General features: G+C 60.9%; 53 protein-coding genes and 2 pseudogenes (1 of these 55 only partly in view). 32 read left to right on the plus strand and 23 right to left on the minus strand.

The features are described from left to right. Positions 1-1,067: hypothetical protein (locus HKN06_07455; protein NNF61150.1), on the minus strand; the 1,067-nt coding region annotated here is incomplete at its 3' end. A gap of 145 nt (positions 1,068-1,212) precedes the next feature. Here HKN06_07455 and HKN06_07460 point away from each other — a divergent pair. After that, positions 1,213-1,296 (plus strand): annotated as a pseudogene (locus HKN06_07460) (energy transducer TonB). 259 nt (positions 1,297-1,555) lie between these two features. Here HKN06_07460 and HKN06_07465 read toward each other — a convergent pair. Next, positions 1,556-2,200, minus strand: a complete 645-nt coding sequence (locus HKN06_07465) for a PAS domain S-box protein (GenBank protein NNF61151.1) — start codon at positions 2,198-2,200, stop codon at positions 1,556-1,558. Positions 2,201-2,248: 48 nt separating this feature from the next. After that, positions 2,249-3,580 (minus strand): DUF222 domain-containing protein, encoded by a 1,332-nt coding sequence (locus HKN06_07470; protein NNF61152.1) that lies wholly within the window; start codon positions 3,578-3,580, stop codon positions 2,249-2,251. Between the two features lie 315 nt (positions 3,581-3,895). Between HKN06_07470 and HKN06_07475 the strand changes: the two genes are divergently transcribed. Next, positions 3,896-4,930 carry a hypothetical protein gene (locus HKN06_07475; GenBank protein NNF61153.1) on the plus strand — a complete coding sequence of 345 codons (1,035 nt, stop codon included), beginning with the start codon at positions 3,896-3,898 and terminating at the stop codon, positions 4,928-4,930. Here HKN06_07475 and HKN06_07480 read toward each other — a convergent pair. Genes HKN06_07480 through HKN06_07505 form a run of 6 tightly spaced genes read right to left on the minus strand, consistent with a single transcriptional unit; the run spans position 4,927 to position 11,968 of the window. Beyond that, positions 4,927-5,835: a hypothetical protein gene (locus HKN06_07480; GenBank protein NNF61154.1), complete on the minus strand. Its 909-nt coding sequence runs from the start codon at positions 5,833-5,835 to the stop codon at positions 4,927-4,929. The genes HKN06_07475 and HKN06_07480 overlap by 4 nt on opposite strands. Then, on the minus strand, positions 5,832-6,668 hold the full coding sequence (locus HKN06_07485; protein NNF61155.1) for a hypothetical protein: 837 nt from the start codon (positions 6,666-6,668) through the stop codon (positions 5,832-5,834). The genes HKN06_07480 and HKN06_07485 overlap by 4 nt, the downstream gene beginning before the upstream one ends. Further along, complete coding sequence (locus tag HKN06_07490) at positions 6,665-7,312, minus strand: DUF4956 domain-containing protein (GenBank protein ID NNF61156.1); 648 nt, start codon at positions 7,310-7,312, stop codon at positions 6,665-6,667. Before HKN06_07490 ends, HKN06_07485 begins: the two co-directional genes overlap by 4 nt. A 53-nt stretch (positions 7,313-7,365) precedes the next feature. Further along, on the minus strand, positions 7,366-9,114 hold the full coding sequence (locus HKN06_07495) for a hypothetical protein (GenBank protein NNF61157.1): 1,749 nt from the start codon (positions 9,112-9,114) through the stop codon (positions 7,366-7,368). Then, complete coding sequence (locus HKN06_07500; protein NNF61158.1) at positions 9,114-10,640, minus strand: CoA-acylating methylmalonate-semialdehyde dehydrogenase; 1,527 nt, start codon at positions 10,638-10,640, stop codon at positions 9,114-9,116. Before HKN06_07500 ends, HKN06_07495 begins: the two co-directional genes overlap by 1 nt. Positions 10,641-10,645: 5 nt before the next feature. Then, positions 10,646-11,968, minus strand: coding sequence for an aspartate aminotransferase family protein (locus HKN06_07505; GenBank protein NNF61159.1), 1,323 nt, complete (start codon positions 11,966-11,968; stop codon positions 10,646-10,648). 122 nt (positions 11,969-12,090) lie between these two features. On the opposite strand from HKN06_07505, the gene HKN06_07510 reads away from it, so the two are divergent. Genes HKN06_07510 through HKN06_07535 form a run of 6 tightly spaced genes read left to right on the plus strand, consistent with a single transcriptional unit; the run spans position 12,091 to position 18,977 of the window. After that, positions 12,091-12,963, plus strand: a complete 873-nt coding sequence (locus HKN06_07510) for an acyltransferase (protein NNF61160.1) — start codon at positions 12,091-12,093, stop codon at positions 12,961-12,963. Between the two features lie 20 nt (positions 12,964-12,983). Beyond that, positions 12,984-14,453, plus strand: a complete 1,470-nt coding sequence (locus HKN06_07515) for an NCS1 family nucleobase:cation symporter-1 (protein NNF61161.1) — start codon at positions 12,984-12,986, stop codon at positions 14,451-14,453. Between the two features lie 7 nt (positions 14,454-14,460). Continuing rightward, positions 14,461-15,900 (plus strand): dihydropyrimidinase, encoded by a 1,440-nt coding sequence (gene hydA / locus HKN06_07520; GenBank protein ID NNF61162.1) that lies wholly within the window; start codon positions 14,461-14,463, stop codon positions 15,898-15,900. Beyond that, positions 15,897-17,240 carry an NAD(P)-dependent oxidoreductase gene (locus HKN06_07525; GenBank protein NNF61163.1) on the plus strand — a complete coding sequence of 448 codons (1,344 nt, stop codon included), beginning with the start codon at positions 15,897-15,899 and terminating at the stop codon, positions 17,238-17,240. The genes hydA and HKN06_07525 overlap by 4 nt, the downstream gene beginning before the upstream one ends. Further along, positions 17,233-18,534 (plus strand): NAD-dependent dihydropyrimidine dehydrogenase subunit PreA, encoded by a 1,302-nt coding sequence (gene preA, locus HKN06_07530; GenBank protein NNF61164.1) that lies wholly within the window; start codon positions 17,233-17,235, stop codon positions 18,532-18,534. Before HKN06_07525 ends, preA begins: the two co-directional genes overlap by 8 nt. A 17-nt stretch (positions 18,535-18,551) precedes the next feature. Next, a complete protein-coding gene (locus HKN06_07535) occupies positions 18,552-18,977 on the plus strand; it encodes a nucleoside deaminase (GenBank protein NNF61165.1) in 426 nt (141 codons plus the stop codon). 99 nt (positions 18,978-19,076) lie between these two features. On the opposite strand, the gene HKN06_07540 is transcribed toward HKN06_07535, so the two are convergent. Beyond that, positions 19,077-19,667, minus strand: a complete 591-nt coding sequence (locus tag HKN06_07540; protein NNF61166.1) for a c-type cytochrome — start codon at positions 19,665-19,667, stop codon at positions 19,077-19,079. 75 nt (positions 19,668-19,742) lie between these two features. Here HKN06_07540 and HKN06_07545 point away from each other — a divergent pair, with 75 nt between their 5' ends. Both HKN06_07545 and HKN06_07550 read left to right on the plus strand, forming a co-directional pair. Next, positions 19,743-20,780 carry a glycosyltransferase family 4 protein gene (locus HKN06_07545; GenBank protein ID NNF61167.1) on the plus strand — a complete coding sequence of 346 codons (1,038 nt, stop codon included), beginning with the start codon at positions 19,743-19,745 and terminating at the stop codon, positions 20,778-20,780. A 13-nt stretch (positions 20,781-20,793) separates the two neighbouring features. Next, positions 20,794-21,558: a glycosyltransferase family 2 protein gene (locus tag HKN06_07550; protein ID NNF61168.1), complete on the plus strand. Its 765-nt coding sequence runs from the start codon at positions 20,794-20,796 to the stop codon at positions 21,556-21,558. A gap of 209 nt (positions 21,559-21,767) precedes the next feature. Here HKN06_07550 and HKN06_07555 read toward each other — a convergent pair. Further along, positions 21,768-22,142, minus strand: a pseudogene (locus HKN06_07555) (hypothetical protein). 203 nt (positions 22,143-22,345) lie between these two features. Further along, entirely contained in the window at positions 22,346-22,600 is a 255-nt protein-coding gene (locus HKN06_07560; protein ID NNF61169.1) for a hypothetical protein, read from the minus strand. A 91-nt stretch (positions 22,601-22,691) separates the two neighbouring features. On the opposite strand from HKN06_07560, the gene HKN06_07565 reads away from it, so the two are divergent. Next, the gene (locus HKN06_07565; protein NNF61170.1) at positions 22,692-24,890 is read left to right on the plus strand and encodes a TonB-dependent receptor; all 2,199 of its coding nucleotides are present in this window, start codon (positions 22,692-22,694) and stop codon (positions 24,888-24,890) included. Between the two features lie 5 nt (positions 24,891-24,895). Here HKN06_07565 and HKN06_07570 read toward each other — a convergent pair whose 3' ends face one another. The 3 genes from HKN06_07570 to HKN06_07580 all read right to left on the minus strand — a co-directional run bounded on the left by HKN06_07570 (position 24,896) and on the right by HKN06_07580 (position 28,625). Next, positions 24,896-27,322 (minus strand): hypothetical protein, encoded by a 2,427-nt coding sequence (locus HKN06_07570; protein NNF61171.1) that lies wholly within the window; start codon positions 27,320-27,322, stop codon positions 24,896-24,898. Between the two features lie 149 nt (positions 27,323-27,471). Next, positions 27,472-27,924, minus strand: coding sequence for a C40 family peptidase (locus tag HKN06_07575; GenBank protein ID NNF61172.1), 453 nt, complete (start codon positions 27,922-27,924; stop codon positions 27,472-27,474). Further along, a complete protein-coding gene (locus HKN06_07580; GenBank protein NNF61173.1) occupies positions 27,924-28,625 on the minus strand; it encodes a hypothetical protein in 702 nt (233 codons plus the stop codon). Before HKN06_07580 ends, HKN06_07575 begins: the two co-directional genes overlap by 1 nt. Positions 28,626-28,861: 236 nt before the next feature. On the opposite strand from HKN06_07580, the gene HKN06_07585 reads away from it, so the two are divergent. The 6 genes from HKN06_07585 to HKN06_07610 all read left to right on the plus strand — a co-directional run bounded on the left by HKN06_07585 (position 28,862) and on the right by HKN06_07610 (position 35,569). Further along, a complete protein-coding gene (locus tag HKN06_07585; protein NNF61174.1) occupies positions 28,862-30,205 on the plus strand; it encodes a cardiolipin synthase in 1,344 nt (447 codons plus the stop codon). A 14-nt stretch (positions 30,206-30,219) separates the two neighbouring features. Further along, a complete protein-coding gene (locus HKN06_07590; GenBank protein NNF61175.1) occupies positions 30,220-30,882 on the plus strand; it encodes a DUF899 family protein in 663 nt (220 codons plus the stop codon). Positions 30,883-31,062: 180 nt separating this feature from the next. Beyond that, a complete protein-coding gene (locus HKN06_07595) occupies positions 31,063-32,055 on the plus strand; it encodes a sensor domain-containing diguanylate cyclase (protein ID NNF61176.1) in 993 nt (330 codons plus the stop codon). Between the two features lie 57 nt (positions 32,056-32,112). Then, on the plus strand, positions 32,113-32,955 hold the full coding sequence (fdhD, locus tag HKN06_07600; protein NNF61177.1) for a formate dehydrogenase accessory sulfurtransferase FdhD: 843 nt from the start codon (positions 32,113-32,115) through the stop codon (positions 32,953-32,955). After that, the gene (locus HKN06_07605; protein NNF61178.1) at positions 32,952-33,308 is read left to right on the plus strand and encodes a hypothetical protein; all 357 of its coding nucleotides are present in this window, start codon (positions 32,952-32,954) and stop codon (positions 33,306-33,308) included. The genes fdhD and HKN06_07605 overlap by 4 nt, the downstream gene beginning before the upstream one ends. Beyond that, on the plus strand, positions 33,302-35,569 hold the full coding sequence (locus tag HKN06_07610; GenBank protein ID NNF61179.1) for an FdhF/YdeP family oxidoreductase: 2,268 nt from the start codon (positions 33,302-33,304) through the stop codon (positions 35,567-35,569). Before HKN06_07605 ends, HKN06_07610 begins: the two co-directional genes overlap by 7 nt. Here the strand turns inward: HKN06_07610 and arcA are convergent, their stop codons facing one another. Further along, positions 35,570-36,787: an arginine deiminase gene (arcA, locus tag HKN06_07615; GenBank protein ID NNF61180.1), complete on the minus strand. Its 1,218-nt coding sequence runs from the start codon at positions 36,785-36,787 to the stop codon at positions 35,570-35,572. It lies immediately after the preceding gene. Positions 36,788-36,952: 165 nt separating this feature from the next. Here arcA and HKN06_07620 point away from each other — a divergent pair, with 165 nt between their 5' ends. The 5 genes from HKN06_07620 to HKN06_07640 are packed head-to-tail and all read left to right on the plus strand — an operon-like array spanning position 36,953 to position 43,064. Beyond that, entirely contained in the window at positions 36,953-39,157 is a 2,205-nt protein-coding gene (locus HKN06_07620) for a PAS domain-containing protein (protein ID NNF61181.1), read from the plus strand. Then, positions 39,154-40,323, plus strand: a complete 1,170-nt coding sequence (locus HKN06_07625; GenBank protein ID NNF61182.1) for an HDOD domain-containing protein — start codon at positions 39,154-39,156, stop codon at positions 40,321-40,323. Before HKN06_07620 ends, HKN06_07625 begins: the two co-directional genes overlap by 4 nt. Next, complete coding sequence (locus HKN06_07630; GenBank protein NNF61183.1) at positions 40,320-41,444, plus strand: response regulator; 1,125 nt, start codon at positions 40,320-40,322, stop codon at positions 41,442-41,444. Before HKN06_07625 ends, HKN06_07630 begins: the two co-directional genes overlap by 4 nt. 8 nt (positions 41,445-41,452) lie before the next feature. Beyond that, on the plus strand, positions 41,453-42,019 hold the full coding sequence (locus HKN06_07635; protein NNF61184.1) for a CPBP family intramembrane metalloprotease: 567 nt from the start codon (positions 41,453-41,455) through the stop codon (positions 42,017-42,019). 28 nt (positions 42,020-42,047) lie between these two features. Continuing rightward, on the plus strand, positions 42,048-43,064 hold the full coding sequence (locus HKN06_07640; protein ID NNF61185.1) for a diguanylate cyclase: 1,017 nt from the start codon (positions 42,048-42,050) through the stop codon (positions 43,062-43,064). Positions 43,065-43,071: 7 nt separating this feature from the next. On the opposite strand, the gene HKN06_07645 is transcribed toward HKN06_07640, so the two are convergent. The 7 genes from HKN06_07645 to flgA all read right to left on the minus strand — a co-directional run bounded on the left by HKN06_07645 (position 43,072) and on the right by flgA (position 48,504). Next, positions 43,072-44,544: an HDOD domain-containing protein gene (locus tag HKN06_07645; protein ID NNF61186.1), complete on the minus strand. Its 1,473-nt coding sequence runs from the start codon at positions 44,542-44,544 to the stop codon at positions 43,072-43,074. Between the two features lie 38 nt (positions 44,545-44,582). Next, entirely contained in the window at positions 44,583-45,206 is a 624-nt protein-coding gene (locus HKN06_07650; GenBank protein ID NNF61187.1) for a PilZ domain-containing protein, read from the minus strand. After that, complete coding sequence (locus tag HKN06_07655) at positions 45,203-46,069, minus strand: OmpA family protein (protein NNF61188.1); 867 nt, start codon at positions 46,067-46,069, stop codon at positions 45,203-45,205. Before HKN06_07655 ends, HKN06_07650 begins: the two co-directional genes overlap by 4 nt. Further along, positions 46,069-46,842: a flagellar motor protein PomA gene (pomA, locus tag HKN06_07660; GenBank protein NNF61189.1), complete on the minus strand. Its 774-nt coding sequence runs from the start codon at positions 46,840-46,842 to the stop codon at positions 46,069-46,071. Before pomA ends, HKN06_07655 begins: the two co-directional genes overlap by 1 nt. A 121-nt stretch (positions 46,843-46,963) precedes the next feature. Next, positions 46,964-47,443, minus strand: a complete 480-nt coding sequence (locus HKN06_07665; protein ID NNF61190.1) for a flagellar protein FlgN — start codon at positions 47,441-47,443, stop codon at positions 46,964-46,966. 1 nt (position 47,444) lies between these two features. After that, positions 47,445-47,744 (minus strand): flagellar biosynthesis anti-sigma factor FlgM, encoded by a 300-nt coding sequence (gene flgM / locus HKN06_07670; protein ID NNF61191.1) that lies wholly within the window; start codon positions 47,742-47,744, stop codon positions 47,445-47,447. A 73-nt stretch (positions 47,745-47,817) separates the two neighbouring features. After that, positions 47,818-48,504, minus strand: a complete 687-nt coding sequence (flgA, locus tag HKN06_07675) for a flagellar basal body P-ring formation protein FlgA (protein ID NNF61192.1) — start codon at positions 48,502-48,504, stop codon at positions 47,818-47,820. A gap of 257 nt (positions 48,505-48,761) precedes the next feature. On the opposite strand from flgA, the gene flgB reads away from it, so the two are divergent. The 10 genes in view from flgB to flgK are tightly spaced (at most 19 nt apart) and all read left to right on the plus strand, a layout consistent with a single transcriptional unit that may run on beyond the window. Beyond that, on the plus strand, positions 48,762-49,163 hold the full coding sequence (gene flgB, locus HKN06_07680) for a flagellar basal body rod protein FlgB (GenBank protein ID NNF61193.1): 402 nt from the start codon (positions 48,762-48,764) through the stop codon (positions 49,161-49,163). Beyond that, on the plus strand, positions 49,163-49,576 hold the full coding sequence (gene flgC, locus HKN06_07685) for a flagellar basal body rod protein FlgC (protein ID NNF61194.1): 414 nt from the start codon (positions 49,163-49,165) through the stop codon (positions 49,574-49,576). Before flgB ends, flgC begins: the two co-directional genes overlap by 1 nt. Positions 49,577-49,595: 19 nt before the next feature. Next, positions 49,596-50,276, plus strand: a complete 681-nt coding sequence (locus HKN06_07690; GenBank protein NNF61195.1) for a flagellar hook assembly protein FlgD — start codon at positions 49,596-49,598, stop codon at positions 50,274-50,276. Positions 50,277-50,291: 15 nt separating this feature from the next. Further along, positions 50,292-51,470, plus strand: coding sequence for a flagellar hook protein FlgE (locus tag HKN06_07695; GenBank protein NNF61196.1), 1,179 nt, complete (start codon positions 50,292-50,294; stop codon positions 51,468-51,470). A 9-nt stretch (positions 51,471-51,479) separates the two neighbouring features. Continuing rightward, a complete protein-coding gene (flgF, locus tag HKN06_07700) occupies positions 51,480-52,220 on the plus strand; it encodes a flagellar basal-body rod protein FlgF (protein NNF61197.1) in 741 nt (246 codons plus the stop codon). 15 nt (positions 52,221-52,235) lie between these two features. After that, positions 52,236-53,021 carry a flagellar basal-body rod protein FlgG gene (gene flgG, locus HKN06_07705; GenBank protein NNF61198.1) on the plus strand — a complete coding sequence of 262 codons (786 nt, stop codon included), beginning with the start codon at positions 52,236-52,238 and terminating at the stop codon, positions 53,019-53,021. 10 nt (positions 53,022-53,031) lie between these two features. Continuing rightward, entirely contained in the window at positions 53,032-53,715 is a 684-nt protein-coding gene (gene flgH, locus HKN06_07710) for a flagellar basal body L-ring protein FlgH (GenBank protein ID NNF61199.1), read from the plus strand. Between the two features lie 12 nt (positions 53,716-53,727). After that, on the plus strand, positions 53,728-54,828 hold the full coding sequence (locus tag HKN06_07715) for a flagellar basal body P-ring protein FlgI (GenBank protein ID NNF61200.1): 1,101 nt from the start codon (positions 53,728-53,730) through the stop codon (positions 54,826-54,828). Next, on the plus strand, positions 54,828-55,652 hold the full coding sequence (gene flgJ / locus HKN06_07720; protein ID NNF61201.1) for a flagellar assembly peptidoglycan hydrolase FlgJ: 825 nt from the start codon (positions 54,828-54,830) through the stop codon (positions 55,650-55,652). Before HKN06_07715 ends, flgJ begins: the two co-directional genes overlap by 1 nt. Continuing rightward, positions 55,652-57,279, plus strand: the 5' portion of a protein-coding gene (gene flgK, locus HKN06_07725; protein ID NNF61202.1) for a flagellar hook-associated protein FlgK. It continues 244 nt past the right edge of the window; 1,628 of the gene's 1,872 nt are visible here — the first part of the coding sequence; the start codon lies at positions 55,652-55,654; the stop codon falls past the right edge of the window. Before flgJ ends, flgK begins: the two co-directional genes overlap by 1 nt.

The raw sequence follows: 57,279 nt of genomic DNA on the forward strand, positions 1-57,279 counted from the left end.
TCGATGCCCACCGGTTCGAACCGGTCGGTAATCACGTTGTAGTTGCTGTCCAGTGGCGTGAGCGTGACGTTGATGCCCTGGTTGCTGTCGTCGAGGCAGGTAACGAAGTCGTCAAAGCTCGCCGGCAGCGTGTACGGGCCATAGCCCTGGATCGGGCCGATTGTCGGGCCGTCCATGCAGCTGCCGAAAATCGCCTGGACGTCCTGCAGCATACCGAGGATCGGCGAGCAGGCATTGATGAGGTTGCTGCAATCGATATAAGGCGGTCTTAGGATTATGCTGCAACCCCTGTCGAACTGCGTCTGGCAGGACAGTCCCTGGTTAAGCAGAGGTTCCAGTTCCCCGAAGTCCAGCAACAGGTCAACGTACACCGCGTGGGAAACACCCGGCTCGACATCGGGTACCAGCAGTTGTTTGCGGTATTTGCCGGTAGCCGAATCCCAGAATTCCAGAGGGATCGATCGGTCGGCGAGGTCAAACGTCGCGTCGACCTGCACATACGGGATCGCGGTAGCCACACCCTCGGTCAGCGCCTTGAAACTGCCGGATGCATTAAGCACGGCAGTGACGCCGACTGTAGTGTTGGGAATGTCCTCGATATCCAGCTCGAATTCCGGCATGCGTCCGCACCAGTCCGGTTGCGGGTCAAGCAGCGGTTCGAACACATCCAGCACGACGCCGGCGGCATCCGAGATATCCACGACCACTTCTTCGAGCATGACGGTCGGCGTGTTGGCGTAGTCATCGCGAACGTCAACGATGACTGCCCCGGTCGGAAAGCTTGCGCTGGCCGGGACGTTGTTGTCTTCGTTGGTCTCCACGATGATGTTGGCCGGGTCGACCTGCGCGAACAGGAAGTACTCGCCTGCCGGGATCGGGTTGTAGTCGATCGCGGGCTCACCGCCGCAGTCGGCGCCGGCGCACGGTGCCACGTTGGGCATCGTGTAAGGCACCAGCATCTCGGTGGTGTAGGTGTTAGTGCCCGCGGCCAGGTTAAACCCGGTCGCCCCTACAGCGAGCCGGCCGGCATCGTCATTGTTCAGGGTGTCCTGGATCCACAACATCACGCCGACATTATCGACGGCCTTGTTGGATGTGATGGTCAGCGATACCTTGGAAGGATGGCCGATTTGCAGTTCCGGCGCCGGCAGGGCATTGCCCTGCTTGTCGGTTACCGCAACGGTCGTTACGGTGAAGTCGGTGCCGGTAGTGCCACCGCCACCGCCGCCGCCGGTACCGCCACCGCCGCCACCGCCGCCGGTACCGCCGCCGTCACCCCCGCCGCCGCCGCCACAAGCGGCCATCGACAGCGCGAGTAAGAACGCCGAAAACAGCGTTATAAACCGTGATGGTCTGTTCATGCTGCACCTCCTTGCTTCGGCCTTGTCGCCATAATCGGCGGCAGAAGCCAAGAAGCTGATTCAGCATTCCCAGATTAGGTAAAGTCGGTTGCCGCTGGAATGGATCGAATGTTCCATCCGGCTGGGTCAATCAGCTGGCGGTATGCGCAGATATGCGGATCAGTTGATCTATACGCCGCGGCGGCGTGATCGTCTTACAGCAACCCCGCGCGCAGGCTGAGGATGACGGCCTCCAGGCGGTTGCGCACGCCCAGCTTGGAAAGAATGTTGTGTATGTGATTGCGGACTGTGGCCCGGCTGATGTTGAGGTGCTCGGCGATCTCGGGCGAGGTTTTTCCGGTAGACATGGCCTGGAGGATTTCACGTTCGCGCCGGGTCATCTCGATGCCCGCGGAGTTGTCCTGCGACGGCGCGCCAGCTTTCAGCCTGGCCACGTCGCCGGTCAGTTCGCCGACCAGCGCTTCGATGTGCTTGTGGGTGCTGATATCCCGCACCAGGTGCACCAGCACGCTCAGCTCGCTCCATGACGACGGCACCTGCAGCGTGCTGACGCTGGTCCAGCGCTCGCTGCCGTCCTTGTGGTGCACAGACATGTGGCGGGGTCGAATGGCCTGTTGCTCGGCCCGTGCTTTCATCGCCGGGCAGTCGGGGCGGCACACTGCGCAGCCGTCGTCGGCGGTGCCGCCGATGATGTCGTAGCAGGGCTTGCCCAGCACCTCGTCGGCGGTATAGCCGAATATCTCGCGGCACGCATCGTTCCAGAAAACGATACGTTGCAGCCTGTCGATCGCGAATGCTCCATCACCTGCGGACCTTATTAGTTCTATGACTCGCTCCACGAGGGGAGTGTAGAGCCAGCCAGCTGCGGGCAGTTGTGAACAAAGGTGTCAGTGCAGCAGCCTGCCGTCGAGATGCTGCAGCGCCTCCACCGCTTCGCCGTAGTCCATCGGCAGGCCGTCCCAGCCACAGGCGCCGGTGTCCTTATTTACAGGTATTTCCGGCACCGGGCTGACGTCGGCCTGGCCCGGCTGCGGCAGGGCCGCATCGGGAATGACGTTACCGCGGGGGGATTTGAACTCGAAATGGTTGGCCCCGGACCGGCGCACCGCGAAGCCTTCCTCATGCACCAGCCGGTGATGGTGCCGGCACAGCGTGACCAGATTGGCCAGCGAGGTCTCACCGCCATCGGCCCAGTGCTCGATGTGATGACCATCGACAAAGCGGCTGCGGTCACAGCCGGGAAAACGGCAGCCGCCATCGCGCAACAGCATCGCGCGACGCATCGGTGGCGGAATGGTGCGGCTTTTGCGGCCGATGCTGACCGGCTCGCCGTTATGATCCAGCGCAATATGACGGCGCGATGCATCGCAGCCCAGCCGGCGCATCTTGTGCATACTGATCACCGGGCCATTGTCGATACGGCACTCGCCGGTTTCCGCGTCACCACGCAACACCGCGCTATCAGCAATAAGTATGACCTGGTGGCGGTCGCCACCGTTCAGCGCGGCCGGCCCTTTTGCCAGGAAAGTCTCGGCCATCAGCGCCAGGCCATCGGCACGGCGTTGTGGCCATTCCACCGGTTCGGGCTCTTCCGGCGTTACCGCGGTAACGTCGGCGGCCGCTTCGCGCCCGGCTTCCAGGGCTGTCAAAAATAACGCGCCCTGTTCAGGCGTGAGCCGCGCCCTGACCACCAACGCACCATCGTCATCCCAGTGGTAGTGACAGTAGCGGTCTTCGAGGTGTTTTTCGTCAGCGGCTTTTTCCTCGTCGTGACGGATGCGCCAGCGGTAGCCGCGCACCAGCTTTTCGACGTGGCTGGCGGTGCCGTGCAGCGCGATGTCGAGCAGGTAGCCCTCGTTTTCCGGCGTCGCCACGCGCGTCATCGCGCGCACCTTGGAATAACTGATGCGCCCGGCGGCAAAACTGGCATGAATATCCGGCAGCGATACCAGCGCCCGCGCGGTGCGGACTTTTTCGCGCGCTGCGTTCATGCCGATGCCGCACTTCCAGTTGAGCCAGTGGGCACAGCTTGCTGCCCCCTGTTCGGCATAGCCGCCGAGCTCGTCGAACTCGGCAACCAGTTCGAGAAAGCGGCAGTTGGCCGCGTTGAGATAGCCGGCCAGCTCGCCGATCTGGTCGGCCAGCTTTTCGATGTGCTGCAGTTTGGGGTTGGGTACGGGCGTAAACGGGCGGACGGCCTGGCGGGCTGCAACTTCCATGTCGACGGCTTCCTTTTCGGTGGAATATGTACTGATTAAATATACAGTATTCTAGCCAAAAAATATCGCCAGTGCAATAAGTTACGAGCAAATACCGGCGGGTTTCAGAAGGCCGGCTGCAGCTGGCTGCAGGCGAAGCCGGCATCGCCCTCGCCGGTAGCGCCCGGGACGCCAGCCGGAAGTCGCGGTAGCTGACAAAGGCATCGACCGCCGGCGCGGGTTTGAGCTGCAGGCGTACCCCGGGCAGGCAAAAACGGCGCGCGATTGTGGCAGGGTGGCGGTGGAATGTCCCGCAGTTTCCGCTAACCTATGGGCATGAGAAGGGCGCTGTTGGCACTGCTGCTGTTTGTTTTGCCGTTGACCGGCACGGCCGGCGAGGTGAAGCCGCTGTTCGCGTCGGACGAGCCGTTGCAGGTCACCATCGAGGCGCCGTTGCGGGGACTGGCGCGTGACACAGATCCGGCGCCCGAGTACCGGCCGGCAAAGTTCAGCTTTGTCGATGCGGCCGGGGTGCAGCAAAGCTTTGATATCGGCATACGCCCGCGTGGCAAAAACCGGCGCAAGAAAGAGGTGTGTGATCACCCGCCACTGCGGCTCAACTTTCGCGGCGGCCAGGTAAAGGACACGCTGTTCGACAATCAGGACAAGCTGAAGCTGGTGGTCCGCTGCCGCCGCGGTGCTTCGTTCGAGCAGTATGTGCTGCAGGAATACCTGGTGTACCGGCTGTACAACCTGCTCACCGAGCACAGCTTCCGCGTGCGCCTGCTGGATGTGACCTTTATCGAGAGTGGCGGCAAGGGCAAGCCCCGCACGAGCCCGGCATTTATCATCGAAGACCGCAGGCACATGGCAAAGCGTGGCGGCTACAAATACCGGACGCCCGAGTCGATCCAGCGTTTCGAGCTCGACGAGAGCAGCTCGACGCTGCTGGGCGTGTTTCAGTACTTCATCGGCAACACTGACTGGTCGATGCTGTCAGGGCCGGACGACCATTGCTGTCACAACTCAGTGTTGATCGCCGAAAAGAACAAGGAGCCATACATTCCGGTTCCGTACGATTTTGATTACAGCGGCATCATCGACACGCCGTATGCGGTGCCGGCAAAATCGGCGAAAGTAAAAACCGTGCGCCAGCGTGCTTACCGCGGTTTTTGTAAACCGCAGCCGGTTCTGGATAAAGCATTGGACCGCTTCCGTGAGCAGAAGCAGGCAATCTACGACCTGTACAACAACCAGCCGGGTCTGTCGTCGGGGACACTGAAGAAAACTATCCGTTACCTGGATGAGTTTTACGCAACCATCGACGAGCCGAAGAAGCTGGAAAAATATATCGTCGGGCGCTGTCGCTAGAGCCAGTCGGCTACCAGCTTTGTCAGGCGCGGGTGAATGAGATAACCCACCGAGCTGTGCGGATTGGATTTGCCGTAGCGCACCGTCAGGTTGTAGATGCGAAAATCGTCGATGCTGCTGATCTGTTGCTGTTTCAGCATGGCATTGAAATCATCGGCCACCGTCTTGTCGTGGCAGATGAAGTCATCCTCGGCGGCGAGGTTTGTCCAGGCCAGGATGTTTGACGGGTAGCAGTCCTTGCCGCTGCGATCAGCGCCGGCCAGGTTTTTTTGTACAGTGCGGTTGCCCAGCGCGCAGCCCAGGGTGAACAGCCGGTCGACTTTCTCCTCGCGCCCGGCCTGTGACAGCCCCCACAGTACATCGTAGGTAATCACGGCGCCGAGGCAATGCGAAATAACCATCACCTTTACTGAATCACGCAACACCTCATCCAGTATTTCGTGTACCCGCGCCCGCGCGGTCTGCTGCAGACCGCCGGTGTCACTCCAGTACTCGGCCAGCTCGGGTGAGATCTTCTCGATCAGTTTTTTCTCCAGCCCGACCTTGCCCAGCACCGGCGAGCCGATGTCGGCCAGCGCTTCTTTCAGCGCCGACTTGCCCGGCAGCTGTTCGTAGGTGTAACGCTTGAACTTCTTCGGTTTTGGAATTTCCTGCAGTTTGACCAGAGCATTCCTGCGATCCGCCACATCGAGTGCTTCGTCGTATTCTCCGCCGAGCAGCGCGTTGGACAAATCGCCGTAGTAGGCCATGCGGCGGTTCAGGTCGTCGTAAGCGGCCAGCTTTTTGGGAAAGTCGCGTTCGATGCCCCAGCGCAGGGCATCATTCCAAAGCTCGTCGAGCGTACCGGCATCGGGCTTGTAGTGATGGCCGTGAACAAAAACAAGCGACTTTGCGTGCAGCGTCATGACTTCGGCCCGTACACGGCGAGCCGTGCCTTTTTTGTGCGGCCCTCGTCAGCCAGAATCAGGGTCGCGCCGGCCAGCGCGATTCCTTCGGCCTGGCGGTGACGTTTGGCCAGTGGTAATACAAATGAATCAATGACTTTACCGTCCATGCGCACTTCGGCAATGGCGCGCTGGCGCGCGGCCACCAGCAACAGGTTGCCGGTGGCGGCATCAACCTCTATGCCTGACGGGTTGAACTGCTTGCCCGGGATGCCTTTGTGCAGCGCCGAGCGCTTCACGATGATGGTGTCTTTCTCGACTATGCGATGGGCAGACAATGACCAGCTGAATATGGCGATGTCGCCATCCAGCTCACTGCTGCGTGGCTGCTTGCAGACCAGCAGCAGGCGGTCGCGTTTGGCGTCATGTGCCAGCCCCTCGATTTCGCAGCGGTTTTTCAGGCCGGTGGCAATGGACTGGTAGGGAACGCGCTGGCCGTTGTCGCCCTCGCGGGCAAAGTACAGCCGCCCGTCGCTGGTCACCAGCCAGAAATTATCGCCGGCAATCGCGATACCCTCGAAATCGTCCTGTACCGTGCGCCGCCCGAGGGCAAACGCTTTTACCAGGCGGCCCTTGTTGTAGTCGATCTGGTAGACGATGCCCTGCTGGTCGTCGTGACCGTAAAGCCGGCCGTCGTGGAACACCAGCCCGCTGATTTCACGCAGCTTGTTGGGCAGCTTCCACTGCGTGAGTTTTTTATCTTCGAAATCAAAACGCGACAGCGCGGTATCGCCGGCATGCGCCGGTGCGGTCGCGATCAGCGCAGCGAGCAGCAGCAGGCAGCAGCGCTTCATAGGTCCTGGTCGGTATCGCGTACCGAGATAAACGACAGAAACTTGCCACGCAGGTTGCCGCCATATTCCAGCTTCCACAGTGCCAGCGTGGCATAGACGAAGGCAATCGAGATGACCGTTGCCACCCCCAGTGCGCCGATACCCGCACCCAGGCCGATGCCGATAGCGGCAAAAATATAGAGCGCATGCGCCGGCTGATCGAGGGTAAAACGAAAACGCACCGCGGCAACGATGCCGGCCAGGCTGAACGCCAGTGCCAGGCTGTTTTGCACGATGGTGGCGATACCGGCAACAACGATCGGCAACATGACGACGGTCTGCACGAATGACTGGTCAATTTCCTTGCGGCCATAGGTGATGAAATACACCCACGAGATCGGCACCATCAGCACCGCCGTGCCCAGCATGGCCACCGCCAGCCGGATGGCGCCGATGTGGGTATAAATGCCGGGCTCGCTCTCTTCGGTGTAGACCGGCTCGAAGGAGTCGCCGGAGCGATCGCCGGTAAACTCGATGCCGCCGACGGGGAAAAAGTCACGAACGGCCGGGAAGGCGTCGAGCAGCCAAAGCGCACCGAGGATTGCCACCAGGTAGTACACCGTGATGATCGACGCAGGAATAGCGATGCCAATTGATTTACGCATAATGTAACCGGCCGCGGGCCTGTACTAATTAAAGACTGCGCAAGCGGGTTTGTCTACGGCGTACGCGGCCAGGTTGCCAGTATTTCATCGCGGCGGGTGAGTATGGCCTTGCGCTGACGCTTGCTGATCAGCTTGCCCAGTTCGGTTTCGAGACCGGCAGCGTCCAGCGTCTCAAGCCGTCGCGCAAGTTCAGCAGGCAGTGCCACTTCAGCCTGTTGCAGGTAGCCGGGCAGTCCGGTGCCGCTGCCGAAAGCGCGGGCAAAGCCGGTAATTGCCAGGCTCATGGCCGGGCCGTGATACAGCATGCCGGCACGGGTGCGGCCTTCGTTCATGGTCAGCGCATCGAAGGCATACATCAGGTTGAACGGGTTGCCGCGCGCACAAACCGGCGTCACCGGCCGGTTGCTTTCTGATCGTTCTTTTTCGTCGATGTACCCGGGCGGGCGCGCGCTCAGCGCGCCGCGATTGCTGCCGATACGGCGCTGCACGGTAACCGGCACCAGACCGAGCCCGAGCATCCGGTCCAGCCGGTAGGCGGCCAGCTCACGGGCGTGATCGGGCCGCGGGACAAACCGGGCTTGCACACCCCCGGCAAGTTCCACGACGCCGGTTTCGCTGTCGAAACTGCTTACTTCGTTGTTGGCAAGGATGCGCTGCAGTTCGTCGCCGGCAGGCAGCAGCGCTTTACTGTGTTCCCCGGCGTAAGTGACGTTTGCCGTGCCGTTGTCGATGGTGAGTATCGCCGGTACCCCGCCGTAAAAGTCGTTCAGCATGCCGGTATCCATGACGATAACGCGGTCATCGAGACGGCGGTCGACGCGATAGTCGCGCGTGACCGTGTGGCCGACCACGACACGCCCGGCGCCAAGACGGTCGAGTGCCGCCGCGATAACGCCGGTTTCCAGCACGGGATGACAAAGCGCACTGCCGCGATACCACAGCGGGCCGTCGGCATCGAAAATATCCGAGCGCGACAGGCGCACGAACTCGTTGATCATCTCGGCATGCTCCGGTGGTGTTGCAACTGTAGCGAGCTGACGTTCGAGCCGGCTGGCGGCCTTGTGCGCATCTCCGTTTGCTTTGACCACGCCCAGGGCCATCAGCTCGTGCCACAGCCGCACAAACTGTTCCAGCTCGCTGGTAAGCGTGGCGTTGACCTGTTCCAGCCCTTCGCTGGCCACCAGCGGCGGCAGGCCACCGTGGGTAAATGCGGTGCGGTCGATCACGATCAGCAGTGGCAGCCCGAGCAGCCAGCGGCCGTAATAGCCGTCCGGGGAAAACGCTGCGCGGTGACCGAAATAGCCGGGCGGGTGCAGGCGGTCGAACTCGGCCTCGGCCAGCGCCGGGTCTGTCATGTTGGCAGCAACAAAATCGGCCAGCGCACTTTCGCGCACGCCGGCTGGCTCGGCGTCGGCAAAAGCGAGGTATTCGCGGCTGCTGACATAGCGCAGGTCACCGGTGAGGTTCATCACTTCGTGATTGCCAAGCAATACGTGCATGCGGCCGCCGGCCTGTTGCGCCTCGGACTGCAGCCGCATCAGCAGGTCCATTACCTTGCGCGAGTCGGCGCCGCGGTCGACCAGGTCGCCGGTGCTGACTACGTGCGTATTGCCACCGGACCAGGCATTGTTTTCATCGATCACGCCGGTACGGCGCAGCAACATAACCAGTTCGTCGTAGGCGCCGTGCACATCGGCGAACGCGACCACGTGCTCGACACCGGACCAGCGCAGTTGTTCGGCCGATGCGGGTGCCGGCAGCAGCAGCGCCGCCGCCAGCAGAGTTAAACAAATACGAATCATCAGTTATTGCTGGGGAAGGAAAAGTTTGCCTTTTCACGGACGCCACCAGACGGCCAGCGTTGGGTGATGGTCTTGCGGCGGGTATAGAACCGGATTGCATCCGGGCCGTACGCATACAGGTCGCCAAACAGCGAGCGCTTCCAGCCGCCGAAGCTGTGGGTGGCCACCGGCACCGGCAGCGGCACGTTTATGCCGACCATGCCGACGCGGATGTTGTCGCTGAAGTAGCGCGCTGCTTCGCCGTCGCGGGTGAAGATACAGGTGCCGTTGCCATACTCGTGCGCGTCGATCAGCCGCATGGCTTCTTCCTGCGAGTCGACCCGCACCACGCACAGTACCGGGCCAAAAATTTCATCTTCGTAGATGCTCATACCCGGTTTGACCTGGTCGAACAGGCAGGCGCCGAGAAAATAGCCGTCTTCGCGTTCACTTACTTTCAGACCACGCCCGTCGACGACCAGTTCGGCGCCTTCGCTCACGCCGGTGTCAACATAGCCTTTGACCTTGTCGAAATGCGGCGCGCTGATCAGCGGGCCCATATCACTGCCCGGATCGGTGCCGTCACCCACTTTGAGCTCGGCGATACGCTGCTGCAGTTTGCTTACGATGGTGTCGGCAGTTTGCTCGCCGACACACACGGCAACGGAAATCGCCATGCAGCGCTCGCCACAGGAGCCAAACGCCGCGCCCATCAGTGCAGCGGCGGCGTTTTCCATGTCGGCATCGGGCATCACCACGGCATGGTTTTTCGCGCCGCCCAGCGCCTGAACGCGTTTACCGTGGCTGGTGCCGGTCTGGTAGATGTATTCGGCAACCGCGGTCGAACCGACAAAGCTCACTGCTTCGACGTCTTTGTGCGTCAACAGCGTATCGACGGCCTCCTTGTCGCCGTTGACCACGTTCAGCACGCCGTCGGGCAGGCCGGCTTCGCCAAGCAGCTGGGCGCAGCGCAGCGGAGCGCTGGGGTCTTTTTCCGAAGGTTTCAATACAAAGGTGTTACCGCAGACTATTGCCAGCGGGTACATCCACATCGGCACCATCGCCGGGAAGTTGAACGGGGTGATGCCGGCCACCACGCCCAGCGGCTGCTGCTCGGACCAGCTGTCGATGTTGGGTCCGACGTTTTTTGTGTGTTCGCCCTTGAGCAGTTCCGGCGCGGCGCAGGCGTACTCGACAACTTCGACGCCGCGGCCAAACTCGCCACGCGCATCGTCGAGCACCTTGCCGTGCTCGGCAGTGAGCAATGCGACTATTTCATCGGCGTGTTGCTCCAGCAGTTGCTTGAAGCGGAACATGATGCGGGCGCGTTTCAGCGGAGGCGTATCGCGCCACGCCGGAAATGCCGCGTGCGCCGCGGCAATGGCCTGTTGCACCGTCGCCTGCGATGCCATCGCCACGTGACGGCAAGCCTCGCCGGTTGCCGGGTTATAAACGGGCAGCGGGCGGTTGTCGTCGGCGACCACCTGGCCATTAATATAATGTCCCAGCGTGGTGCCGGCTTCGGGTTTTATCGCTTGTACAGTCATGGGTATTACTCGATACGGTCCAGCACGCGGCGGACGGTTTCAAATGTATTGGAAATGTCTTCGGGTTTCGAGTTGAGGAACGGCGAGAACTGCAGGATATCCATGCCGTTGCGGATGACGAGGTTTTCGTCCCAGAAGCACGTCTTGTGCGCCTCCATGCCGCGTGCGCCGGGCGCGCCCTCGCGTGAGGCCAGCTCGACCGCGCCCATCAGGCCGAAGTTACGCACATCGGTTACCAGCCAGTGGTCGGCCAGTGAATGCAGTGCAGCTTCGAAGTGGCTTTCCAGTGCGCGCGCCTGTTCGAAGGTCCCTTCATCCTGGTAAACCTGTAGCGCTGCCAGTCCGGCGGCGGCGGCCACCGGGTGACCGGAATAGGTGTAGCCATGAAACAGCTCGATCATGTGCGGCGGGCCCTGCATGTAGGCCTGGTAGATCTCGTCGCGCACGATGACCGCGCCCATCGGGATGACGCCGTTTGTCAGCCCCTTTGCGGTGGTAATGATATCGGGCATAACGCCAAAACGCTCCGCGCCGAATGACGCGCCGACACGGCCGAAGGCGGTAATGACTTCGTCGAAGATCAGCAGGATGCCGTGCTGGTCACAGATTTCACGCAGCCGCTCGAGGTAACCGACCGGCGGCGGCAGGATACCGGTGGAGCCGGCTACCGGTTCAACGATTACCGCGGCGATGTTGCTGCCGTCGTGCAGCGCCGCGATGCGCTCCAGCTCGTCGGCCAGGTGCGCGCCCCACTTGGGCTGGCCCTTGCTGAATGCATTGTGTTCAAGATTATGCGTATGCGGCAGGTGATCGACACCGGGTATCAGGTTGGCACTGTAAACCTTGCGGTTCGGTGCCATGCCGCCGACCGAGATGCCGCCGAAGTTGACGCCGTGATAACCGCGCTCGCGACCGATCAGCCGGGTGCGATGGCCTTCGCCGACGGCGCGGTGATAACCCAGCGCAATTTTCAGCGCGGTGTCGACCGCTTCTGATCCGGAGTTGGTAAAAAAACAGTGATTGAATCCTTCCGGCGCCAGGTCGGTGAGTTTGCCGGCCAGTTCACAAGCCTTGTCGTTGGTCGCCTGGAAACCCATGCAGTAGTCCATCGTCGCGACCTGCTGCTGCACGGCCTCGACAATTTTCGGATGACAGTGCCCCAGGCCTGAAGTCCACAGGCCGGAAAAAGCATCGTAAAGACGGCGCCCGTCGTCGGTGGTGTAGTAGTGACCGCTGGCGCCGGATATCACGCGCGGCTGTTTTTTGAAGTCGCGGTTGGAGGTAAACGGCAACCAGTAGGATTCAATGTGTTCGGCGCTGACAGTCATAATTGTTCCGCGGTAACAGCGTTATTGCCAAGCAGTTTAATACCCGCGTGTTTGCGGCGCTAAGCTATTGATTAGTATACGGCCATTTGCAAGAATGTAAGGCTGGACAGGGGGAAATCGAGATGCAGAAAGTAAAGTGCGGGCTGATCCAGATGTCGCTCAAGGGCGATGCCTCCATGGAGCCGGCGCAGATTCGCGATCTGATGATCGAAGCGCACATTCCTTATATCAAGAGTGCAGCCGAGCAGGGCGTGCAGGTGCTGTGCTTCCAGGAAGTGTTTACCCAGCCGTACTTTTGCCCGAGCCAGGACCGCAAATGGTACGCTGCCGCCGAAGCGGTGCCCGACGGGCACACGACACGGCTGATGCAGGAGTACGCCAAGAAACACAACATGGTCATCGTCGTGCCGATCTACGAAGAGGCCATGACCGGCGTCTACTACAACACGGCCGCGGTCATCGATGCCGACGGCAACTACCTTGGCAAGTACCGCAAGTCGCACATCCCGCAGGTCGATCCGGGTTTTTACGAAAAGTTTTTCTTCAAGCCCGGTGATCTCGGTTACCCGGTATTCGATACGGCTTACCTCAAGCTTGGCGTTTATATTTGTTACGACCGCCACTTTCCCGAGGGCTGGCGCGCGCTGGCGCTCAACGGCGCCGAGTACATATTGAATCCATCGGCTACTGTCGCCGGGTTGAGCAAGTACCTTTGGGAGCTGGAGCAGCCGGCATCGGCCGCCGCGAATGGCGTGTTCATCGGCGCCATAAACCGTGTCGGCAAGGAGCAACCGTGGGCCGACCAGATGGGCGAGTTTTACGGCTCCAGCTACATCGTCAATCCGCGTGGACAGATCGAGGCGCAGGCCAGCTACGGCGACGACGAATTACTGGTGCACGAGATCAACCTCGACATGGTACGCGAGGTGCGTAACACCTGGCAGTTCTTCCGTGACCGCCGGCCGGAAACTTACGGGCCGTTGACCGACGTTTAAACCTAAGGGGGCGCAACGCCATGCCCGAGCTACCCGCAGTCAGCACGCTGAAAAACGTTGGCGAGCACATCGAGCTCGAGCTGGGCCAGGATCTTGCCGCCAGCCCGCGTTACAACGACGACATCGCCCCGACAAAGGCGACGCTGCGCACCTGGAACCGCTGGAACATCGCTGCGCTGTGGGTCGGCATGGCGATCTGCGTACCGACTTACATGCTTGGCGGCATACTCACTTCCGCATTCGGTCTGTCGGTTTCCGAAGCGTTGTGGACGATCCTGATCGCCAACGTGATCGTACTGATACCGCTGACCCTCAATGCATTTCCCGGCACGCGCTACGGCATTCCCTGCCCGGTGGTGTTGCGGGCCTCGTTCGGCATTATCGGTTCCAACGTGCCATCGCTGATCCGCGCGCTGGTGGCCTGCGGCTGGTTCGGCATACAGACTTTGCTGGGCGGTTACGCGATACACATATTGCTGTCGGTGCTGTTCGACGGCTGGGCCACGCTCGGCTCTGTCGGCGAGGTGTTCGGTTTTTTCATTTTCTGGTTTGCCAACATTATTGTTGTCATCCGCGGCTCGGAATCGATCAAGCTCCTGGAGACGCTGGCCGCGCCGATGCTGCTGGGCGTTGCCATCGGCCTGATCATCTGGGCCGCGCCGAAAGTGTCGATTACCGATGTGCTGGCCACACCGGCAAACCGTGCCGCCGACGCGTCTTTCTGGCCGCTGTTTGGCGGCGCGTTAACGGCGATGGTCGGTTTCTGGGCCACGTTGTCGCTGAACATTCCCGACTTCAGCCGCTACGCGCGCTCACAGCGGGCGCAGGTCGTCGGCCAGATCATTGGTTTGCCGCTGACGATGTTCCTGTTTGCCGGTCTCGGCGTGTTGCTCACCGCGGCATCGACGGAACTGGTCGGCGAGCCGATTTCCGACCCGATTAATCTTATCGGTCGTATCGACAGCCCGTTCTGGGTGGTGCTGGCAATGTTCGTGATTATCCTGGCCACCATTTCGACCAACACGGCGGCCAATATCGTGTCGCCCACCAACGTGTTCCAGAACGTGGCGCCGAAGTACATCAACGAGAACAAGGGCGTGATCCTCACGGGTCTCATCGGTATCGCGCTGATGAGCTGGGAGCTGCTGAAAAAACTCGGCTGGCTGGATACCGACGTCAGCGTCGAAAGCCTGTACTCCAACTGGCTGATCGGTTACTCCAGTCTGCTGGGGCCGATTGCCGGCATCATGGTGGTCGACTACTTCCTGGTAAAAGGCCAGCGCTACGACGTGCTGGCGCTGTACCAGGACAACGCGGGCTATCCGGCGTGGCACCTGCCCGGTTTTGTCGCGTTCGGCGTGCCGGTGGCGCTGACCCTGGTGGCTTTAACCACCGGTATGATGAGCTGGTTTTACGATTACGGCTGGTTTACCGGTTCGATCCTCGGCGGGATCATTTATTATCTAATGAGTCGAATGACGCAGAGGTGACAGGGCAATGGCGGTACTGATCAAGGGTGGAACGGTAGTCACGGCGGGCAAGACGCGTCGTGCCGATGTGTTGTGCGACAACGGTAAAATCGTAGCCGTAGACGACGCCATCGACGCGCCGGCCGGCGCCGAGGTGGTTGACGCCGGCGGCCAGTACGTGATGCCGGGCGGGATCGATCCGCATACCCACATGCAGCTGCCGTTCATGGGCACAGTGGCGAGCGAGGATTTTTACACCGGCACCGCGGCCGGGCTGGCCGGCGGCACGACGATGATCATCGATTTCGTCATCCCCAACCCGCAACAGAACATCATGGAAGCCTACAAGCAGTGGCGCGAGTGGGCGGAAAAAGCGGTTGCTGATTATTCTTTCCATGTTGCCATCACCTGGTGGGACGACACGGTAAGCGACGACATGGAAACGCTGGTGCGCGACTACGGCGTGAACAGCTTCAAGCATTTCATGGCGTACAAGGGCGCCATCATGGCGACCGACGAGATACTGGTAAACAGCTTTATGAAAGCCGTGGAGCTGGGCGCCATTACCACCGTGCACGCCGAGAACGGCGAACTGGTTTACCGGCTGCAGCAGAAAATTTACGAGATGGGCATCACCGGGCCGGAAGGGCACCCGCTGTCGCGTCCGCCGGAAGTCGAGGGCGAAGCCGCCAACCGCGCGATACGCATCGCCGAAGTGCTCAACTGCCCGCTTTACGTGGTGCATGTTTCCTGCCGCCAGGCGCTTGAGGCAATTACCCGTGCCCGTAACGAAGGCCAGCGGGTATTTGGCGAGGTGCTGGCCGGGCATTTGCTCATTGACGACTCGGTCTATCGCGACAAGGACTTCGAACGCGCCGCGGCGCACGTGATGAGCCCGCCGTTTCGAACGCCGGAACACCAGGTGGCGCTGTGGCAGGGGCTGCAGTCGGGCAACCTGCAGACCACGGCTACCGATCACTGCTGCTTCTGCGCCGACCAGAAAGCGGCCGGCGCCGATGATTTCCGGCTCATACCCAACGGCTGCGCCGGGGTCGAGAACCGCATGGAAGTGCTGTGGCATCACGGTGTCAACAGCGGCAAGCTGACCATGAACGAGTTTGTCAAAGTCACCTCGACCAATGCCGCGCAGATTTTTAATATTTACCCGCGCAAGGGCAGCGTGTCGGTTGGCGCCGATGCTGACCTGGTGGTGTGGGACCCGGCCGCGACAAAGACAATTTCGGCGAAAACGCACAAGCAGAACATTGACTTCAATGTGTTCGAAGGCATGACGGTGCAGGGCTGTGCCTCGCACACCATAAGCGCCGGCAAGGTGGTGTTTGCCGACGGCGACCTGCGGGTGGAGCGGGGCGCCGGGCGCTATGTTGACCGGCCGCCATTTGCGCCGTATTACGATGCGCTTAACCGGCAGGCCGAGCTGGCCACGCCGACAAAGGTCGAACGCTGAGCAAGAACATAAAACCCGGCCGGCTGAGCAAAGCCGAAATCGAGCAGAATTTCGCCGACCTGCACCGGCCGCTGAAAGACGCCGAGGCGCTGATAGCCGCCGATCGCTGCTATTTCTGCTACGACGCGCCGTGTACCACGGCCTGTCCCACCGGTATCGATATACCTGGATTTATCCAGCGCATCCGCAGCGGCAACCTGAAAAGCTCGGCCGAAGTGATCCTGTCGGCCAACATCATGGGCGGCATGTGCGCACGCGTCTGCCCGACCGAGGTGCTGTGCGAGGAGGCCTGCGTGCGCAACACGCACGAGGACAAGCCGGTGGAGATCGGCCTGCTGCAGCGCCATGCCACCGACCCGATTCTCGACGACAACGTCCAGCTTTTCGAACGTGCGCCGGCGACCGGCAAACGTATCGCAGTGGTCGGCGGCGGCCCGGCGGGGCTGTCCTGCGCTCACCGGCTGGCCAGTCTTGGTCATGACGTAGTGGTTTACTGTCGCGACGAGAAGCCGGGCGGGTTGAACGAATACGGTATCGCTGCTTACAAGACAGTCGACGATTTTGCCCGCCGCGAAGTGGAATACATTCTGGCTATTGGCGGCATCGAGTTACGCAACAATGTAACGCTCGGTACGGATTTCACGCTGGCAGAGTTGCGTGATAAATACGACGCGGTATTTCTCGGCTTCGGCCTCGGCGGCGTCAATGCGCTGCGGCTGGCAGGCGAAGACAAGCCGGGTGTGGAAGATGCCGTCGACTATATCGCGCAACTGCGACAAACCGCTGACAAGAGCACGCTGCCGGTGGGCCGCCGCGTTGTTGTCATCGGCGGAGGCATGACGGCAATCGATATCGCGGTGCAGAGCAAGCGTCTCGGTGCCGAGGAGGTCACGATTGCCTACCGTCGCGGTCCGGAACAGATGAACGCCAGCCGTTACGAGCAGCAGGTGGCGCAGACCAGCGGCGTGAAGATCAGGCACTGGTTGCAGCCACGGCAGATACTCGGCGATGACCACGTCACCGGCGTGGAGTTCGAATACACGCAGATGGACGGCGGCAAACTGCGCGGCAGCGGTGAAACTTTGACGCTGCCGGCCGACGTGGTGTTCAAGGCGATCGGCCAGAAAGTTGCGTGGGACGATCTGGGGCAGACGCAGCAAGCACTGGCAATCGAACATGGCCGCATCGTTGTTGATGAGCAGCGCCGGACGTCCCTGCCCGACGTGTGGGCCGGCGGCGACTGCGTGCCGGGCGGCGAAGACCTGACGGTATCGGCCGTCGAAGATGGCAAGGTTGCGGCCAGCGCTATCAACGAATTCCTGGAGGTGCAGCATGGCTGACCTGGGCTGCAAATTTCTCGGCATACCTTCGCCGAACCCGTTCTGGCTCGCATCGGCGCCGCCGACCGACAAGGCTTACAACGTTACCCGGGCCTTTGAGGCCGGCTGGGGTGGCGCGGTGTGGAAGACCCTTGGCGTCGATCCACCGATTGTGAATGTTAGCGGCCCGCGCTACGGCGCAATCCACAGCAACGAGCGTCGCGTAATAGGGTTCAACAACGTCGAGCTGATTACCGACCGCCCGCTGCAGACAAACCTGGATGAAATGCGCCAGATCAAACGCGACTGGCCGGACCGCGCGCTGGTGGCATCGGTGATGCTGCCGATGGAAGAAAAATACTGGGCCGAATACATGCCGCGTATCGAAGATACCGGTGTTGATGCTTTTGAGCTCAATTTCGGCTGCCCGCACGGAATGTCAGAACGCGGTATGGGTGCGGCCGTGGGCCAGGTGCCGGAATACATCCAGCTCGCCACTGAATGGGGCAAGCGTTACGCCCGGGTGCCGGTCATTATCAAGCTCACGCCAAACGTCACCAACATCCTGCCGCCGGCGAAGGCGGCGCGCGATGGCGGCGCGGATGCAGTTTCGTTAATCAATACGCTCAACAGCATCATGCGGGTCAACTACGACACGCTCACCATGTACCCGGCCACCGACGGCAAGGGTTCGCACGGCGGTTACTGCGGCCCGGCGGTCAAACCGATTGCGCTGCACATGGTGGCCGAGATCGCGCGCAACAAGGAAACCGCCGGCTTGCCGGTGTCGGGCATTGGCGGAATCACCGACTGGCGTGACGCGGTCGATTTTATCGCGCTGGGCGCCAGCAACGTGCAGGTATGCACGGCGGCGATGGTGTACGGCTTCAAGGTGATCGACGATCTGGTCGATGGATTGAGCAATTTCCTCGACGAAAAAGGCATGAAGAGCGTCGACGAGCTGGTCGGTCGCGCCGTTCCCAGCGTTACCGACTGGCAGTTTCTCAACCTCAACCACGTCGAGAAGGCATACATCGATCAGGACCTGTGCATCAAGTGCGGCCGCTGTCATATCGCCTGTGAGGACACTGCGCACCAGGCAATCACCACGCAGGTTAATGGCGAACGGCACTTCGAGGTTATCGACGAAGAGTGTGTCGGGTGCAACCTGTGCGTCAGTGTCTGCCCGGTCGAAAACTGCATCACCATGCGGCCGCTGACCAGCGGCGTCGATCCGCGCACCGGTGAACCGATCGTTGACGAACCGGCCGACTGGACCACGCATCCAAATAACCCCATGCGCAAGGACGCGTGAAGCCCGACTACCCGGCAATGCTGGCGGTTGCCGTCGACGAGGCCCGTGCCGGTCTGGCCGAGGGCGGCATACCCATTGGCGCGGCGTTGTTCGACCAGTCCGGGCAACTGCTGGGGCGCGGGCATAACCGGCGCGTGCAGGAAGACGATCCCTCTATACATGGCGAGACCGATGCGTTTCGCAAGGCCGGTCGCCAGACCAGCTACCGTGACACCATCATGGTCACCACGCTGGCACCCTGCTGGTACTGCAGCGGGCTGGTGCGGCAGTTCAACATTCCAACCGTCGTGGTTGGCGAGTCGGTGAATTTCAGCGGTGGAATCGACTGGCTGCGTGAATCCGGCGTCGAGGTTATCGACCTGGCGTCATCTGAATGCATCGAGCTGCTCGGCGACTACATCCGTGCCAACCCGGCGATCTGGAATGAAGATATAGGTGAATGACCGTGTGGGAGCGGCGATCTCGTGGGAGCGGCATCTTGCCGCGATTCCCTCTGGTCAGGATCTATCGCGCCTGGAAGGCGCTCCCACGTGCGGTTGACGCTAGCGGCGGCTGCGGTAGACGCCGAAATGTACGTACTGCTCATTCGTGGCGGTGCCCGGCGCTACTGATGCAGGAACCCGGTTGGCAACGGGTTGCAGACTGCGCAGGTACGCCACGATCGCGCCGACATCGGGGTCGCTCAGCCGCGCGTACGCCGGCCACGGCATGACCGGTGCGGCCATCCGACCGTGACGGCCGGTGCCGCTGCGAATCGCGCCGGCAATTTCAGCGTCGGTCCACCGCCCCAGCCCGGTCTCTTTGTCAGACGTGAGATTGCTCGGGAACAGCACACCGGGGTTGTCGGTTTCCAGCGGATTGGAATACGCAATGCCGATACGTGAGCCTGCCAGCCAGTGATCCATGCGCGGTTGACCGACCAGCGCGCCGCCGGTGTGGCAGGTGCTGCAACCCAGTAATTCGACCAGGTAGCGGCCACGCACGCTTGCATCGCCTGATGCCGCTGCGCGGCGAGCCTCGGGTGCGCTCATCATTGTCGCCGGTTGCACGCTTTCGTAATCGTTCAGCGGATCAAGTGTAGTCGTACTGCAGGCTGCCAGCAGGAACAGCGGGATCACCAGACTGTGGCGCATCAGATTACTCCATGGTGCGTGCAATCTGATAATAACGCATTACGCCGCAGGCGGCGCTGGAGTATCCTGCGTCGCATGTCTGCCACGCCGTATGTTGCCCATCTGAATCTCGCGTCCGGCTTTCGCGGCGGTGAACGCCAGACGCTGGCGCTGATCGAGGCGCTGGCCGGGACATTGCGCCAGCGCGCTATCGTGCGTCGTGGCGGCGAACTGGCGGAGCAGCTTGCCGACGTGGATGTGGAGCTGATTGCGGTCAGCGGTACGCCGATAAGTGCGGTTCGCGCCACCGCCGGCTGCGACCTGCTGCACGTTCATGAAGGTCGCAGCGTGCAGACCGCAGCACTGCGCCGGTTGGTGTCGCGCACGCCTTTTATAGTCACCCGCAGGATTCCGCAGCGACCGTCGGCGACTGCATTGTGGTGCTACCGGCAGGCGCATACGGTGGTATCCGTTTCGGCGGCGATCGGCAAAGTTCTCACTGCCTGCGATAAGCGCATTCGGCCGGTAACGGTGCCCGACTGCGTGCCGCCTCTCAGTGCAGACCCGGCAGTAGCCGCGCGCTTGCGGGGCGACACCGAACTGGTGGTCGGGCAATGTGGTGAACTACACGATGCACACAAAGGGCAGCGACTCACGATCGAGGTCGCGCGTCGCATGGCCGAAACGCATCCGCAGGTTGAGTTCTGGCTGATCGGCCAGGGCCGCGATGAGCAGGACCTGCGCGCAGCCGCAGCCGGCCTGCAAAACGTGCGTTTCGTTGGCTGGACCGACAATGTTGCCGATTACTATGCCGCGATGGACGTAATGGTTTATCCGTCGCGTTACGAGGGCCTGGGCTCGGCAATACTGGAGGCGATGTTATTCGGTGTTCCGGTTGTTGCCGCCCGGGTCGGCGGTATTCCCGAGATCGTGGTGCATGAAGAAAACGGACTGCTGTTTGCGCCAGGCGACGCCGACGATTTTGTGACCCGGCTGACGGCGCTTGTTGAAAACCCGGCATTGCGCGAACGGCTGGGTGCTGCGGCGCGCCAACAGGCGGCACGCCACACACCCGAGGTGATGGCCGGGCAATACCGGGACATCTACGCCCAAATCCTCGGTCATGCCGCGTGATAGGCTGCCGGCCATGACGGATAACAAGCCCGGGCTGAGTGGCTGCATCATTGCTTTCAATGAAGAAGATCGCATTGCCGACTGCCTGCGCTCGCTGAGTTTTTGCGATGAAGTTGTCGTGGTGGACTCACACTCGCAGGACCGTACCCGCGAAGTGGCCACCGAACTCGGCGCGCGCGTAATCGAACGCGACTGGCCCGGACATGTGCGGCAGAAAGAATTTACCATTCGCCAGGCACAACACGACTGGGTGTTGTGCGTCGATGCCGACGAGCGAATCAGTGGGCCGTTACGTGAGGAAATCGAGGCGCTGCGTGCTGACGGCTTTGGCGACCGTGCCGGCTACCGCATGCCGCGTTGTTCGCAATACCTGAACCGTTTTTTGCGGCATGGCTCGTGGTACCCGGACCGGCAACTGCGCCTGTTCGACCGGCGCCGCGGCTACTGGGGTGGTAACGATCCACATGACCGGGTCGAGCTGGAGGGTCCGGTGAGCCGGCTGCGCGGCGACCTGCTGCATTTTCCTTACCGCAGTTTCGCGGAGCACCTGCGTACGATCGATAATTACACAACCGTGATGGCGCGTGGCCTGACCGAGCGTGGCAAGCGTGTCGGGCTGCGTCATTTGGTGCTCAACCCGGCGTGGCGTTTTTTTCGGGTTTACGTGATCAAGCACGGCTTTCTCGACGGCTGGCGCGGCCTTGTGATGGCCTATCTCGAGGCCTATTACACGCGGTTGAAGTACATCAAGGCGTTTATTACACAACGCGAAGAATAAAAAAGGCCCGTCCATCCGGACGGGCCTTTGTGCTTTGCCGTTATCGCGTTGGCTTAGCTGCGCTTGCGGCGCAGGCCCAGCAGACCCAGCAGGCCGAGCAGACTCAGCGGGCCGGTGGCGCCACTGCCTGAGGCCTTGTCGGCTGCTGCGTCGACTGCTTTGCTGGCAGCCTCGCCGGCGGCTTTCATGGCGTCGTCGGCCTTGTCGCCGCCACAGGAACCTTCGGCAGCCTTGTCGCCACCACAGGAACCTTCGGCAGCCTTGTCGCCACCACAGGAGCCTTCGGCAGCTTTGTCGCCGCCACAGGAACCTTCGGCAGCCTTGTCGCCGCCACAGGAACCTTCGGCAGCTTTGTCGCCGCCGCATTTGCCTTCACCGCAGGAACCTTCGGTTTTGGCTTTGTCGCCGCCGCACTTGCCTTCGCCGCAGGAGCCTTCGCCCAGGTCGGCGACCATATAGCCGCTCGACAGCGTGGTCATGCTGAACGGGTTGGTGTCGGCCTGAGCCGGCGCCGTCGCCAGGGACGTTGCCAGTGCCGTGCTGACCGCGGCTGCCAGAGGCGTGATATTCAGTTTCTTAGCCATCTTGAAAAAATCTCCAGTCTTTGGAATTTAAGGATCGAGTCGATGCCGTTGCAGCCGGCACGAATCAGCACTGTTGTTTTTGTCGGTCGGGAATTATAGGCAAACAGCATCTACGCCGTTTGACCTTTATAAGGACCGGCTGGCCGCGGGAAATGTTTCAGCTGTCAATTTTATTATTATTTTCAGCGGCTTGTCAGTGGAAATCAGGGGTCCCGGCTGATACTCAGGGTGGGTGTCAGGACTTGCTCATCGACGTAAATACGCAGGGTGATAGTGGTCGGCGCGCCTGTCGGCGCCTCGGCCTCGATGAAGGCCCGGTAATCACCGGCGCCGATATCGGAGAGAATTGCGCCCCCGAGTGGCTGGCCGGAGATGAGTGGGCGCACTTTGAGTTCGACCCGCGTGTCCAGCCCGAGTGCGTGAATCATCCCGTCACGATCTGATTTTACATAAGTCATTGTCCTGCAACGGCATTTCGCGGGATACGTATTTGCCGAAATGAGAATCATTGCTATTTACATTCTCAATAAGCCATGACAAGGTAAGCGCATGCCACAAAGTCCGATATACCTCGCAGTCACGGCAATGCTGCTGGTTGCGACAACAGCCGGTGCAACAGGCGAGCCGACCCGGCTGGAAGAAGTTTCGATCCTTGGCGATCCGGATCGCATCGACACCATTCCCGGATCAGCTCACCTGCTTGACGATGAGTTTCTGGCACGTTTTGAATCGGCCGACATACTGCGGGTACTGCAGTCGGTGCCTGGCGTGTACCTCCAGGAAGAAGATGGGCAGGGACTGCGGCCGAATATCGGCATTCGCGGTTCCGGCCTGGATCGTTCAAGTCGCATTGCATTGCTGGAAGATGGCGTGTTGATTGCGCCGGCACCGTACGCCGCACCGGCGGCGTATTACTTTCCGACACAGCGGCGAATGAACAGTATCGAAGTACTGAAAGGCCCGGCCTCTGTCAGTCTCGGTTCGCGCACTACCGGTGGCGCGCTGAATATGGTGTCAACGCCAATTCCTGATGACCTCGCTGCGCGGGCAGATCTATTTGCCGGCCAGGATGGTTTTCGTGAGGGGCACCTGTGGTACGGCGACACCAGTACAAACGCCGGATGGCTGGTCGAAACCGTGCAACAGCGTAGCGATGGCTTCAAGCAGCTCGATACCGGCGGAAGCACTGGTTTCGATATACGTGATTACGTGGGCAAGTTTCGCCTCAACACCGCCCGTGACAGCGGGATAAATCACGGTGTTGAGATGAAAATTGGCTACACCGACCAGGTTTCGGACGAAACATACCTGGGCCTGACCGAAGACGATTTTAACGCCACGCCGTATCGTCGTTACGCGGCCTCACAGCTTGATCAGATCCGTACCACGCATCGCCAGCACCAGCTGACCTATTTTGTTGAGCCGGTGCAGGGACGCTGGTCGGCTGACATAACGGTTTATAACAACGAGTTTTCTCGCAACTGGTTCAAGCTCGGTTCGGTCGCCGGTACCGGTATCAGCACGATACTCGACAACGCCGACGCGTTCGCAACCGAGCTGGCATGGATACGCGGCGAACAGGACAGCCCCGATGATGCGCTGAACCTGCGTAACAACAATCGCAGCTATTTCTCACGCGGGGTACAGGCGGCCGCGGGCTGGCAGTTTGACAGCGGTTTTGCGGACCACAGTCTGCGTGTCGGGTTGCGGCTGCACGAAGACGAAGTAGACCGATTCCAGCACGATGATGAGTTCGCGATACGCGACTCGCTGCTGGTGCTGACAACGGCAGGCGCTCCGGGTTCGCAGTCCAACCGGGTGAGCAGCTCCACGGCAACGTCACTGTTTATTGAGGACCGCATTGCTTTTGGCGCATGGGAAGTATCTCCGGGCCTACGGCTCGAGCGCATCGAGATGGAGCGACTGGATTTTTCCACCGCCGATCCGGATCGTGCAGACGGCCCGACGCGCGAGCGCGACAATACCGTCGATGTTTTTATTCCCGGCCTGGGCATTACCTATTCGCTGGATAATGGCTGGCGGCTTATCGGCGGCCTGCATCGCGGTTTTAACCCGCCGTCGCCTGGCAGCAGCGCCGACGAGGAAGACAGCACCAACCTGGAGTTTGGTGCGCGTTATAGCAACGGCATCTTCGATGCCGAGTTAATAGCGTTTTATACCGACTACTCCAACCTGGTAGGCACCTGCACCGCATCGACAGGTGGTGACTGCATGATCGGCGATCAGTTCGACGGTGGTGCGGCGACCATTGCCGGTGTAGAGAGTGTTGTCGGTTTCGAGTTTGCCGAGGTGGCGGGCACCGCACTGCGGTTGCCGCTGCGCCTTGCCTATACCTGGACTGCAACTGCCGAGTTCGACAGTGGCTTCGACAGCGGTTTTGATCCCTGGGGCGAGGTTGCAGCCGGTGACGAATTGCCGTACGTGCCGCAGCACCAGGCGCAAATCGCTGCCGACCTGAAAGGGGCAAACTGGCGCGCCGGGCTCAATGTCAGCTACGTCGATGCGGCCCGCACCATGGCCGGGCAGGGCCCGATTCCGGCTGGCCAGGGCACGGATTCACGCTGGACCGTTGACCTGTCCGGCAGCTATCGGCTGAGCGCTAGCTTCGAGCTTTATGGCCGTATCGATAACCTGCTGGATGAAGACTATCTGGTGGCGCGCCGGCCGGCCGGACTCCGGCCGGGTAAACCACGCTCCGCGGTCATCGGTTTTCGCTTCGAACTGTAGCCCCGTTAAAGCTCCGAGCAGTCCAGCGCGTTGTTGTCGTCGCGCAAACCCTCCAGCAACCAGTCGTTGACGAACCCGGCGTCGTTGCCTTTGCCGTTACCCTGCGGCAGGCCGCAATCTTCGGGTCCGTCCATTTCATCGTCCGAGCAGGAGCGATGGAACTTTGATTCGCCGATCAGGTTACCGGCGCTGTCGAAAATCTCCCAGTGCACATCATTCGGGGCATCGGCAGCGGTGAAATCGCCTGCCGTGACTTCATTGCCGATGAACAGGTCACCCGATGTATACACCAGGTCCGACCCCGGATCACCTGCGTAGGCGCGAATATTGACCGGCTCGACCATGCCATCCCAGATCATGGTCAGTTCACGCAGCTTGCCGTCGCAGTCGCCGAACGGATTCGACCCCGGCTCGAAGCTAATACTGCAGCCCTCGGCAAAAGTCACCGTAATGGCAATGTCGTCGGGTTGCGCCTGCTTGTACTTCTCCTTGAACTTGATTTCGAGCGTGCTGGTCTTGCCGGCCTCGATCTGCCGATCCTTGAGCTTGCCGCTGAACGAGTCGATGGTGGCGGCGGGCGGTGCCAGCTGTTCTTCGAAGATCTTGTCACCTTCCAGTTTCACTTCGCGCAGCGCGCCAAACTCGTTCGGCCAGGACACTTCGATTGACTCGATGGTTGCGAAGTCGGCACCGGTGTTGCTGATATCCCATTTGAGGGCGTCATCCTTGAGCTCGAATCCATCCGGGCTGACCTGGCAAGGTGGCGGCATTGCGACTGTAATTGGTGCGGTATCGAACGCCTCGCAGCGCAGGCCGTCGACATTGGCCACCAGCGTGGCGGTGCCGCTGACCGGGCCATTGATGATAGTCATGGCCTCGAGAATCGCACTCATACCCGGCGCCAGGGACGCGATCGGAGAGCCGGGCACGGTTGGCGGTTCGAGTGAAGTGTCAGTAACAGTTATGTCTGTCGCCAGCCCGGGACCCGGGTTGTCGACGATATAGCGGTAGAGCACTTCGATGCCGCCACGCACGGTTCCCTGTTCATCATTGGTAAAACCAGCAACCGTCATGGCGCCAAAGCTGTCGCCGATTGCCAGCGGCTGCGAGCAGGACGTGTGCAGGCGGATATGTTGTAACAGCATTCCGGACGGGTCGCGTATTTCGATCTCGACCTCGCTGTCAAACTCATCGCGGCCGGCAGCGGCGGCGCTGGCTTCGATCAGGTCGCCCGGCATCACATCATTGATATTGGCGTACACGTTGCTGCCCTTGTAGATAGTGACGCTCACCGGGCCGTCGGCGTCGTCCAGATCGGTGCACTCGAACTTGTCTGACGGCTGGTCATTGTCCGAATCCGGGCAGGCGGCACCGGTGTAACTGAACTGGATCTGCGTGGGTCGGTCGTCGCAGGCGGCCTCGCCCGCAGCCGGGATTTCACAGCTGTCGGCAAACTCTGGATCAGGTAAGCCGACGACATTGCCTTCTTTGTCGATAAACGCCTCGACCAGCCAGTTGGGCGAAGGATCGCCCTTGGGGTCGTTCAGCGGAGCGGGCTGGCCGGCAACGAATGGTGTGGAGCAACTGGTATGCAGCTCTTCGGCAACGCCGTCGATCGTGATCGTGGTACGTGAACCCAGGTCGTCTTCTCCACTTAGCGCGGCATCGATGCTGTAGCCGTTTTGTCCGGCCAGCACTGTTTCGTTGGTGGCCAGTTCTGCCGAATAGCTGGCGCTCGCGCCGGAGGCCCCGGTAATGGTGATGTCACTTACGCCATCGAAACCCGGACCGATATAGCGAAACCGTGCCGCGGCAATTTTTGATTCGCAGGCCAGGTTATTGCTGGCCGCTGATACCACCAGGCATTGTTTGTCCAGGGTGAGGTTGCAGTCGCTGGCACCGCCGACGCGGCCAAGCGTACCCTTGGCTTTGCCAGAGAAGTCTTTGAAGAATGTGCCGTCGAAAGTCGAGTTTTCACTGACAAGGTTCATTCCCAGTTCAGCTCCGGAATAGCTGCCGGCCATGGAACCGCCGGTCACGGTAAACAGCAGGTCGTAAATATCGGTTGGACCGGACGAATTGACGACGGTGAACCGGGAGATTTCTGCTTCGAGCAGGACACCGGTGGCGTCGCGGACCTGCAGGTCAGGTCCGGGAGTGCCACCGAGCAGCGTGCCGAATTCGTCGATGCGAATGTTCAGGTTCAGTTCGGCCGGGCGTGGCACCGGCTGCGGGGTTGCACCGGGTGCCGGCTGCACGGCCAGTGGGATTGACTGCACATTGAACTCGAAAGCCGCCGAGCTGTAATAAGTGACGCCTTCGGCATTGAAAAACATCAACGGATGTCCCAGCTGCAGGCCCTGGGCCGAGGCAGTGCTGGCGAATAATACGGCGAGGGCCGCCGCGTGGCGGAGCAGGTGCAGGTTTGGCATGACGCGTCCCGATTATTTGTTTGTTCTGGGCCCGGAAGGGCAAACCCGAAATGAGCAGTTCGAGTTCATATATAAGATAACCCCGGCGCGCCATCGGAGCAAGGCAATCCGGACATAAGCATATGTTTTATTGCGCTATTTTGACATATTCAGCGGAATCTACGCACCCCGGCGAGGCGATCGCGAAAATACGGGTTGTCGGTGCGGGTGACGCTGACCTGTTTGCCGGATGACGGTGCATGAACAAATCGGCCGTGGCCCAGGTAAATGCCGGAGTGGGAGACACGGCCGCTAATGCGGAAAAACAGCACGTCGCCGGGCTGCAGGTTTGGCGGTTCCTGGCGCACATGCCGGTACTGCAGCGCGGTGGTTCTTGGCAGGCTGATACCGTGACTGGCATGGGCGTACTGCACCAGGCCGCTACAGTCGAAACCGTCGGGATCGCTGCCGCCGTAGCGATAAGGCGTGCCGAGCATGTCCAGTGCAGTGCGGGCGATGGATGCGCCGAGCGTGGTTGCGGGTGGCGACTCAAGACGTGTCGCGCAGCCAGCCAGCGCGCACACAAACGCCAGCACGAAAGCGAGCAGGCGACGCCCGGGCATCAGCGCAGTTGCGGCTCCAGCGACGACAGGTATTCGGCTATCTGTGCGGCTTCGGCGTCACTGATCCAGTCGGGTGCTTTTAACTGCATGCGCTTAACCAGCAGCGGCCACGCGGGGTCCAGCTTGGTCTCCACGTAAAGATAGCTGCGTTCGAGCGGATGACAACCGGCACAGCGTCCCTTGAATACTTCCGCGGGCCCGCCGTTAATCTCATTGTGCTCGGGGCGGGTGATACCGCGTGCGCCGCCGGCCATGTACGCGATAATTCTCTCGGCGTCTTCTGCGGAGATCCATTGCGGCGCACGCCTGCGCATGCGTTCGACGATTGCGCGAAACTCATCGTTGGTGATCGGCTCCAGAAACGCCCGACCGACTGAGTGACACATGCCGCATTTTTCTTCGAACAGGTAGCGCTGTTCGGTGACGGCGAGTATCTGGTTTACGTCAACGCCGTGATGCCGCAGGAAGCCGACGACTTCATTACGCTGGTCGGCACTGAGATTTTCCACCGGCCCCATCGCATGCATACGCGACAGCCAGTCGGCGCCCGTCAGGCCACCGGGATTTGCCACATCGTGGCAGGTGGTGCATTTGCGCTCCAGGTCAAGCGGCTGCACGTTCGGGGTATCGGCACTGCTGGTGCTGGCAGCAAAAGCGCTCAGCAGCAGCATGACCAGCGGCAGGGGTCGCATCGCTTTCATGGCAGGCCTCCAGACCCTGATTTGCCCGAGTCTATGGGGCAAAGCATACACTGAATATCGGGGTTTCTACGTAAACGCCGGCAGTTTAGCGCGGTTGCCGCGGTGCACACCGAAGCAGTACAGTCCGTGCTTGCGCGGGTTCCGGGATTTTGCGTTTGCAATTCGATTCGATTCTGCCGTTTCTGCTACCCGCAGCGCACCTGTTGCTGGCGACGCTGAGCGCCGGGCACGCGCTGATGTACAAGCGTGACCCACGGGCATCAGTCACGTGGATTGTTGTGTGCGTCATGATCCCGTTCGTCGGCCCCTTTACCTACTACCTGCTGGGGGTCAATCGCGTGCAGCGCACCGCGAGGGCTTATCGCAAAGATCGCGGCCTGGTGGGATACGAGCGCTCCGAGCGCTCCACGCAAGAAGAAAAGGACTGCGGACCGGTGCCGCATCATCCGCTGAGCGCTGTCGGTGCTGCCATCAGCGGTCACCTGCCGTTGCCAGGCAACGCCGTAACATCTCTTTACAACGGCGACGAGGTTTACGCACACATGCTCGAAGCCATCGCTACGGCACGCGAGTCTGTCCGTCTGTCGACCTATATTTTTGAAACAAAAGAAACCGGGCGCCGCTTTGTCGACGCACTCGCGGCAGCCAGGGAGCGAGGCGTTGAGGTCAGGGTACTGATCGACGGGGTAGGCCAGCACTATGGCTGGCCGTCTGCACGCCGGCTGCTGCGTCGCCGCGGTGTCGATGTGCGCCTGTTTCTGCCTTTTCGCCTGTTGCCGCCGGCACTGCATTTCAACCTGCGTAATCATCGCAAGATTCTGGTGGTGGACGGGGTAGTCGCCTTTACCGGCGGTATCAATATCGGTCATCGTCATGTGGCACAGGCCGATGGCAGTTACCTGGTTACTGATGTGCATTTCGAAATGCGTGGCCCGATTGTCAGTGAGCTCGATAATGCGTTTTGTGAAGACTGGCTGTTTGCCGGCGGCAAGAAGCTGCAGCCTGCTGCCATGGATTCGACCGCCTGTGGCCCTGCCACCTGCCGGCTGATCCTGGATGACCCCGGCGAAAACCTCGATCGGCTCGCAATGGTGATCAATGGCGTGGTCGGTGCGGCAAGCCGCAGGGTCGATATCATGACCCCGTACTTCCTGCCGTCGCGTGAACTAATCGCCGCGCTGCAGGCCGCGCGCAGCCGCGGCGTACAGGTGCGAGTGGTGCTGCCGGCGAAGAATAATTTGCCGTACATGCACTGGGCGACCCGCAACCTGTTGTGGGAATTGCTGATGTGGGACATCGAGGTGTGCTACCAGCAGCCGCCGTTTTGCCACTCCAAGTTGCTGGTCGTCGACGATGAATACGCGCTTGTCGGTTCGGCCAACCTCGACCCGCGCAGCCTGCGGCTGAACTTTGAGCTGGGCGTGGAGGTCTTTGACGAAGAACTGGTCAGCCGGCTCAGCGCCCACTTCGCCGAGGTCTGCAGCACGGCTTACAGCGTGACGCTTGCCGAGGTCGACGGCCGACCCTTGTGGCAGCGTCTGCGCGATTCGCTGGTCTGGCTGTTTTCACCTTATCTGTAACACGGGAGAAGGCTATGGGGCGTTTTCACGACTATCGTTTTCCCAACGAAAGTGATGCATATCGCGCTGCGCGTGATGATTTGCTGGCGGCCGAGACAGAGCTGCGCCGCCAGGTCGAACGGGTGGCGGCGCAGCGCCGGGCATTACCTGCGGGCGGGTCTGTCGCAGAGGACTATCACTTCGCCGGTGCCGATGGTGCGGTTGCGATGTCCGAATTGTTTGTCGCGCCGCGCGACACGCTGGTGATTTACAGTTTCATGTTCCCACCCGGCAAAAGCCCGTGCCCGATGTGCACCTCGATGCTCGACGGATTAAATGGCAACGCACCGCAGGTCATGCAGCGGGTGAATCTCGCCGTTGTTGCCAGGGCGACGATTGCGCAGTTGACAGCCTTTGCTGCCAGTCGTGGCTGGCACAACCTGCCGTTGTATTCGACGGGCCCGGGTAGCTACAGCCGAGACTATCTTGGCGAGAATGCCCAGGGAACACAGATGCCCATGCTCAATGTGTTCAGCCGCCACGATGGTGCCATCGTGCACCGCTACGGTACCGAGCTGATGGTGGCTGACGCTGAGCCAGGCCAGGACCCGCGTCATGTCGATCCTGTCTGGCCGCTGTGGAACCTGCTGGACTTCACGCCTGACGGACGCGGCGAAGGGTATCCACAGGTGTTGTGATAGCGGCCACCCGACATAACGCCTGAGTAATCGCGCGTGAAATAGAAAGTCACAATCTTTTAACGTGGTTACGTGAAGGATGTCACGAAATACCTGATCAATAGCAGGCAGTATCGTCGGCAGCGTAAGGACGCCAACCAAATTTCACGACAGGGATTATGTCAGAGAGGCCGACGCTTTATGATTGAACCTGCAATTCCGCACGACGAAGAGGCGCGCGTAAAGGCGCTGGAAGATACCGGCGTGCTCGACACACCGGCCGAAGAACGCTTCGATCGTTATACACGCCTGACCCGGCGCCTGTTTGATGTTCCCATCGCGCTGGTCAGCCTGGTGGACCGCGAGCGGCAGTGGTTCAAGTCAAAGCAGGGGCTGGACGCCTGTGAAACGTCGCGCGATATTTCCTTCTGCGGCCACGCCATCCTCGGCGATGAGGTATTCGTGGTGGGCAATGCGCTTAACGACGAGCGCTTCAGCGATAACCCGCTGGTGGTCAACGATCCGAGCATACGTTTTTATGCCGGCTGTCCCCTGACCTCACCGGACGGCTATCGTCTCGGCACGCTGTGTATCATTGACCGCGAGCCGCGGGAGCTGGCCGATAAAGACCTCGATGCGCTGCAGGATATCGCCACCATGGTGTCGAACGAGCTGGCGGCGCTGCGGCTGGCCACCATCGACGAGCTTACCGGGCTGTCCAACCGGCGTGCATTTAACATGATTGCCGACCAGTCACTGCACATGTGTTCGCGCAGCAACCGCAGCGCGTCTTTGCTGATGCTTGACCTGGATGGCTTCAAGCAGATCAACGACGAGCTGGGCCATGCTGCCGGCGACAAGGCGCTGGTCGAGTTTGCGCACACGCTACGTTCCTCGTTTCGCGATTCTGACGTTGTGGCGCGACTGGGCGGCGATGAATTCTGCGTGCTGCTGACCGATACTGACCTGGAGCATGCCTGGTGCAGCGTTGAGCGCTTTCGTGATGCTCTCGATGTCAAAAACGATCTGCCCGGCCGCAAATACCGGCTGATGTTCAGCGCTGGCGTTATCCAGCGGGATCCGGACCGGCACCAGACGGTTGCCGATCTGCTCAACGACGCTGACATACTCATGTATGAGCGCAAGCGCGCCAAGCCCCTGCCGAAGTCGGTCGACGCAATAATCGCTTCCTAGCGGCCGCCCCACCGGGCCAGCGGACACCCGATCCGGGTGGGATATACTTTGCCCGCAATGTCGATGGCAAAGCCTTTAGCTGTAGAAAAAGTCACCGAAGCCGGGCGCAGTACGCAACCGGATGCCGTGGCAGTCGAAGAGCCACTGGAAATCAGGCTCGGTTACAGCGACGACGCGGGGCGTACGGCGCGCAGTATTTCGATCACCATGCGCACACCGGGCAATGACATTGAGCTTGCCCTGGGCTTCCTGTACGGCGAAGGCATCATCAACGATGCCGCTGCCGTCAATTCTGCTGAACATTGCGGTCCACCGGCGCCGGACAGCGGGCTGCACAACATCGTGCGTGTCGAGCTGGCGGACGGCGAAAACCCGGATATCGCGAGACTGGAACGTCATTTCTACAGCACTTCGAGCTGTGGTGTCTGCGGCAAAAGCTCACTCGCGGCGCTTTCCCTCGACGGCAGCGTCACGTTGGAAAAGGATGCATGCAGGTTCAGCGCAGGCAGTCTGACGCAGCTGCCGGCTAAGCTGCGGGCACAGCAGGCGACGTTTGCGGCAACCGGCGGGCTGCACGCTGCAGCCCTGTTTGACCTGAGCGGCGAGATACAGCTGGTGCGTGAAGATGTTGGTCGCCACAATGCAGTCGACAAGGTAGTTGGCAGCCTGTTGCAGGCGCGTCGTCTGCCAGCCGTCGGCCACGGTTTGCTGGTCAGCGGCCGGGCGAGTTTCGAGCTGATGCAGAAAGCCTTGCGTGCCGGCATCCCGCTGCTGGCAGCGGTGGGCGCGCCATCGAGCCTGGCAGTCTCTCTCGCTGCCGAATACGGTATGACGCTGGTCGGGTTCCTGCGTGACGGCCGTTTCAATATTTATTCAGGCGAACGACGGGTTGGTCAGTGAAGCTGAGGATAAAAGCTAACAGCCTGCGGCTGCGGCTCACACAGGGTGAGGTTGCGCATCTTGCGCAACACGGCAGTGTAGTCGAGCAAATGAACATGGCCGGCGCAGTGCTCGAGTATGCCGTGCACTCTGCCGATGTGCAGAGCATCACGGCAGACCTGGATAGTGACAGCCTGGTTGTAACGCTGCCGGCAGCCATGGTGCAGTCATGGGCGGATAGCGCCGAAGTGTCCCTGCAGGACCAACATGGGCCCCTGAAGATCCTGGTGGAAAAGGATTTTGCCTGCCTGGTGCCGCGTGACGGCGAAGATGATGCCGACGCCTATCCTCACCCCGGCCAGGAAGCCTGTTGAGCAAGAAGAACAGGATTCGTATCAACAAACCTGCCGAGATTGCCGGCGGGGCAACGGCAGTAGTCAATGCGTTGCGTCATGCGGTCGGCAAAGCCGGAGTGGGTCGCGGTCTTGCGGCACTGCGCAAGGTCAACCAGGCTGACGGCTTCGATTGCCCCGGCTGCGGCTGGCCAGAGGCTGAAAAGCGATCGATCGCGGAGTTTTGCGAGAACGGCGCCAAGGCAGTGGCAGACGAGGCCACGAAAAAAACTGTCGACGCGGAGTTTTTCGCCCGCCACAGTATCGATGAGCTGCGCCGGCAAAGCGGTCGCTGGCTCAACGCGCAGGGCCGCCTGGCCGAACCTGTCGTGCTGCGCGAGGGTGATACGCATTACAGCGCCATTTCCTGGGACGACGCATTCGACCTGATCGCTGCGCAGCTGCGTATGCTGGATTCTCCCGATGACGCGGTTTTCTACACCTCGGGACGCACCAGCAACGAGGCGGCTTTCCTTTACCAGCTGCTGGCACGACGCTTCGGCACCAACAACCTGCCGGATTGCTCCAACCTGTGTCACGAGTCCAGCGGCCGCGCCCTGCAGGAGGTGCTCGGCAGCAGCAAGGGTACGGTGACGCAGGCTGATTTCGAGCTCGCCGATACCATTGTTATTGCCGGACAGAATCCGGGCTCTAATCATCCGCGCATGCTGGCAACACTGGAGCGTGCCGGCCGTCGCGGCGCGCATATCATCAGTATCAATCCGCTGGACGAGACCGGGCTGCGGCGCTTTCGTAATCCGCAAAAACTGTCTGGCTACATCGGTGGCGGCACACTGCTGGCGAATCTGCACATGCCGGTGCGCATAAATGGCGACGTGGCGTTGCTGCAGGCGATCGCCAAAGCATTGTTCGAGCTGGAGCAGGCCAGCCCCGGCATACTCGATGGAGAATTCATAACGCAACGTACTGCGGGCTTCGAGGCCTATCGTGAGCATGTGCGCGGTATGGCGTGGGGGACACTGACAAGAGTCAGCGGCGTCGATATCGACATGATACGGGCCGCAGCAGAAATGCTTGCCAAATCCAAACGGGTAATCTTCTGTTGGGCCATGGGCCTGACCCAGCACCACAACGCCGTCTCCAACATCCAGGAAATCGTCAATCTGCTGTTGCTGGGGGGGCATGTCGGCCGGCCAGGCAGTGGTGCCTGCCCGGTGCGCGGGCACAGCAACGTGCAGGGCGATCGCACCATGGGTATCTGGGTCAATCCGGACACTGGCCTTGGGAAATCGCTGCAGCGCCGTTACGGATTTAGCGCGCCGCAGAAGCCGGGCTTTGACACCGTCGACAGCATCCACGCAATGCGTGCGGGCACCATACAGGTGCTAATCGCGATGGGCGGTAATTTTCTTGCCGCGACGCCGGACTGGGAAACTACCCAGCGAGCGCTGGCGCGCTGCCGCCTTACCGTGCAGATATCGACAAAGCTCAATCGCTCACATTTGTATACAGGCAGGACGGCGCTGATCCTGCCGGCGCTGAGCCGCACCGAGACCGATGTGCAGGATGGGCAGCAGCAAAGCGTCACCGTGGAAAATTCCATGGGCGTGGTTCGTCGCTCGACCGGTGTGCTGGAACCTGTCAGTACGCAGCTGCGCAGCGAGGTGCAGATTGTTGCCGAAATCGGTCGGCGCCTGTTTGGCGACCGCGATCCGCTCGACTGGCGCAATATTGCGGGCGACTATGATCGTGTGCGCGATGAAATAGCTGGCGTTATTCCCGGCTGCGAAAATTACAATGAACGCCTCGCAGAAACCGGCGAGTTCACCCTGGCTCACGCGGTGCGCGACAAGCGCGAATTTCACACGGCCACCGGCAAGGCGCACTTCACGGTGCATCCGCTCGACGAAATCGAGCTGGAGGAGGAGCAGTTCATCCTCACATCAATCCGCAGCCATGATCAGTTCAACACGACTGTTTATTCCAACAATGACCGCTACCGCGGCATCGAGGGCAGTCGCAAAATTCTGCTGGCGAATATTTTGGATATAGAAGAGCTGGGCATGGCCGATGGCATGCATGTTGACATCACGAGCCATTTTCGTGGCCATACCCGTACCCTGGGTGATTTCAGGCTCGTGGCCTACGAGATTCCGCGCGGCTGTATGGCCGGTTACTATCCCGAGCTGAATCCGCTGGTCCCGCTCGAGCACGTCGCGCGCGGATCAAACACGCCGGGCTACAAATCCCTGGTGGTGAGCCTGAAACCGGCGGCGCGCTGATCAGTCGCGTTCGAGCGGGCAGCTCATGCAGCGCGGGCCACCACGGCCGCGACCCAGTTCCTCACCGGGTATGGTGACCACGTCGATGCCGGCCTGCTGCATTTTTTCGATTGTGTGTACATTGCGCTCGTAGCCGATCACCCGGCCTGGCCGCACGGTAAGCACGTTGTTGGCGTCGTTCCACTGCTCGCGCTCGGCAGCATACTTGTCGCCGCCGGTTTCGACGAGACGCAGTGATTCCAGCCCCATGGTTTTGGCCAGCGCGTCGAAGAAGCGCCGCTGCGGCCGCACCTGCAGGCTGTTACGTTTACCCGGCGTGACCTCCCAGCATGAAAGATCAGCATGAATGGTCGGTGGGTAGATGCTGAAACAGTCATGGTCGAGCTGTGTCATCACCGTATCGAGATGCATGCAGCTGCGGCTCTTTGGCAGGTCCACCACGATGACTTTCTTTACCGCCTGCCTGTCGAACAGGCGCTTTGTAAGCATTTCGATCGCCTGCGGCGTGGTGCGTTCACTGATGCCCATCAGTAATGCATCATTGCCAATGACCAGTATGTCGCCCCCTTCCAGCGAGGCGCCGTCCTGCGGGAAATCGTCGCCGCGATACCACACATCGAATTTTGCATCGCGAAAAGCCGGGTGAAACTTGTAAACCGCCCGCAGGTGAACGCTTTCACGGCGGCGCGCGGTTTTTGCCATCGGGTTTACCGATACGCCGGAATACAGCCAGCATGAGGTGTCACGCGTGAACAGGTGATTTGGCAGTGGCGGTAAAAGAAAGTCGGTGTCCTGCATCAGCAGTTCCGTAGTAATGCTCTGCACCGAAACTTCGATATCGTCCTGGGTTACACCACCGATCAGGGCACTGGACAGCGCGGCACTGTCGAGGTCGGCGAGCTGCTCCCGCATGGCGCCGGTCAGCATCGGCCCGAGCTGGTGCTCCGATACCTGGCGTTCGACCACCCACTTTCGCGCCTCGGGCTGATCCAGCGTCTGCGTCAGCAGGTCATGCAGCAGCAATACCTCGACATCGTGCGCGCGCAGTGTGCTGGCGAACTGATCGTGTTCCTGGGCTGCGCGCTCGACTCGCAGCACATCGTCGAACAGCAGGTCCTCGAAGTTGCGCGGGGTCAGTCGCTTGAGGCTCAGCTCCGGCCGGTGCAGCAGCACCCGCCGTAACCGCGTTACCTCGGATCCGACGTAAAACCTCGACATGTAAAGCACCGTGGCTGGGAAAGAGGGCGCAGGGTACGCCGCTGCCTGAGGTGGATCAATGCTGCAGGGCGCAAAATTAAAGATCTGCCGGTTGCGGACGATATGTTCAATGGGAAGCCGTGTCGATGGACTACGCGGTGTGGGTTCGTACGCGCAGGGAACGCAGTGATTAAAGCAAAGCTGACAAATGGCAGCCCGGATGCCGAGGAGTTGCGCTCGTGGCTGATGCCGCTGGCGCTGGCGCTGGGAGTCATGGGCCTGGCGGTGTCGTGGTCCGTTTTCAACATGGTTGTGAACGGGCATGAGGCCCGGCTGGCGAACGATTTTCGCCTCGATGTAAACCGGCAGCTGGCCAAGCTCGACCAGGGTCTGCGTCGCACCTCGGAACAACTGCGCTCGGTAAGCGCTTTCTTTCTGAGCTCCGATAGTGTCGGGGCAAGTGAATTTCGCAATTTTACGGCGACCTATCTGCGCCAGGAGGCGGGGCTTTCCATGCTGGCGTGGGCGCCGATGGAGATGATCGATGATCCGGGCCTGGAAGAGGCCGTAGACGAGGAATCGTTGATCGCCGGCATCAGCCTTCCACTTGAACATATTGAGCCGGGACCCCGGGATGAGCTGGCTTTTGGCAAAGATCTGCTGAATGTGCCCGGCATGAAAGCGGCAGTGGAAAACTCGTTCCAGTCCGGCAACGTACAGTCGGTCATCACTGGCGAACGCATCATCCTGATAACCCCGACACTGGATTTTATCGACTGGTCCGGGGTTGCGATTGCAGTATTGCCGACCGACTCGCTGGCTGCCTGGATCAATCTCGGCGAGTGGGACGCAAAGGTTTCAATCGTCGAGGAGCGCAGCAGCAGGATCATCCTGGAAAACGGCGCGCCGCCCGAGGGGGCCAGCGCTTTTGTATCTTCGCTGTCGCTGGCTGGTGAGATCTGGCGGGTAACCGCCTGGCCGGGTGAGGTAGTGCGCGTCCCGGCAGGTGCCTGGGGCACACTGGCCGCCGGTGTAGTGATTACCGGCCTGGTGCTGCTATTGCTGGTCACCCTGGCAAACAGCGCCGAGCACGCAGCGCGTGAAGTTCGTGTCAGGACACGGGAGCTGCAACAGGCTGAGCAGGAGGCGCGCAACCAGGCGGTGCGCCTGGCCGACGAGGTCTCGCACACCGGGCAGGTATTGTCGGCAATACCCTCGATCCTGATCGGTCTCGACCTGGACAGCCGCATCAACCAGTGGAACAGCGCGGCGCGCGAGATCAGCGGTATATCCGCCGCAGATGCGGTTGGCAGGCCGATTGGTGACTGCGGCTGGAGCGGCGACGTGGAAATACTGTCAGACGGCGTGGCGCGATGCCTGTCAGACCGCGAAGTTGTGCGTCTCGACGAACTGTGCTTCGAACGGCCGGATTCCGAGCAGGCAACCCTGGGCGTTGCCATTGTTCCGGTGCATAACAGCGAGAAGGTGCAAATTGGCTGCCTGTTGATCGGTGCAGATGTCACCGAGAAGAACATGATGGAAATCCAGCTGCGCGAGGCCCAGCGTCTCGAAGCCGTTGGTCGTCTCGCGGCCGGCATTGCTCACGAAGTCAACACGCCGTCGCAGTTTGTCTCCGATAACACGACGTTTCTGCAGGAGGCCTTTACCGACCTGATCGAACTCGAAGCGGTGTACAACGAGATTTGTTCTGCACCGGGTTTGCTGAGTGATGAGCAAAAGCAGCGCATCGAGGCGGCCCGCGAGGCGGCCGATCGAGACTTCCTGCTGGAAGAGGTGCCGCAGGCACTGGCGCAGTCACTCGACGGGATACGCCGCATCGCAGATATCGTGCGTGCGATGAAGGAGTTTTCACACCCCGGTGGTGGCGGACACAAGGAACAGGCCGACCTGAACCGGTTGATCAACAATGCCATCACGGTAGCCGCGAACGAGTGGAAATACCACGCCGAAGTGGAAACCGAATTCGACGAAAACCTGCCGCCGGTGCCGTGCTTCCCGCGCGAACTGAACCAGGTTGTGTTGAACCTGCTGATCAATGGCGCCCACGCAATTGCTGACCGTCTCGGTGACAGCGGCGAGCGCGGCAAGATCAGGATTACGACGGCACTACGCGACAATGCAGTCGAGATGCGGGTCAGCGATTCCGGCACCGGCATCCCGGAGCATATTCGGAACAACGTATTCGAGCCGTTTTTCACCACCAAGGAAGTCGGGCGTGGCAGCGGCCAGGGACTGGCGCTGGCGTATTCGGCAGTGGTGGAGCAGCACGGCGGTGAGTTGTCATTTGAGACTGAAACAGATGTAGGTACGACGTTTATCGTCAGCCTGCCGCTGAAGTCGCAGAAAACAGAGGAAGAGGTAACCGCATGAAACGGATTTTATTTGTAGATGATGAGCCGATGGTGCTGACCGGCCTGCGACGAATGCTGCGCGGACTGCGGCAGGAATGGGACATGCAGTTCCTGCCATCCGGCGAGGCGGCGCTGGCCGCAATGGGCGAAGCGCCTTGCGACGTCATAGTCAGCGACATGCGAATGCCGGGTATGGATGGGGTGCAGCTGCTCACCGCAGTAAAAGAAAACTATCCCAATACGGTGCGTATTGCACTGTCCGGGCATGCCGACATGGAGATGGTTCTGGAGTGTATCGGCGCGACCCACCAGTACCTTGCCAAGCCGTGCGACGCGGAGACGGTCAAAACCACTATTGACCGCGCCTGTTCACTGCGTGACCTGATAAATGACAGGAGCCTGCAGGAACTGGTTACCGAGATGGGATCGCTGCCGAGCCTGCCAACGCTCTATACCGAGGTCATGGCAGCGGTACGCGACGGCAAGGCGCTGACGGATATAGGCGAAATTATCGCGCAGGACGTGTCGATGACGGCCAAGGTGCTGAAGGTCGTCAACTCTGCCTTCTTCGGCTTGAATCGGCACGTGGAAAGCCCTGCTCAGGCTGCCGCCATACTCGGGCTGGATGCCGTGCGCGGCCTGGTGCTTACGGCAAAGGTCTTTTCCGATTTCGACAGCGCAGCGCTGGACCTCGAGCGATTGTGGGAGCACAGTGCGGAGACCGGTGCGCTGGCGCGGCGTTTCGCCGCCGATAACCAGCAGCCACGCAAGCTGGTCGATTATGCGCAAATGGCCGGCATGCTGCATGACATCGGCAAACTGGTGCTGGCTTCTCAATATCCGGAGCGATACAAAAAGGTCATCGCAGCGCAGCAGTCAACCGGCAAGCCCGACTGGGTCTGTGAGCAGGAGGAGTTCGGCCACAACCACATGGTGGTTGGCGCCTACCTGCTGGGACTGTGGGGTTTGCCCAACCCGATCGTCGAGGCGGCGGCTTTTCACCACGAGCCACAGCGTGGGGCTGGAGACCAGTTTTCACCACTGACAGCTGTGCATGTAGCCAACGCTATGGTGCACGTGCCCAATGACCCGGAGCAGGCGCAGTTCGACATGGAATACCTGGGACGGCTGAACCTCGAGCCCTGTGAGGCCTGGTTCGAGTCGGCATGCGAGGTGACAGCTTGAGCACACCAAAAGTATTGTTTGTTGATGATGAAAAGCCGGTGCTCGATGCCTGTCGTCGCGCGCTGCGCAAGAAAATCAGTATCGATACAGCGCTTGGCCCGGCAAAAGCGCTCGAACACATCGATGATTGCGCTGACTACGCAGTCATCGTCAGCGACATGCGTATGCCTGAGATGACGGGCGTGGAGCTGCTGGCCGAGGTCAAGCGGCGCAGCCCGAACACGGTACGCATGATGCTCACCGGTAATTCGGACCAGCAGACTGCCATCGATGCAGTAAACGAGGGCGATATATTCCGCTTCCTCAACAAGCCGTGCCCGCCGGACAAGCTGTGGAATTCGGTCGAGGCTGCGATGGAACAGCACCGGCTGCTCGTCGCCGAACGCGACCTGCTGGAGAACACCCTCCAGGGAACGATCCAGGTGCTGGCAGACGTGCTTGCGCTGGTCAATCCCGGCGCCTTCGGCCGTACGACGCGCATCCGGACGCATGTGGCCGCGATAGCAACAAAGCTGGGGCTGGCAGAGCTGTGGCGCTACGAGACCATGGCCACGCTGTCGCAGATTGGCTGCGTGACCGTTCCCGATGCTGTGCTGGAGAAGGTATCGCTCGGGCATCAGCTGGCGGAATACGAACAGGCACTGTTCGACCAGCACCCGGTAGTCGCCGGCGATCTTATTGCGCGTATTCCGCGCCTCGGTGAAGTAGCCGACGCCATTCGCCTGCAGGATGCCGGCTTCGATAACAGCCCGGATGCACCGATCGGTTCGCGTATACTGAAAGTGGTGCTGGATTTTGAACGGATTGAATCGCGTGGCGTGGCAAGTTCCGAGGCTTTCGACGAACTGAAGCTGCGCAGCAACCGTTACGACCCCCAGGTGCTTGAAGCCCTGGAAGCGGTGCTGGGAACCGAATCCGAAATGGAAGCGCGCGAAGTCGAAGTAGGGAAGCTGCTGGACGACATGATGCTGGCTGTCGATGTCAACTCGCTGCAGGGCGCTCTGGTGTTGTGCAAGGGTCAGCAGACGACCGAATCTGTCCGCGCACGCCTGGTCAACTTTGCCCGCAACGGCGTAATCGCAGGTAAGGTCATGGTCTGGGTGCCGGCTGGCACCGGGTGATAAATATCATGCCACCTGCAAAGGTGCTCGCGTTTGCCTGCCTGTTCGAAGGCGCTTTGCTGGTCGTAGCGTACGGGCTGGGCTGGATTGTGGGCGTCGACCCGCTGGCGGCGCTGTCGGGCGGGTTTTTTGCGTTCGCCATTGGGCTGGCCGCCGTTTTGCCAATGCTGTTGCTGTTGTGGTGGGGGCTGCGAAATCCGGGCACAGCCATGGGTCGCGCAACCGGCGAGGCACGCCAGTTCGTACGCCAGTTTTTCAACGGCATCGGGCCTGCCGGGTTCCTGCTGGTATCGCTGCTTGCCGGCCTGTGTGAAGAAGCACTGTTTCGCGGCCTGCTGCAGGTATTCATTGCCGGGCACAGCTCTGTGCTGGTCGGGCTGGTAGCCGCTTCCGTACTCTTTGGCCTGGCCCATGCTGTTTCTCTCGCCTATGCCGTGACGGCAACCATAATCGGGGTATACCTCGGCGCGCTGTTCCTGCTGACCGGCAGTCTCGCTGCCCCGGTCATTTGCCACGCTGTATACGACTTCATCGCACTGCTGTGGCTCAGCCGGCTTCCGGCGACATCGCGCTGAACTCGCGCGTCCGGGCCGAGCCTGTACAATGCCCGCCGTGACAGAGACTGCCGTATCAACAGAGCTGCTGGTAGAGCGCTGGATGAGTCGTGATCCCGAGTGCGTCGGGCCGGACACCGCGCTGGAGGAAGTCGCGTCGCTGATGGGGATCCGGCGACATTCCTGCATCGTGGTTACTGAGGGCCACAAGGCGATCGGCCTGATCAGCGAGCGTGACCTGGTGCGTGAGCTGGCGCGAGCGCTCGGTGGCAAATCTGCCGAAGCAACCGCTGGCGCAGCCATGTCTCAACCGGTGATCTGTATAGCCGGACACGAGACGGTAGATGCCGCTGTCAAGCTGATGACGGATCATCGCATTCGGCGCCTCGTCGTCACCGACGAAGAAGATGAGATCGTTGGCGTGCTGACCCAGTCCGACCTGATGCGCGCCAATATCAGCCGTGCAGATATGCACCGCCGCACGCTCGAAGCGCAAGTTGCAACACGGACAGCCGAACTGGAAACTGCGGTAGAACAGCTCGAGGCCCTTGCACGGGTCGATCCGCTGATGAATATCGGCAATCGTCGTTCAATGGACGAGGCGCTGGCCATGGCCCACCAGCGGTCGTTGCGTTATCGCCGCACTTACTCGGTCATTCTGCTGGATGTAGACAAGTTCAAGTCATACAACGATTCGTATGGTCATCCGCGCGGCGACCGCGTGTTGCGCGACATTGCCGGCGAGGTACTTGCCTGCGCGCGGGTGCTGGACAGGCCGTTTCGTTACGGCGGCGAGGAAATACTCGTCCTGCTGCCGGAAACCGACGGCCAGGGCACAGTGGCCGTGGCGGAGCGGGTGCGTCGGGCGGTTGTCGCACTGGATATAGAGCATCGAGGGTCGACGCACGGCGTGGTCACAATCAGTGCCGGGGTCGCGACCTCGGTGCCGCGCAAGGATGGCAGCGTGCCAGCGGCACTGGACTTGCTGGCGGCAGCCGACCGCTCGCTTTACGAAGCAAAGGGTGCCGGCCGAAACCGGTTGGGGCCCGTGTACCAGCCCGACTAGGCGGGCGTTACGGCGCCAGCGCGGGAGTCCTGACCTCGTCGCAGGTTGCAAGGTCGCCCAGTTGTGCGCCCGCCAGCGCCTTGTGAGCGGCATCGACCAGGTCAGCGGCGCAGTCAAATGAATGTGTGGTATCCATTGCGGCAACGCCAAGTGCGAGGCTGGTCGAAACGTCATGATCACCGGCAAACTGCCGCACCACTTCTTTGTAGTCACGCAGTATCCGGCGGCCGGCTACCTGTGCTGCATCGTGATTGCAGTCATTGATCCATAGCAGAATCTCGTTTTCGGTGTACTGCCCGATGACCCGCGAACCGCCATTGTTCAACATTACGCGCGCGGTTTCCCGAATCAGCCGTTCGGCGGCATCGACCCCATGTCTGGCGCGCACCTGGTCGAGGTTGTCGACGCCAGCCATGACCACACCCACCTCGGCGCCAGCTTGACGGGCAGCGTCGAATTCCTTGTTCAGTACTTCGTTCAGTTCCGCACGATGCTGCATGCGCAGCAGCGTTATTGAGGCAGGCGGTCGGGTCTGTGCAGCGTCGTTGTGTTCATTGAGTATGTGGTCCACGCCACGTTCCATGAGCAGCTCGCGCGCTTCTTCCAGCGCGGCAAAACCTGCGACCGGGGCAAGCAGGTCCTTCTCAAACATGGCTTCGGTTTCAGGTATCCGGTCGCGCAGTTCATCCAGCACCACGCCGAGCTGGTGATCATCAAGGTCCAGGCTGGTTACGGCGACGCTGACCAGTTCACGGAACGACAGCGCCCAGTCGCTGGCCAGCCAGACGTCAGCAAGCGGCCCGGACAGGGCGACACAGCGGGCAAACTCGTCGGGCGGCACAGCGCACGGCTCATGGCTGGCGGCAACGGCCTGGTACAGCGGTTGCGGCAGTTTCCAGCGCTGCAGCAGCCACTCACCCACGTCGGCATGGGTGCATTGCAGCTGTGATCTTTCGTAGTCAGCGAGGGCATCATGATTGCGTTGCAGGTCACCGGCTTCGGCATACAAACCCGGATCCGCCTTGTCCAGCGCCAGCATGCCGATATCCTGCAACAATGCAGCGAGGAATAGCGCTTCGCGATCAGTACGATTCAGCGCGCGTCCCAGTGCGCCGGCGGCGGTTGCTGCCAGCAACGAGCGGCGCCAGTAATATTCGTGGCTCAGGCCCTGAGTCTTGTCCCGCTTGAGCGCGATGACCAGCGAAAAGCTCAACGCGACAATCAGCGTTGCATCGAGCCCCAGCGTGAGCAGCGCGCGGCGCAATGTATTGACGCCGCCGGGCACGGCATAAGCTGCAGAATTGGCCATGCGCATGACCTTGGCGGAAATTACCGGGTCTGCGGTAATTACGTCCGCAACGGCACGCAGGCTTATATCCGGGTCACGCGCTGCCTCGATAATTTTCATGGCTACGCGCGGCGGGCTTGGCAGCCCACTGAGTTTCTCCAGTTTCCGCGCCAGTTTATTGTCTATGCTCACAACTCCGCCTCCATGCGTCGTGTTCAGCTCGGGGTTATTCAGGTAGCCGTGGTTTCCGGTTCCTCCGAAGCCTCGGCAGCCATGCGCCGGGCGCGCAGCAGCGCCAGCTCGCGACTCATGGTGTATTTGACCAGCAGCTCGCGGTGCTGATCGGAAATCAGCGTGAAATCCACCGCAATGCGATAACTGAAGCCATCGCGCGGGTTCTTCATCGGCTGGCAGCGCACGACTTTCGCGTAAGCAGCCACATAATAATAATCCGGGGCAAGCACCAGGCGCAGGTACAAATTCGCGCCCGCCTCGAGCGGTTCCTCGTTGACAAACGCAATACCCGTAGCACTGACATTTGTCTTGCGCATTGGCTGCTCGAAAATATTTTCTTCCTCGCCCTGCAGCAGGGGCATCAGGTTGATCAGCGCGTTCAGCTTGTTGTTCAGCAGCTCCATCGACTGGGCGATCTCGGGCGAACGCTGGCGTACCCGGCTGATGCGGCCTTTCAGTTCCGCCTCCATACCGAATAATGTCGCGGACATGCCGCCAGGCAGAAAGCCGCCGTCCTTGATCTCGGCCGCGTTGCGCTTGACTTCACTTTCGTCTACTACTTTATAGACCAGCGCTACCGGATTATCGATCCTGAAGCTGGTCCGCCTCTCTGCACTCATGATTCAGCTCCTGCTGGTTGTTCCTCCTCCCCTGTGGCCTGCACCTGTTGTTCGCTGTCGGCCCCGCCGCGTACAACAGTTATCTCGACCCGGCGATTGGCTGCGCGATTCGCCTCGGTGTCATTGGACGCACGCGGTATGGTGTCGGCATGACCGGCGATGACCATACGCGACGGATCGACGGAGCCTCCGCGCATCAGCTCGTGTGCGACCGATACGGCACGCGCAGCCGACAATTCCCAGTTGGAGCGGAATCGCACCGTGCTTATTGGTACATCATCTGTGTGACCGGCAACCATTACGGCGCCGTTCAGACCCGCCAGCAGCACGCGGACCTTGCCAAGCACCGGGACAAAGCCGCCCTTGACCTCATCCGAGCCCGAATCGAATGATGCCTGCTCGTTGATACTGATAATGATGCGTTGACCTTCCAGGTCGACGTTTAGCTGGTCGGAACTTATTTCTTCCTCGAGCGCCTTGCGTATACGTTCCACGTCTTCCTGCAGTTCTTCCTGGGTCGGGCCTTCGCCCTCGCCGCTGTCGAGGATATCGAGCGTGTTGCGGTTCGAGTTGATAGTGAACTGCCGTACAGACCTCATTGGCGTTGGCTGCGGCCGTCCCGGAGTGAACTCCTTGGTGATGATGCTGGTGCCTTTCGGCATCATTTTTGCCTCGATATCGGCCTGCACACCGAAGGCATCTTTCATCGAGCCCGACAGCAGTTTGAAGCGCTGTGCGTCCATTTCAGAGAACGCCAGCATCAATACAAAAAAGCACATCAACAGGGACATCAGGTCGGCAAATGTCATTACCCATGCCGGCGCACCTGCTGATTCTTCTTCCTGTGGAAACTCGTCGTCCATTACGCGGTCACCGCAGCCTCGCCTTCAATCTTGCGTTTCGAGCGTGGCAGGTAGTTTTGCAGCATGCCCTCGATCACACGCGGGTTCTGACCCTCGAGTATTGCCATCAGTGCATCGATGACCAGCGACTTGGCGCGGCGTTCTTCTTCGCTGCGCAACCCCAGCTTGTCGGCGATTGGTATTGCAATAACGTTGGCCAGGATCGCACCGTACAGCGTAGTCAGCAGCGCGACCGCCATGGCCGGACCGATCTGCTTGGGGTCGTCCATCACCGACAGCATCTGCACCAGGCCGATAAGCGTACCGATCATGCCCATGGCCGGCCCGACATCGCCGATAGCTTTGAAAATATTGCGTCCGGTGGTGTGGCGCTCCAGCGTCTGTGTCATGTCCTTGGCCATCACCGCGCGCACCATGTCCGGTTCGTGACCGTCGACAATCAGGTTGATGCCGGCCTTCATGAAGTCATCCGGCACTTCGGCGTTTTCCAGCGACAACAGTCCGCCCTGGCGCGAGGTCTGGGCCAGCTCGACGGCCTTGTCGATAAGTGCCACCGGGTCCGACGCCTTGTGCATGAATGCCTTGATGGCGATGACGCCGGCGCTGAGAAACTGCTTGAGGCTGAATTTCATCATCACCACGAGGATCGTTCCGACCAGAACGATCAGCAGTGACGGTATATTGACAAATACCAGCGCTGCGCCGCCGAGTGCGATGGTTACGATGATTATGCCGACCGCACCTACCAGGCCGATCAGCGTTGCAAGATCCACGTGTTGTTCCTCTTCCTGTCCGGGTCACTCGCAGCAGGGTCCGTCGGCACTGGACATAACCTGGCGCAAACGGTTTTCCGTCAGCCGAAATATCGGCGGGTAGGGGGGATCCTGAAGCTGCTCAGATCTCGGCGTGGACGTGAGTTCCGGCGTTTTCGTCGACTTCGCCGGTGTCGCCGTAGACGGCGTTGTTTGCTGCTTCGCCGTGCAGCAGGCCCAGCGCCTCGGTAACGCGGCGTTTTTGCAGCCGCACGATGACGCCGTTGCTGGTGTTTGCTTCGCGACAGGCTTCCAGTTGCCCGAGCAGCTGGTTCCAGCTATCGGTCAGCGCGCCGGCAGGATCGGCCTGTAGTAACAGGTGTTCCATACCGCTGCGGTCTGTAGTGACGCCGGCTGTTGCACACAGCTGACGACGTTCCCCGTCGAGTGCACTGAGGCCTTCGATGCAGTCATGCTTGCGGGCAGTCGCAGCATCCAGTGCTGCGGGATCGACTGCACGCAGCGCTTCGCGCTCACCTGCAAGAGCATCGCCGAGTTGTTTGGCAAGCGCCAGCTCGTGCCCGATGATGTCGCGCAGGGATTTATGCCACTGCTGGTTCATATCAGCTGCGGTTGAGGCCCATTTCCATGCGCAGCACTTCTGCCGCGACTTTTTCGGCGTTGACCGAGTAGGTGCCGTCCGCGATAGCCTGCTTGATCTGGTCGACACGGCCGCGATCGACGGTCGGCAGATCCTCCAGGATCTTCTCCAGCCGCACCATCAGGCGTGCCGACTCGGTCAGGCTGACCTGGTCGACGGGCGACGCCGGTGCCGGTTCGCTGGTCTTGCGGACATCGCCGGACCGCTGACCGCTCTCGATGCGCGGTGAGCCACCGGGTATCCCATTGATTTTCGGATTCACGATACTCCCTCTCCGGATAATCCTGATCAACTATGAGTATCGGCAGCCGGGGCATATTCTTTAATGATTATTGTCAGTTGACGAGAATTTCGACGCGCTCGGCGGACCGCACCACGCCTTCCAGCACCCGCCCGGAGGAGGCGTTTTCGACCCTGATCCGTTGTCGCAGTGCACCATCGGCCAGGGCCTTGCCGGCCATCTGGATCTGCACGCCGCCGCCGGTGTCGGCAAACAGCGTGATGCTCTGGCCACGGCGCACCGCGCGGGCAGATTGCAGCATGCCGGGGATCAACACGGCGCCCGGGGCGACCGGGCGGCGCAGCACCTGCCCGGTGGCAACATTCGCCTCGGTCAGGTACCCGTATGGCAGCCGGTCCAGGTCGAATTCGGCCAGCTCGAGGTCCGCTGCAGTCAGGCTGTGGCCACGCGGCAGTGCCCGTCGGGCCACGACTACCTGGCCTGTCATGCGGCTGCGCACCGGCACGAAGACGCGCCAGGCCACCTGCCCGAGGCAGCGCACGCCAACGGTCATGTTGGCGCCGGCGCGAGTGCCCTGCGGTAAAAACGGCTCCAGCCGCCCGGAACAATCACGCAGTCGCAGGCGCGCATCAAGCATGCCGGCAGAATACTCACGCGCGGCGTCAGCATTCAGCCGGCTCGCGTAGCGCTCTGCCGCGGCCTGTATCTCTTCCAGAGACTGCCACTGCGCCGCGGTGCTGAATCCGGGCAGCAATAGCAAAAGGAAAAACAGTCGTCGCATCGGTGTCCTTCTTTAAGGCACGGCCAACAGCCGTTGCAAAACACGATGCAACTGTCGTGCCAAGCCGAACACCGGGGTTTTTGCCGGTTTCCTGTCCGCAAACGCACCTCCGATTGCCGCCCGGGCGGAAAGGCCTTGCCGCTTTATGCCGCCGGTTCTGATAAACACGCTTGAAAACTGCCGTTTCGAAGCTGGCACGCTACTTGCACCGTGTCCGGCAGGGCCGTTGTGCCCGGTGACTATCTGGAGACTCAAGGATGGCTTTCAGTTTCGATACGGCATTAGGGATTCACCCGCAGGCAGTCATGGTGCGCAGCAGGCGCATGCAGGTAATTGCTTCGAACCTGGCCAATGCCGATACCCCGGGCTACCAGGCGCGCGACCTGGATTTTCGCGAGATGCTGCGTAGCGAGAGCAGCGGCGCTCGCATCATGCGTACTCATGCGCGTCACCTGGACAGTGCCGCAGCCGGCAACAGTGCCGGCGGCGAACTGAAATACCGTAACCCGCTGCAGCCGTCAGTCGATGGCAACACGGTTGAGCCGCAGTTCGAGCAGGCCGCGTTTGCCGACAACGCGATTCGTTACCAGGCCAGTCTGCGGTTTCTCGAAGGACGCATCCGCAGCCTGTCCGATGCAATAACCGGAGGATTACGCTGATGTCCATGTTCAGTATTTTTGAAATTGCCGGATCCGGCATAGCCGCACAATCGGTGCGACTCAACGTTACTGCCAGCAACCTGGCCAACGCCGACATGGTGGCCGGCAGCCCCGACGAGGTTTACCGCGCACGCCAGCCGGTATTTTCCACCTGGATGGACTCGCTCAGCCCCGACCCTTCGGCCGCAGGTGTACGCGTAAACGGCATTACCACCAGCGATGTCGCGCCACAGAAGACCTATCAGCCGGGTCATCCGAGTGCAGACCAGGACGGCTTTGTCTATGGCAGCAATGTCGACACCGTCGAAGAGATGGTCAACATGATGTCGGCGTCGCGTTCGTACCAGAACAACATCGAGATACTCAACACGACCAAGGAGCTGTTGCTGCGGACCATCAACATGGGCCGTTAGGCAGCACAGGAAATTTCACATGCCAATCAGTAACGACATTGATCTGAACGCGCTGGGCCTGACGCTTGGCGCAACGGGCAGCAAGCAACCGGCAAACAGCGTTGCGGAATCGGAAGACACCTTCCTCACGCTGATGATGACGCAGCTGCAGTACCAGGACCCGTTCCAGCCGCTGGAAAGTGGCGAGTTCCTGTCACAGCTGGCGCAGTTCGAAACCGCGGCCGGCGTCCAGGGCATACAGAACGGTCTGAACGCGCTGGCCGAGTCGATGTTTTCCAGCCAGGTGCTGGAATCGGCAGCACTGGTTGGCAAGACAGTGTTTGCCGAGCAGTCACAGGCCAGCCTCGAATCTGACGGCACGATTGAAGGGGCCGTTGATGTACCGCCCGGCGCTGGCGCCGTGGTGGTCGAAATCAAGGATGAGGCCGGCCAGATCGTGCGCCGCCTCGATCTCGGTTTGCCGCCGGCCGGACGTCAGCCGTTCGTGTGGGACGGTCTGAATGAAAACGGCGCGGCCGCTGCGGCGGGTAACTACGCCATCAGCGCGCGTATTGAATCCGGTGGCGAATCCTATACGGGCCGGGTGCTCGTTTCCGACCGGGTCCGCAGCGTCACGCTGGGTGGCGGCGGTCAGCCGCCCATTCTCAACCTGGCCGGTGGTGGCCAGATCAGTTTCTCCCAGGTTCTGGAAATCCGATAAGGCAGGAGTACAGATATGCCATTTCGTATCGCACTTAGCGGGCTCAATGCCGCTTCCGCAGATCTGAGTGTCACGGCGCACAACATAGCCAACGCGTCGACACTCGGTTTCAAGCAATTTCGTTCAGAGTTTTCCGATGTTCTGAGCGACGGCGTACAGCTGGCCGCTGAATCGCAGCTGTTCAGCCAGGGCGCCGTCGATTTCACCGGCAGTCCGCTCGACCTGTCGATTACCGGTGACGGTTTCTTCACGCTGAGCGACGGTGGTGGCCTTGTCTACTCGCGCGCCGGCGCCTTTGGTGTCGATTCCGACGGTTTCGTCGTCAACAGTGCGCAACAGCGGTTGCAGGTGTACCCGGATGCCGGGTCCGGCATTTTCGATGTCGGCGCACTGGAAGACCTGCGTCTTGTGACGTCGTCGAGCAAGCCGGTCGCGACTACCGAAACGGAGGTTGGCGTGAACCTGCCGACCGAGAGCGCCGTGCCGGGCGGTCCGTTCGATCCTGACGATCCGAGTACTTTCAATCACACGACATCGGTAACGATTTACGATTCGCTCGGTGCCGAGCACACCGCCACGCTGTATTTCAGCCGCAGTGCGGTGCCAAACTTCTGGGACACGCGCCTGTACGTCGACGACGTCGCGGTGGGTGGTGCAAATACCCTGGAGTTTTCCTCGACCGGCACGCTGATAAACCCGGCCGGCGGCATTGTCACTGCACCGCCATACGATCCTGGTAACGGCGCCGACCCGCTGACGATGGATTTCGATTACAGCCTGAGTACGCAGTATGGCGGTGAGTTTGTCGTCAACACGCTGACCCAGGATGGACTCAATGTCGGCCGGCTGACCGGTATAGATATTGATGGTTCCGGACGGGTGCTGGCGCGATTCACCAATGGGCGTTCGACCTCGCTGGGGCAGGTCGCATTGACCAATTTCTCCAACCCGCAGGGGCTGAAGTCGCTGGGCGACAACACCTGGAGCGAAACTTTTTCATCCGGTTCACCGCTGCGTGGTGAGGCGGGCAAAGGATCGCTCGGGCTGGTCCAGTCAGGTTCGCTTGAGCAGTCAAACGTCGACCTGACCGCACAGCTGGTGCAGATGATCACGGCGCAGCGCAACTTCCAGGCCAACGCGCAGATGATCTCTACCGCCGACACGATAACCCAGACCATCATCAACCTGCGGTAATAAAACACGATGGATAAAATGATCTATGTTGCAATGACCGGCGCGCGCCACATGATGCTGGCGCAGACGGTCAACGCGCATAACCTGGCCAACGCCAGCACCACCGGGTTTCGCGCCGACCTGATCGAGGTCGAGAGTTTCCCCGTGGAAGGTCCGGGCCACCGTAGTCGTATCAACGCGATAAAGACCACCGGTGGGGTGAATTTCGAAACCGGCCCGATGGAGCAGACCGGGCGCAAGCTTGATGTTGCTGTCCAGGGCCCCGGTTTTATCGCCGTGCAGGGTCCCGAAGGCGAAGAGGTTTACACCCGCGCCGGCGACCTGCGCCTGGGCAGCGGCGGCATCCTTACCAACGCCGCCGGCCAGGTCGTGCTGGGCGAGGGCGGACCGGTTGCTATCCCGCCACACCAGGAGCTGGAAATCGGCGCCGACGGCAGCATCTCGATAGTGCCGCTTGGGCAGACCGCCAATACGCTGGCGACGGTCGATCGTATCCGCCTGGTCAATCCGGAACGCGAGCTCCTGGTAAAGGGTAGTGACGGTCTGATCCGTACTCGTGACGAGTCAGTGCCGGAGGCTGATGCCAACGTAAAACTTGCTGCCGGCGTGCTCGAGGGCAGCAACGTCAACTCCATCGAAAGCCTCGTCTCGATGCTGGAATATTCCCGTGCCTACGAAATGCACGTGAAATTGATGGAAACCGCCGACAACAACGCCGCGGCTGCTGCGCGCTTGATGCAGCTGAGCTGATTTAGGAGTCAAGGAATGAACACAGCTTTATGGGCAGCAAAAACCGGTCTCGATGCACAGCAGACCAAGATTGCCGTCATCTCAAACAATCTGGCCAACGCCAGCACCACCGGCTTCAAGGCCGGTCGCGCGATGTTCGAAGACCTGGTTTACCAGAACGTGCGCCAGGTTGGCGGCCAGACGTCGCAGCAGACGCAGTTACCCTCCGGGCTGATGCTGGGTACCGGCGTACGTGTGGTCGCCACTGCAAAAACTTTTGTGCAGGGCGCCGTGTCGCAGACCGAAAATGCGCTGGACGTTGCAGTTACCGGTCGCGGCTTTTTCCAGGTGTTGCTGCCGGACGGGACGATCTCGTACACCCGCGACGGCGCCTTCCAGGTCAACGCCGACGGCGAACTGGTGACGTCCAGCGGCTACCAGGTACAGCCGGGTATCAGCATTCCCAGTGATGCCCAGTCGGTGACCATCGGCGATGATGGTGTGGTGTCGGCAGCCCTGGCTGGACAGCCTGATCCGATCCAGGTCGGCACAATCCAGCTTGCTGACTTCATCAACCCGGCCGGTCTGCAGTCACGCGGCCAGAACATGTTCCTGGAAACAGCCGCAAGTGGCGCGGCCCAGACCGGCACCCCGGGGCTGAACGGGCTTGGCTCGCTGCAGCAAAACGCGCTGGAAAGCTCCAATGTCAACGTTGTTGCCGAGCTGGTGAGCATGATCGAAACGCAGCGTGCCTACGAGTTGAACTCACGCGCCGTCGCGACCAGCGACGAAATGCTGCAGTACCTGACAAACAACGTCTAGGGGCATGGCGATGAATAACAAGCGACTCGCCTTTCTCGTAATGGCCACAATGCTGGCAAGCGGCTGTTCGCTGCTGCCCGAGCGCGGCACAAACAAGCAGGTATGGCATCCCGCCGAGCCTGTCGCAATGCCGGATGAGATCAGGACGCCGGGCGCGATCTTCAGCCTCAATACCCAGCGCGAGCTGTTTTCCGACGTGAAGGCACGGCGTATCGGCGACATCATCACTATACGGCTGGTGGAAAAAACGGCGGCGCGCAAGAGCTCCAGCACGTCCACCAGCAAGGATACGTCGATCAATAACCAGAACCCGAAACTGTTCGGCGTTGACCTGCGCAGTGGCGGCAACCCGATCCTGGCGCAGACCATCGACGGTAGCCAAAGCTTCGACGGTGATGGCGCCAGCAGCCAGAGCAATGAGCTGCAAGGCAGCATTACCGTCACCGTGGCGCAGCGGCTGCCGAACGGCAATCTCTACGTGCGCGGCGAAAAATGGCTGACGCTTAACCAGGGCGAGGAATTTGTCCGCATCTCCGGGATCGTGCGGCCATTCGATGTCGGTCCGGATAACGCCGTGCCATCGAGCAAGGTTGCCGACGCCCGCATCGTATACAGCGGCAAAGGGCCGCTGGCCGACGCCAATCGCCAGGGCTGGCTGGCACGTTTCTTCAGCCGTCCGCTGATGCCGTTCTGACGAGGACCTGTTATGCACCGCATTACTCTTGTTTTTCTTTTTCTTGCCGTACTGCTGCAGCCGGTACAGGCCGAGCGCATCAAGGACCTTGCCTCGATCGCCGGCGTTCGTAACAACCAGCTGGTCGGTTACGGCCTGGTCGTGGGCCTCGAAGGCACCGGTGACCAGACCAGCCAGGCGCCGTTTACGGTGCAGAGCATAAAGAACTTCCTGCAGCAGTTTGGCATTACCGTTCCGGAAAACGTCAACCCGCAGCTGAAAAATGTCGCGGCGGTATCGATCCATGCCGATCTGCCGCCGTTTTCCAAGCCCGGTCAGTCTATTGACGTGACGATATCGTCACTGGGCAATGCGCAAAGCCTGCGTGGTGGCAGCCTGCTGATGGCGCCGCTGCGTGGTGCGGACGGTGAAATCTACGCGATGGCGCAAGGCAGCGTTATCGTCAGTGGATTTGGTGCGTCCGGTAATGACGGTTCGCGAGTTACGGTCAACACCACCAGTGCCGGGCGCATACCCAATGGCGCAACCGTGGAGCGGTCGGTACCCTCCAACTTCGTGACGCTGCCGGCGGTGTTCCTGAACCTCAATACTCCCGATTTCACCACCGCGAACCGGCTGACCGAAGCGGTCAACGCGATGCTTGGTGCCGGTACGGCCCAGGCACTGGATCCGGTATCGATCAAGGTCGCCGCGCCGATCGACCCGTCACAGCGCATCAGCTTTGTCTCCGTACTGGAGAACATCGAACTCGAGCCCGGCGAGGCGCCGGCCCGGGTGATCGTCAATTCACGCACCGGTACCGTTGTTATTGGTTCACACGTCACCGTGAGGCCAGCCGCGGTCTCGCACGGCTCACTCACCGTCACCATTACCGAAACGCCACGTGCCAGCCAGCCAGGTGCCTTCAGCAGCGGCGACACGGTAGTCGTGAATCGCTCTGACATTGAGATCATCGAGGATGCCCAGCGCATGTTCCTGTTCGAGCCGGGCGTGACGCTCAACGAGATCGTCACGGCGGTAAACCAGGTAGGTGCCGCACCGGGTGACCTGGTCGCAATACTCGAGGCGCTGAAACAGGCCGGCTCATTACGCGCGGAGCTGATTGTCATCTGATGAGTGCGTACAGCGGCATCGACACGGACCTCAACGGGCTGGCGCGTCTGCGCACGCAGGCGCAGCAGCGCCCGCAGGCCGCGCTGGAAGAGGTAGCCGGGCAGTTCGAAGCACTGTTCACCCGCATGATGCTAAAGACCATGCGCGAATCCAGCATGAACAGCGACCTGATGAGCAGCAGCCAGTCGTCGCAGTACCTGGAGATGTTTGACGGCCAGATTGCGCAGGAAATGTCACGTGGTCGCGGCCTGGGACTGAAGGAGCTGCTGATTCGGCAGCTCGGCCAGCTCGACGGTGCCGCACCTCTGGAGCGCCCGGTCCAGGCCCAACGCCTGGAACCTGGCAGCAAAGAAGATTTCATCGCCGGACTGCGGCCTTTCGCGCGGCAGGTAGAGCAGGAGCTGGGGATTTCACATCGCGCGGTACTGGCGCAGGCGGCGCTGGAAAGCGGCTGGGGCCGGCACACCATGCGCAAGCCGGACGGCAGTGACAGCTTTAACTTTTTCGGCATCAAGGCAGATGCATCGTGGAATGGTGAGCGGGTGGCAAAACGCACGCTGGAGTTTCGTGACGGTATCGGTACCCGGGAAACGGCGAATTTCCGTTCCTACGACTCTATGGGCGAAGCGGTAAAAGATTATGCAGAATTTATTCGCAGCAACCCGCGCTACGAACAGGCCATAGAACGGGGTGCCGATCCGCATGCTTACGCGCAGGAACTGCAGCGCGCCGGCTATGCCACCGATCCGAAGTACGCGCAGAAAATTGTGGCGATTCTCGACAGTGATGTACTGCGGGATGAAGGCCAGGCAGGAGTATTGTAATGACTGATTTTCTCACCAGCGGCGTGTCCGGGCTGATCGCTTTCCAGCGCGCGCTCGCCACGACCAGCCACAACATCGCCAATGCCAATACGGTCGGCTTCAGCCGCCAGCAGGCACTGCTGGCAGCGCGTCCGGCGCGTGGCACGGCAATGTCCGGGCTCGGTACTGAAGTGACCAGCGTGCGGCGGATCTATGACCAGTACCTGGTAGGGCAGGTGCAGAGCAACACATCGTCTTTCAATCGTCTTGATGCGTTTCACCGCCTGGCGACCCAGGTCGACGACATGCTCGCCGGCGGCGGGACGAGCGTAGGCACGATGCTGCAGGACTTTTTTAACGCGCTCGATACGGTTGCCGACGACCCGGCGGCGTTGATCACTCGCGAGGCAATGCTGGGCCAGGCCCGTGCGCTGACACAGCGTTTTGACCAGGCTGAGTCCCGGCTCAATGCGCTCGACCGCGACGTCAACAGCCGCATTACTAACTCGGTGTCCGAAATCAACGCGCTGGCGCAATCGCTGGCGGACCTCAACAGCCAGATCGTCGCCAGCAGCTTCGGTGGCCAGGCCAGCAATGACCTGCTCGACCAGCGCGACAACCTGTTGACCGAACTGAACAGTCATGTCTCCGTCACCACGGTTACGCAGGATGACGGTGCGACAAACGTGTTTATCGGTAACGGACTGGTGCTGGTGCGCGGCGGTACTTCCGAGGCCCTGGCGACCACGCAGAACGAATTCGAACCGTCACGGCTGGGGATAAAGTTTGCCGACGGCGCGGAGATAACCAGTCGTCTGAGCGGTGGCGAGATCGGTGGCGCGCTGGACTTTCGCCGCGAAGTTCTTGATCCGGCGCGTAATGCCCTCGGTCGTCTGGCCAACGGCATTGCCGCGACCTTGAACCAGCAGCATCGCGCCGGCATTGACCTGACCGGCAGTCGCGGCGGCGATTTGTTCGCCACAGGCGCACCGGTGTCGCAGGCTTCTTCGTTCAACGCCGGCAGCGCGCCGGTGACGACGACCATCGACGATATCGCAACGCTGACAACGGACGATTATGTATTGCGCTACGACGGCGCATCCTGGTCACTGGAGAACAGCGACACCGGCGTGGCCGTGCCGATGACCGGCACTGGCACCGCGGCTGATCCGTTTCGCGCCAACGGACTGACAATCGAAGTCGGGCCCGGCGCCGCCGCTGGCGACCGTTACCTGATCCGGCCAAACAGCAATGCGGCGGCCGGCATGGAATTGCTTGTCAGTGACCCGGCAAAGATTGCCGCGGCCGCCGCCATTATCGGATCTACCTCGACCAGTAACGCCGGCGATGCACAGGTCAGTGCAGGTGTGGTGGTCGACGCCGAACATCCCGACCTGCTCAATTCGGTGAACATCGTTTTCATTGACGCAAACAATTACCAGGTCGACGGCACCGGCCCGGTGCCCTACGCGAGTGGCGACCCGATCATCTATAACGGCTGGCAGGTGGAGATAAGCGGCAGCCCGCAGGCTGGCGATACCTTCACCGTGAGTGCAAATACGGCCGGAAGTGCCGATAACCGTAATGCGCTGTTGCTCAGCGGGCTGCAGAGTGCCGGTGCACTCGACAATGGTTCGTCGAGCCTCAG

It is taken from the genome of Gammaproteobacteria bacterium, assembly GCA_013003425.1.
In the GTDB taxonomy this organism is placed as follows: domain Bacteria; phylum Pseudomonadota; class Gammaproteobacteria; order Steroidobacterales; family JABDKV01; genus JABDJB01.

Bases quoted from the DNA above. Each gene is read 5' to 3' on its own strand.
- HKN06_07470 (NNF61152.1), bottom strand. From the start codon at position 3,580: ATGGAAGTTGCAGCCCGCCAGGCCGTCCGCCCGTTTACGCCCGTACCC.
- HKN06_07475 (NNF61153.1), top strand. From the start codon at position 3,896: ATGAGAAGGGCGCTGTTGGCACTGCTGCTGTTTGTTTTGCCGTTGACC.
- HKN06_07480 (NNF61154.1), bottom strand. From the start codon at position 5,835: ATGACGCTGCACGCAAAGTCGCTTGTTTTTGTTCACGGCCATCACTAC.
- HKN06_07485 (NNF61155.1), bottom strand. From the start codon at position 6,668: ATGAAGCGCTGCTGCCTGCTGCTGCTCGCTGCGCTGATCGCGACCGCA.
- HKN06_07490 (NNF61156.1), bottom strand. From the start codon at position 7,312: ATGCGTAAATCAATTGGCATCGCTATTCCTGCGTCGATCATCACGGTG.
- HKN06_07495 (NNF61157.1), bottom strand. From the start codon at position 9,114: ATGATTCGTATTTGTTTAACTCTGCTGGCGGCGGCGCTGCTGCTGCCG.
- HKN06_07500 (NNF61158.1), bottom strand. From the start codon at position 10,640: ATGACTGTACAAGCGATAAAACCCGAAGCCGGCACCACGCTGGGACAT.
- HKN06_07505 (NNF61159.1), bottom strand. From the start codon at position 11,968: ATGACTGTCAGCGCCGAACACATTGAATCCTACTGGTTGCCGTTTACC.
- HKN06_07510 (NNF61160.1), top strand. From the start codon at position 12,091: ATGCAGAAAGTAAAGTGCGGGCTGATCCAGATGTCGCTCAAGGGCGAT.
- HKN06_07515 (NNF61161.1), top strand. From the start codon at position 12,984: ATGCCCGAGCTACCCGCAGTCAGCACGCTGAAAAACGTTGGCGAGCAC.
- hydA (NNF61162.1), top strand. From the start codon at position 14,461: ATGGCGGTACTGATCAAGGGTGGAACGGTAGTCACGGCGGGCAAGACG.
- preA (NNF61164.1), top strand. From the start codon at position 17,233: ATGGCTGACCTGGGCTGCAAATTTCTCGGCATACCTTCGCCGAACCCG.
- HKN06_07535 (NNF61165.1), top strand. From the start codon at position 18,552: ATGCTGGCGGTTGCCGTCGACGAGGCCCGTGCCGGTCTGGCCGAGGGC.
- HKN06_07540 (NNF61166.1), bottom strand. From the start codon at position 19,667: ATGCGCCACAGTCTGGTGATCCCGCTGTTCCTGCTGGCAGCCTGCAGT.
- HKN06_07545 (NNF61167.1), top strand. From the start codon at position 19,743: ATGTCTGCCACGCCGTATGTTGCCCATCTGAATCTCGCGTCCGGCTTT.
- HKN06_07550 (NNF61168.1), top strand. From the start codon at position 20,794: ATGACGGATAACAAGCCCGGGCTGAGTGGCTGCATCATTGCTTTCAAT.
- HKN06_07560 (NNF61169.1), bottom strand. From the start codon at position 22,600: ATGACTTATGTAAAATCAGATCGTGACGGGATGATTCACGCACTCGGG.
- HKN06_07565 (NNF61170.1), top strand. From the start codon at position 22,692: ATGCCACAAAGTCCGATATACCTCGCAGTCACGGCAATGCTGCTGGTT.
- HKN06_07570 (NNF61171.1), bottom strand. From the start codon at position 27,322: ATGCCAAACCTGCACCTGCTCCGCCACGCGGCGGCCCTCGCCGTATTA.
- HKN06_07575 (NNF61172.1), bottom strand. From the start codon at position 27,924: ATGCCCGGGCGTCGCCTGCTCGCTTTCGTGCTGGCGTTTGTGTGCGCG.
- HKN06_07580 (NNF61173.1), bottom strand. From the start codon at position 28,625: ATGAAAGCGATGCGACCCCTGCCGCTGGTCATGCTGCTGCTGAGCGCT.
- HKN06_07585 (NNF61174.1), top strand. From the start codon at position 28,862: ATGTACAAGCGTGACCCACGGGCATCAGTCACGTGGATTGTTGTGTGC.
- HKN06_07590 (NNF61175.1), top strand. From the start codon at position 30,220: ATGGGGCGTTTTCACGACTATCGTTTTCCCAACGAAAGTGATGCATAT.
- HKN06_07595 (NNF61176.1), top strand. From the start codon at position 31,063: ATGATTGAACCTGCAATTCCGCACGACGAAGAGGCGCGCGTAAAGGCG.
- fdhD (NNF61177.1), top strand. From the start codon at position 32,113: ATGTCGATGGCAAAGCCTTTAGCTGTAGAAAAAGTCACCGAAGCCGGG.
- arcA (NNF61180.1), bottom strand. From the start codon at position 36,787: ATGTCGAGGTTTTACGTCGGATCCGAGGTAACGCGGTTACGGCGGGTG.
- HKN06_07625 (NNF61182.1), top strand. From the start codon at position 39,154: ATGAAACGGATTTTATTTGTAGATGATGAGCCGATGGTGCTGACCGGC.
- HKN06_07635 (NNF61184.1), top strand. From the start codon at position 41,453: ATGCCACCTGCAAAGGTGCTCGCGTTTGCCTGCCTGTTCGAAGGCGCT.
- HKN06_07640 (NNF61185.1), top strand. From the start codon at position 42,048: ATGCCCGCCGTGACAGAGACTGCCGTATCAACAGAGCTGCTGGTAGAG.
- HKN06_07650 (NNF61187.1), bottom strand. From the start codon at position 45,206: ATGAGTGCAGAGAGGCGGACCAGCTTCAGGATCGATAATCCGGTAGCG.
- HKN06_07655 (NNF61188.1), bottom strand. From the start codon at position 46,069: ATGGACGACGAGTTTCCACAGGAAGAAGAATCAGCAGGTGCGCCGGCA.
- HKN06_07665 (NNF61190.1), bottom strand. From the start codon at position 47,443: ATGAACCAGCAGTGGCATAAATCCCTGCGCGACATCATCGGGCACGAG.
- flgA (NNF61192.1), bottom strand. From the start codon at position 48,504: ATGCGACGACTGTTTTTCCTTTTGCTATTGCTGCCCGGATTCAGCACC.
- flgB (NNF61193.1), top strand. From the start codon at position 48,762: ATGGCTTTCAGTTTCGATACGGCATTAGGGATTCACCCGCAGGCAGTC.
- flgC (NNF61194.1), top strand. From the start codon at position 49,163: ATGTCCATGTTCAGTATTTTTGAAATTGCCGGATCCGGCATAGCCGCA.
- HKN06_07690 (NNF61195.1), top strand. From the start codon at position 49,596: ATGCCAATCAGTAACGACATTGATCTGAACGCGCTGGGCCTGACGCTT.
- HKN06_07695 (NNF61196.1), top strand. From the start codon at position 50,292: ATGCCATTTCGTATCGCACTTAGCGGGCTCAATGCCGCTTCCGCAGAT.
- flgF (NNF61197.1), top strand. From the start codon at position 51,480: ATGGATAAAATGATCTATGTTGCAATGACCGGCGCGCGCCACATGATG.
- flgG (NNF61198.1), top strand. From the start codon at position 52,236: ATGAACACAGCTTTATGGGCAGCAAAAACCGGTCTCGATGCACAGCAG.
- flgH (NNF61199.1), top strand. From the start codon at position 53,032: ATGAATAACAAGCGACTCGCCTTTCTCGTAATGGCCACAATGCTGGCA.
- HKN06_07715 (NNF61200.1), top strand. From the start codon at position 53,728: ATGCACCGCATTACTCTTGTTTTTCTTTTTCTTGCCGTACTGCTGCAG.
- flgJ (NNF61201.1), top strand. From the start codon at position 54,828: ATGAGTGCGTACAGCGGCATCGACACGGACCTCAACGGGCTGGCGCGT.